The sequence below is a fragment of the Pseudomonas sp. SDI genome (assembly GCF_003105155.1).
In the GTDB taxonomy this organism is placed as follows: Bacteria; Pseudomonadota; Gammaproteobacteria; order Pseudomonadales; family Pseudomonadaceae; genus Aquipseudomonas.
This window is the reverse complement of the sequence record NZ_QETK01000018.1, coordinates 1-55090: the sequence shown is the minus strand read 5'-3', so window position 1 is coordinate 55090 and position 55090 is coordinate 1. Positions and strand designations below refer to the sequence as shown.

Annotated in this window: 57 protein-coding genes and 5 pseudogenes (1 of these 62 cut by a window edge); 22 read left to right on the top strand and 40 right to left on the bottom strand. The window is 61.2% G+C overall.

Annotated features, from left to right (window positions below; all coding sequences use genetic code 11):
* From DCO48_RS13725 to DCO48_RS13710, 4 genes are all read right to left on the bottom strand, one after another.
* A protein-coding gene (locus DCO48_RS13725) for a sensor histidine kinase (RefSeq protein ID WP_116551150.1) crosses the window boundary here: on the bottom strand, nt 1-55 show its 5' portion. It extends 1439 nt beyond the left edge of the window; 55 of the gene's 1494 nt are visible here — the first part of the coding sequence; the start codon lies at nt 53-55; the stop codon falls past the left edge of the window.
* A gap of 108 nt (nt 56-163) precedes the next feature.
* Entirely contained in the window at nt 164-1147 is a 984-nt protein-coding gene (locus DCO48_RS13720) for an SCO family protein (protein ID WP_116551149.1), read from the bottom strand.
* A gap of 12 nt (nt 1148-1159) precedes the next feature.
* Entirely contained in the window at nt 1160-3895 is a 2736-nt protein-coding gene (locus tag DCO48_RS13715; RefSeq protein WP_256584072.1) for a multicopper oxidase domain-containing protein, read from the bottom strand.
* A gap of 204 nt (nt 3896-4099) precedes the next feature.
* A complete protein-coding gene (locus DCO48_RS13710) occupies nt 4100-5557 on the bottom strand; it encodes a PAS domain-containing sensor histidine kinase (protein ID WP_116551147.1) in 1458 nt (485 codons plus the stop codon).
* Nucleotides 5558-5816: 259 nt separating this feature from the next.
* Between DCO48_RS13710 and DCO48_RS13705 the strand changes: the two genes are divergently transcribed.
* The 4 genes from DCO48_RS13705 to DCO48_RS13690 are packed head-to-tail and all read left to right on the top strand — an operon-like array spanning nt 5817 to nt 11380.
* Nucleotides 5817-7160: a hypothetical protein gene (locus DCO48_RS13705; protein ID WP_116551146.1), complete on the top strand. Its 1344-nt coding sequence runs from the start codon at nt 5817-5819 to the stop codon at nt 7158-7160.
* A 35-nt stretch (nt 7161-7195) separates the two neighbouring features.
* Entirely contained in the window at nt 7196-9427 is a 2232-nt protein-coding gene (locus tag DCO48_RS13700; protein ID WP_116551145.1) for an Ig-like domain-containing protein, read from the top strand.
* A 16-nt stretch (nt 9428-9443) separates the two neighbouring features.
* A complete protein-coding gene (locus DCO48_RS13695; RefSeq protein ID WP_116551144.1) occupies nt 9444-9917 on the top strand; it encodes a curlin in 474 nt (157 codons plus the stop codon).
* A 17-nt stretch (nt 9918-9934) separates the two neighbouring features.
* On the top strand, nt 9935-11380 hold the full coding sequence (locus DCO48_RS13690; protein WP_116551143.1) for a curlin: 1446 nt from the start codon (nt 9935-9937) through the stop codon (nt 11378-11380).
* A 99-nt stretch (nt 11381-11479) separates the two neighbouring features.
* On the opposite strand, the gene ureG is transcribed toward DCO48_RS13690, so the two are convergent.
* The 8 genes from ureG to DCO48_RS13650 are packed head-to-tail and all read right to left on the bottom strand — an operon-like array spanning nt 11480 to nt 17073.
* Nucleotides 11480-12112: an urease accessory protein UreG gene (ureG, locus tag DCO48_RS13685; RefSeq protein WP_116551142.1), complete on the bottom strand. Its 633-nt coding sequence runs from the start codon at nt 12110-12112 to the stop codon at nt 11480-11482.
* Between the two features lie 10 nt (nt 12113-12122).
* Nucleotides 12123-12797, bottom strand: a complete 675-nt coding sequence (locus DCO48_RS13680; RefSeq protein ID WP_116551141.1) for an urease accessory protein UreF — start codon at nt 12795-12797, stop codon at nt 12123-12125.
* Entirely contained in the window at nt 12797-13342 is a 546-nt protein-coding gene (locus tag DCO48_RS13675; protein WP_116551140.1) for a HupE/UreJ family protein, read from the bottom strand. The genes DCO48_RS13680 and DCO48_RS13675 overlap by 1 nt, the downstream gene beginning before the upstream one ends.
* Before the next feature lie 22 nt (nt 13343-13364).
* Entirely contained in the window at nt 13365-13880 is a 516-nt protein-coding gene (gene ureE / locus DCO48_RS13670) for an urease accessory protein UreE (protein WP_116551139.1), read from the bottom strand.
* Nucleotides 13881-13890: 10 nt separating this feature from the next.
* The gene (gene ureC, locus DCO48_RS13665) at nt 13891-15594 is read right to left on the bottom strand and encodes an urease subunit alpha (RefSeq protein ID WP_116551138.1); all 1704 of its coding nucleotides are present in this window, start codon (nt 15592-15594) and stop codon (nt 13891-13893) included.
* Nucleotides 15591-15908 (bottom strand): urease subunit beta, encoded by a 318-nt coding sequence (locus DCO48_RS13660; RefSeq protein ID WP_116551137.1) that lies wholly within the window; start codon nt 15906-15908, stop codon nt 15591-15593. The genes ureC and DCO48_RS13660 overlap by 4 nt, the downstream gene beginning before the upstream one ends.
* 18 nt (nt 15909-15926) lie before the next feature.
* Nucleotides 15927-16229: an urease subunit gamma gene (locus DCO48_RS13655; protein ID WP_116551136.1), complete on the bottom strand. Its 303-nt coding sequence runs from the start codon at nt 16227-16229 to the stop codon at nt 15927-15929.
* Between the two features lie 10 nt (nt 16230-16239).
* Nucleotides 16240-17073 (bottom strand): urease accessory protein UreD, encoded by an 834-nt coding sequence (locus DCO48_RS13650; protein ID WP_116551135.1) that lies wholly within the window; start codon nt 17071-17073, stop codon nt 16240-16242.
* Nucleotides 17074-17379: 306 nt separating this feature from the next.
* Here DCO48_RS13650 and DCO48_RS13645 point away from each other — a divergent pair, with 306 nt between their 5' ends.
* Nucleotides 17380-18264 (top strand): DMT family transporter, encoded by an 885-nt coding sequence (locus DCO48_RS13645; RefSeq protein WP_116551134.1) that lies wholly within the window; start codon nt 17380-17382, stop codon nt 18262-18264.
* A 20-nt stretch (nt 18265-18284) separates the two neighbouring features.
* Here DCO48_RS13645 and DCO48_RS13640 read toward each other — a convergent pair whose 3' ends face one another.
* On the bottom strand, nt 18285-18635 hold the full coding sequence (locus DCO48_RS13640) for a hypothetical protein (RefSeq protein ID WP_116551133.1): 351 nt from the start codon (nt 18633-18635) through the stop codon (nt 18285-18287).
* A 272-nt stretch (nt 18636-18907) separates the two neighbouring features.
* Between DCO48_RS13640 and fdnG the strand changes: the two genes are divergently transcribed.
* Genes fdnG through fdhE form a run of 4 tightly spaced genes read left to right on the top strand, consistent with a single transcriptional unit; the run spans nt 18908 to nt 24414 of the window.
* Nucleotides 18908-21958, top strand: a complete 3051-nt coding sequence (gene fdnG / locus DCO48_RS13635) for a formate dehydrogenase-N subunit alpha (RefSeq protein WP_116551132.1) — start codon at nt 18908-18910, stop codon at nt 21956-21958.
* 10 nt (nt 21959-21968) lie between these two features.
* Nucleotides 21969-22862 (top strand): formate dehydrogenase subunit beta, encoded by an 894-nt coding sequence (fdxH, locus tag DCO48_RS13630; protein WP_116551131.1) that lies wholly within the window; start codon nt 21969-21971, stop codon nt 22860-22862.
* On the top strand, nt 22859-23506 hold the full coding sequence (locus tag DCO48_RS13625; RefSeq protein WP_116551130.1) for a formate dehydrogenase subunit gamma: 648 nt from the start codon (nt 22859-22861) through the stop codon (nt 23504-23506). Before fdxH ends, DCO48_RS13625 begins: the two co-directional genes overlap by 4 nt.
* On the top strand, nt 23503-24414 hold the full coding sequence (gene fdhE, locus DCO48_RS13620) for a formate dehydrogenase accessory protein FdhE (protein WP_116551129.1): 912 nt from the start codon (nt 23503-23505) through the stop codon (nt 24412-24414). Before DCO48_RS13625 ends, fdhE begins: the two co-directional genes overlap by 4 nt.
* On the opposite strand, the gene DCO48_RS13615 is transcribed toward fdhE, so the two are convergent.
* The gene (locus tag DCO48_RS13615; RefSeq protein WP_116551128.1) at nt 24389-24862 is read right to left on the bottom strand and encodes a GNAT family N-acetyltransferase; all 474 of its coding nucleotides are present in this window, start codon (nt 24860-24862) and stop codon (nt 24389-24391) included. The two genes, fdhE and DCO48_RS13615, sit on opposite strands and share 26 nt — an antisense overlap.
* A gap of 140 nt (nt 24863-25002) precedes the next feature.
* Here DCO48_RS13615 and DCO48_RS13610 point away from each other — a divergent pair, with 140 nt between their 5' ends.
* Nucleotides 25003-26526 carry an FAD-dependent monooxygenase gene (locus DCO48_RS13610; protein ID WP_116551127.1) on the top strand — a complete coding sequence of 508 codons (1524 nt, stop codon included), beginning with the start codon at nt 25003-25005 and terminating at the stop codon, nt 26524-26526.
* A gap of 22 nt (nt 26527-26548) precedes the next feature.
* Here the strand turns inward: DCO48_RS13610 and DCO48_RS13605 are convergent, their stop codons facing one another.
* Complete coding sequence (locus tag DCO48_RS13605; RefSeq protein WP_116551126.1) at nt 26549-27748, bottom strand: sugar transporter; 1200 nt, start codon at nt 27746-27748, stop codon at nt 26549-26551.
* Nucleotides 27749-28183: 435 nt separating this feature from the next.
* Between DCO48_RS13605 and DCO48_RS13600 the strand changes: the two genes are divergently transcribed.
* Both DCO48_RS13600 and DCO48_RS13595 read left to right on the top strand, forming a co-directional pair.
* On the top strand, nt 28184-28873 hold the full coding sequence (locus DCO48_RS13600; protein WP_116551125.1) for an N-acetyltransferase: 690 nt from the start codon (nt 28184-28186) through the stop codon (nt 28871-28873).
* Nucleotides 28874-28956: 83 nt separating this feature from the next.
* The gene (locus DCO48_RS13595) at nt 28957-29268 is read left to right on the top strand and encodes a hypothetical protein (protein WP_116551124.1); all 312 of its coding nucleotides are present in this window, start codon (nt 28957-28959) and stop codon (nt 29266-29268) included.
* Nucleotides 29269-29311: 43 nt separating this feature from the next.
* Here DCO48_RS13595 and DCO48_RS13590 read toward each other — a convergent pair.
* From DCO48_RS13590 to DCO48_RS13550, 9 genes and pseudogenes are all read right to left on the bottom strand, one after another.
* Nucleotides 29312-29482 (bottom strand): annotated as a pseudogene (locus DCO48_RS13590) (LysR family transcriptional regulator); the annotation flags it as partial.
* 40 nt (nt 29483-29522) lie between these two features.
* Nucleotides 29523-29828: an NIPSNAP family protein gene (locus DCO48_RS13585; protein ID WP_116551123.1), complete on the bottom strand. Its 306-nt coding sequence runs from the start codon at nt 29826-29828 to the stop codon at nt 29523-29525.
* A 240-nt stretch (nt 29829-30068) separates the two neighbouring features.
* Nucleotides 30069-30365 (bottom strand): hypothetical protein, encoded by a 297-nt coding sequence (locus DCO48_RS13580; RefSeq protein WP_116551122.1) that lies wholly within the window; start codon nt 30363-30365, stop codon nt 30069-30071.
* Nucleotides 30366-30475: 110 nt separating this feature from the next.
* On the bottom strand, nt 30476-30778 hold the full coding sequence (locus DCO48_RS13575; RefSeq protein ID WP_116551121.1) for a hypothetical protein: 303 nt from the start codon (nt 30776-30778) through the stop codon (nt 30476-30478).
* Between the two features lie 36 nt (nt 30779-30814).
* Nucleotides 30815-31180 carry a hypothetical protein gene (locus DCO48_RS13570; RefSeq protein ID WP_116551120.1) on the bottom strand — a complete coding sequence of 122 codons (366 nt, stop codon included), beginning with the start codon at nt 31178-31180 and terminating at the stop codon, nt 30815-30817.
* A 45-nt stretch (nt 31181-31225) separates the two neighbouring features.
* Nucleotides 31226-31417: a hypothetical protein gene (locus DCO48_RS13565; RefSeq protein WP_116551119.1), complete on the bottom strand. Its 192-nt coding sequence runs from the start codon at nt 31415-31417 to the stop codon at nt 31226-31228.
* A 105-nt stretch (nt 31418-31522) separates the two neighbouring features.
* Nucleotides 31523-32134, bottom strand: coding sequence for a hypothetical protein (locus tag DCO48_RS13560; RefSeq protein WP_116551118.1), 612 nt, complete (start codon nt 32132-32134; stop codon nt 31523-31525).
* Nucleotides 32135-32254: 120 nt separating this feature from the next.
* Nucleotides 32255-32488, bottom strand: a complete 234-nt coding sequence (locus DCO48_RS13555) for a hypothetical protein (RefSeq protein WP_116551117.1) — start codon at nt 32486-32488, stop codon at nt 32255-32257.
* Between the two features lie 98 nt (nt 32489-32586).
* Nucleotides 32587-32838, bottom strand: coding sequence for a hypothetical protein (locus tag DCO48_RS13550; protein WP_116551116.1), 252 nt, complete (start codon nt 32836-32838; stop codon nt 32587-32589).
* 310 nt (nt 32839-33148) lie between these two features.
* Here DCO48_RS13550 and DCO48_RS13545 point away from each other — a divergent pair, with 310 nt between their 5' ends.
* Nucleotides 33149-33370, top strand: coding sequence for a hypothetical protein (locus DCO48_RS13545; protein ID WP_116551115.1), 222 nt, complete (start codon nt 33149-33151; stop codon nt 33368-33370).
* Nucleotides 33371-33400: 30 nt separating this feature from the next.
* Here DCO48_RS13545 and DCO48_RS13540 read toward each other — a convergent pair whose 3' ends face one another.
* On the bottom strand, nt 33401-34354 hold the full coding sequence (locus tag DCO48_RS13540; RefSeq protein ID WP_116551114.1) for a sensor domain-containing diguanylate cyclase: 954 nt from the start codon (nt 34352-34354) through the stop codon (nt 33401-33403).
* Between the two features lie 390 nt (nt 34355-34744).
* Nucleotides 34745-35236 (bottom strand): anti-virulence regulator CigR family protein, encoded by a 492-nt coding sequence (locus DCO48_RS13535; RefSeq protein WP_116551113.1) that lies wholly within the window; start codon nt 35234-35236, stop codon nt 34745-34747.
* Between the two features lie 221 nt (nt 35237-35457).
* Here DCO48_RS13535 and DCO48_RS13530 point away from each other — a divergent pair, with 221 nt between their 5' ends.
* The 4 genes from DCO48_RS13530 (at nt 35458) to DCO48_RS13515 (ending at nt 40094) form a co-directional block, all read left to right on the top strand.
* Nucleotides 35458-35985, top strand: coding sequence for a sigma-70 family RNA polymerase sigma factor (locus DCO48_RS13530; protein WP_116551112.1), 528 nt, complete (start codon nt 35458-35460; stop codon nt 35983-35985).
* On the top strand, nt 35982-36923 hold the full coding sequence (locus tag DCO48_RS13525) for a FecR domain-containing protein (protein WP_116551111.1): 942 nt from the start codon (nt 35982-35984) through the stop codon (nt 36921-36923). The genes DCO48_RS13530 and DCO48_RS13525 overlap by 4 nt, the downstream gene beginning before the upstream one ends.
* 99 nt (nt 36924-37022) lie before the next feature.
* The gene (locus DCO48_RS13520; RefSeq protein ID WP_116551110.1) at nt 37023-39548 is read left to right on the top strand and encodes a TonB-dependent receptor; all 2526 of its coding nucleotides are present in this window, start codon (nt 37023-37025) and stop codon (nt 39546-39548) included.
* A gap of 105 nt (nt 39549-39653) precedes the next feature.
* Nucleotides 39654-40094 (top strand): hypothetical protein, encoded by a 441-nt coding sequence (locus tag DCO48_RS13515; RefSeq protein ID WP_116551109.1) that lies wholly within the window; start codon nt 39654-39656, stop codon nt 40092-40094.
* 264 nt (nt 40095-40358) lie between these two features.
* Here DCO48_RS13515 and DCO48_RS13510 read toward each other — a convergent pair whose 3' ends face one another.
* The 10 genes and pseudogenes from DCO48_RS13510 to DCO48_RS22990 form a co-directional block, all read right to left on the bottom strand.
* Nucleotides 40359-42191, bottom strand: coding sequence for a long-chain-acyl-CoA synthetase (locus DCO48_RS13510; protein ID WP_116551108.1), 1833 nt, complete (start codon nt 42189-42191; stop codon nt 40359-40361).
* 136 nt (nt 42192-42327) lie between these two features.
* The gene (locus DCO48_RS13505) at nt 42328-42990 is read right to left on the bottom strand and encodes an iron-containing redox enzyme family protein (protein WP_010220480.1); all 663 of its coding nucleotides are present in this window, start codon (nt 42988-42990) and stop codon (nt 42328-42330) included.
* A gap of 69 nt (nt 42991-43059) precedes the next feature.
* On the bottom strand, nt 43060-43458 hold the full coding sequence (locus tag DCO48_RS13500; RefSeq protein ID WP_116551107.1) for an ester cyclase: 399 nt from the start codon (nt 43456-43458) through the stop codon (nt 43060-43062).
* A gap of 38 nt (nt 43459-43496) precedes the next feature.
* Complete coding sequence (locus tag DCO48_RS13495; RefSeq protein WP_256584070.1) at nt 43497-44273, bottom strand: hypothetical protein; 777 nt, start codon at nt 44271-44273, stop codon at nt 43497-43499.
* A 189-nt stretch (nt 44274-44462) separates the two neighbouring features.
* A complete protein-coding gene (locus DCO48_RS13490) occupies nt 44463-44909 on the bottom strand; it encodes an HIT family protein (RefSeq protein WP_116551105.1) in 447 nt (148 codons plus the stop codon).
* Nucleotides 44910-45200: 291 nt separating this feature from the next.
* Nucleotides 45201-45290: pseudogene (locus DCO48_RS13485) on the bottom strand (DoxX family membrane protein); the annotation flags it as partial.
* A gap of 17 nt (nt 45291-45307) precedes the next feature.
* A complete protein-coding gene (locus DCO48_RS13480; protein ID WP_116551104.1) occupies nt 45308-45766 on the bottom strand; it encodes a DUF3429 domain-containing protein in 459 nt (152 codons plus the stop codon).
* A 352-nt stretch (nt 45767-46118) separates the two neighbouring features.
* Nucleotides 46119-46679, bottom strand: coding sequence for a GTP cyclohydrolase I FolE (gene folE, locus DCO48_RS13475; protein WP_116551103.1), 561 nt, complete (start codon nt 46677-46679; stop codon nt 46119-46121).
* Nucleotides 46664-47077, bottom strand: coding sequence for a thiol-disulfide oxidoreductase DCC family protein (locus DCO48_RS13470; protein WP_116551196.1), 414 nt, complete (start codon nt 47075-47077; stop codon nt 46664-46666). The genes folE and DCO48_RS13470 overlap by 16 nt, the downstream gene beginning before the upstream one ends.
* A gap of 93 nt (nt 47078-47170) precedes the next feature.
* Nucleotides 47171-47515: pseudogene (locus DCO48_RS22990) on the bottom strand (transposase); the annotation flags it as partial.
* Nucleotides 47516-47598: 83 nt separating this feature from the next.
* Here DCO48_RS22990 and DCO48_RS13460 point away from each other — a divergent pair.
* The 5 genes and pseudogenes from DCO48_RS13460 (at nt 47599) to DCO48_RS13440 (ending at nt 51464) form a co-directional block, all read left to right on the top strand.
* Entirely contained in the window at nt 47599-48027 is a 429-nt protein-coding gene (locus DCO48_RS13460; RefSeq protein ID WP_116551102.1) for a hypothetical protein, read from the top strand.
* Nucleotides 48028-48207: 180 nt separating this feature from the next.
* Nucleotides 48208-48750, top strand: a complete 543-nt coding sequence (locus DCO48_RS13455; RefSeq protein ID WP_116551101.1) for a hypothetical protein — start codon at nt 48208-48210, stop codon at nt 48748-48750.
* A 203-nt stretch (nt 48751-48953) separates the two neighbouring features.
* A pseudogene (locus DCO48_RS13450) lies at nt 48954-49175 on the top strand (CorA family divalent cation transporter); the annotation flags it as partial.
* A 262-nt stretch (nt 49176-49437) separates the two neighbouring features.
* Nucleotides 49438-49716 (top strand): annotated as a pseudogene (locus tag DCO48_RS22840) (hypothetical protein); the annotation flags it as partial.
* Nucleotides 49717-50906: 1190 nt separating this feature from the next.
* The gene (locus DCO48_RS13440; protein ID WP_371919507.1) at nt 50907-51464 is read left to right on the top strand and encodes a tyrosine-type recombinase/integrase; all 558 of its coding nucleotides are present in this window, start codon (nt 50907-50909) and stop codon (nt 51462-51464) included.
* A 487-nt stretch (nt 51465-51951) separates the two neighbouring features.
* On the opposite strand, the gene DCO48_RS13435 is transcribed toward DCO48_RS13440, so the two are convergent.
* From DCO48_RS13435 to DCO48_RS13425, 4 genes are all read right to left on the bottom strand, one after another.
* Nucleotides 51952-52812 (bottom strand): hypothetical protein, encoded by an 861-nt coding sequence (locus DCO48_RS13435; protein ID WP_256584069.1) that lies wholly within the window; start codon nt 52810-52812, stop codon nt 51952-51954.
* Nucleotides 52813-52939: 127 nt separating this feature from the next.
* Nucleotides 52940-53698, bottom strand: a complete 759-nt coding sequence (locus tag DCO48_RS13430; protein WP_116551099.1) for a hypothetical protein — start codon at nt 53696-53698, stop codon at nt 52940-52942.
* A 4-nt stretch (nt 53699-53702) separates the two neighbouring features.
* Nucleotides 53703-53888 carry a hypothetical protein gene (locus DCO48_RS22610; RefSeq protein WP_133247610.1) on the bottom strand — a complete coding sequence of 62 codons (186 nt, stop codon included), beginning with the start codon at nt 53886-53888 and terminating at the stop codon, nt 53703-53705.
* 231 nt (nt 53889-54119) lie between these two features.
* Nucleotides 54120-54899 carry a hypothetical protein gene (locus DCO48_RS13425; RefSeq protein WP_256584068.1) on the bottom strand — a complete coding sequence of 260 codons (780 nt, stop codon included), beginning with the start codon at nt 54897-54899 and terminating at the stop codon, nt 54120-54122.
* Nucleotides 54900-55090: the final 191 nt, after the last annotated feature.

Below are 55090 nucleotides of genomic sequence, written 5' to 3'. Positions count from 1 at the left end.
GGCTAGGAGTGCTCGGCGCCGCAAGGGTCGCTTTGTCGTTATTGAGCATCTGCATCGGGACACTTCCTGGTGGGATGCTGTCTCTAAAAGCTTATAGCGCAGCCCGCTGTGGAGGGTGGACATCATTCGCTATGACGCGACGCACGGTGATAGCACTTTACCTTCACGGCGGCGCGGCATTGCCCGTCTGTTGTGCCGCCAGCCGCAGCTGACGCTGCTGTTCACTGTGCAAGAAATCGACCAGCGCTTGCGTGTCGCCCTCGTTCAGGCCCAGGTTGGGCATGCGCACCTGGTTGTAGCGGGCGAACAGCTCGACGGCAATCGGGTCCTGCTCGGCCAGCATCCGATCCGGTTCGCGGATCCAGCGGCTGAGCCAGACCGGCTCGCGACGCTCGGTGACCCCCAACAGGTCGGGGCCTACCGCCCGCATGCCGGTGGTTTCCCCATCCATGGGGCCCAAACTGTGGCACGCCGCGCAGCGCGTGCGGAACAGCGTCTCGCCATGGCTCGGTGGGCGAATCAGCGGGGCGTCGGCATAACTTTGCTCGACGCTGGGCTGCTTCCAGTTCTGCAGGCTATTGGCCAGCTGGTCGGCCAGAATCCACGGGTTCTCGAACGGCGATGCTTTCATCCAGCGACCCGTGGCCTGGTTGCCGACGATCAGGCTGAGGTTATGGTCGCGGTTGCGGCCGTTGTCGATGCCGTCGATGAACAGCCCGAGGGCCTGGCGCAGCGCATCGATCTGATCCTTCTCACCGGTGAGAAAACGCCAGCCAGGGCCGATCTTGAACTTGGCCATATAGGCCTTGAGTACCTCGGGGGTATCCGACAGCGGATCGATGCTGATCGAGTAGAAGAACACGTCGCGCCCGACCCGCTCGCCGAGCAGTTGCTGCACCTGGCGCAACCGCGCGGTTTCCAGCGGGCAGGAGTCGCCGCAGCCGGTGAAGATGAAATTGACCACCACCACCTTGTCCTCGATCAGGTCGTCGAAGAAGCGCACAGGGCGCCCGTCCTGGTCGACCAGCTCGGTATTGGGGAAATAGCCACGCCCCCAAGGCGTGGCCTGCTCGTCGGCCTGGCTCAACTGCACCACCAGCACCAGGGCCAGCAGCAGCCAGGCCCAACCACCGTCGAATCGCGCCATGCTCGCCACCCCCTAGTTGGTGACCTTGATCTGCGGCCCGAACCCGTCGCCCAGGCGCCAGGTCGGCAATGCGGCGGAATTGATGTACTGCACACCATCCCAGCTCGGCAGCGGCGTCGGCATCATCTGCAACTGGCCGGGGTGCTCGATGTCCCAGCGCAACAGCATCGAGTTGTCCTCATGCTGGGTGTTGTGGCAGTGCTCCATGTAGGTCCCGGCGAACTCGCGGAAGTTGATTGCCATCTCCACCGTGTCGGTACCGTCCTTCTCGCTGCCGATCCGGTAGACATCCTTGCGCGCCCATTTTTCCCACTCCGGCGGTGCCTTGCCGCCGCGGCTGAGGATGATCCCCTCCTCGAAGTGCACATGCACCGGATGACTCCAGCCGTTGCCGCCGTTCTGGATTTTCCACACTTCAAGGGTGCCGAAGCCACTGGCCCCGGCATCGGTCGGCCCACTGGCCAGCTGGACCGCCGACGACAAACGGCGCGGGTCCATGTGGTAGCCGAAGCCGCCGTCGGTCTTCACCGTCCAGGGTGCCTTGTCGCTACCGTCGGAGCGGCCAAAGATGAACGTGCGGTGCCGGGCCAGGGCCAGCCGCGCCTGGTCGGCCGGGTCGTCGCGGTGCAGTTTCAGCGGGATCATCACCTTGCCCATCGGCTTGCCCGGTTTGGCCGGTTCGTAGGCCGCCGGGTCCATGGCCAGGTCCTGGCCGCTGTAGGCCTTGACGTTGAGCTGCAACACCTTGCCCACCGCCGGGTCGCCCTTGTCCCACAGTGGGCCATTGCTGCCCTGCTTGATCACCGCCAGGTATTTCTCCGACAGCACCTCGCCGAGGTCGATGTCTTCCTTCGGCCCCTTGCCGGTGTCGTGGGCCTTGAGGTTGACCAGAAACAGCTTGTCGCCGGCCTTGATCCCGTTTTTCGCGAAGTTGACGATGATGTCGAAGCGTTCGGCGATGCCCTGGGTCGGCAGGATGGCGTTGTGGTTCTGTTTGTCGCCGTCGGCGTCGAGGTCCATGCTGCCGTCGAACGGCACGCTGTGCTCCATGAGGTTGCCGTCGTTGCCGATCAGGTGGAACGGCACCCGTGCGTAGGACACCCCGGAGCCCTTCGGCCCCTGGAACTCACCGCTGCTGCCCTTGATCTCGCGCACCAGGGCCAGCTTTAAGTAGCGCGACACCGAGCCGTTGAGGATGCGGAAGCGGTAGCTGCGCGCACGCACGTCGAGGGTCGGCTTGAACTGCCAGTTCACCAGCACCTGATCGCCAAGGAAACCGTCGGTATTGAACGGGTTGAACCACAACTGGCCGCTGGCATCCCAGGCCTTGTCGGCGAGCACCAGGTTGACGTCATAGTCGCGGTTGCCCCAGGGCAGCGCCGAGCCGCTGGGCAGGCGCAGGTTAACGCCGTCGTCGATGCTTTCGTTGCCGCGGTCCAGGGCACTGTAGTAATTCATCATCGCCGCGTTGCCCTTGTAAACGTTTTGCGCGGTGAAATCGAGCATGTGGTCGTGGAACCAGTGGCTGCTCATGGTTTCCCGGTAGTCGCCGCGGATGCGGATGCTGCCGTGGTCGCAGGTTTTCAGCCCGGGGTTGGCGTCGTTGACCCAGAGGGTTTCGCCCGGCGCGCAGGGGAACGCGGCGCGCGGGTCTTCGGCACGGGTGTTGATGCTGTCGTAGCCAGCCAGCTGGATCGGCCAGCGGTAGTCGTAATACTGGCCGGGGAAGAAGAACGCATTGGCGTAGCCGTCGCTTTCGGCCGGGGCATGGCCGTTGTGTTCATGGGTGCTGATGGTATGCAGGCCAAAGCCGTGGTTGGCCGCTGGGTCGATCGGCAAGGCATTGTAATGGCGCATCAGCAGCGGCTGGCCGTAGCGCACCATCAGCAGTTTGGGCGGCAGCGTGCCGTCGAAGGTCCACACCGATTTGTGGTCCTGCAGCGGCATGTTCGGGTGGAAGCGCACATCGACGCCCTTGGTGGTGCCGAGGGTGTTGGCCTGCCCGGCGGTGTTGTAATAGAGCCCGCCGGGGCCGAATTCGCCGACCGCGTAATGGTGCATCTGCATCGCGTCGCGCAGGCCGCCGTTGATCCGCGCGCCGGCCTGCGCGGTTTTGTAGGCGGCCTGCGGGTAAAACTCGTTCCAGCGCTGGTGCGACCAGCCCTTTCCTGGCGGACGGCCCTCGGCCGGCGCACCGATATGACGGTTGAGGAACAACTCGATCTGCGTCTGCCAGGGATTGCGGTCGACCACATTGGCAAACTGGCTGGGGAACGGCGTCAACCCCGGCTGCTTGAGGAAGGCATCGAGCAGCGGCCCGGCCGGCGCACTGCGGGCGACGCGGGCGGGGTCCTGCTGCGGCGCCGGACCGATGCTCGGCGCCGGAAAAGCCAGCGGCCCGTTCGGGGTGGTCGGGTCCAGCCGGGTGGGGCCGAACTCTTCGAACAACAGCAATTGCTGGCTGAACGGCTGCGCGCCGAACAGCGGGCTGGGCTTGCCGTTGGTGGGGTAGTTGAACGAGGTCTGCTGGGCTGGCGGCAGGCTATTCTCGGCCCGCGGGGTATCGCGGTCGCCTTCGACGCCATCGGGCAGGTCGAACGAGCCGATATTGGCTTCAGGCAGTGTGGTGAGGTTGAGCAGCGCCGCCGCCGGATCGGCGGGCGGGTCGTTGAAGTGCGACGGATCGCCCGGCTCCGGGGGCTCGACATCGTCAATCGGGCTGGCCGCCAGCTCAAAAGCCAGCAACATCGCTGCAACAGCGCTGACGGGGAGCAGGTAAGGGTTGCGCCTGGACATGGCATTCACCTCGATTGGGCTGACGGTAATGTTAAAGAGCAATTACCCGGCCAAATCTGTGTCCAAATATTTCGTGCAACTTATACCTTGTAGATTAATACCTTAGCGTTGAACGCGGGGCTTCGGGCTGGCACCAGCAGTGGGGAAAAGTCCCCGTTAGCGGGGGGGCATGCGGAAGTTCAGCACGGCACAGGTGCCCTCGCCTTCGCGGCTGTGCAGGCGCACCGAGCCACCGCTGCGCTCCATGATCCGCTTCACCAGCACCAGGCCGACACCCAGCCCACCCTGTTTGGTAGTGAAGAACGGCTTGAAGGCCATGCCTTGCAGCTTGCCGCTCATGCCTTTGCCATTGTCGCAGAGGCGCAGGCTGAGGCTCTTGGCGGTTTGCCGGAGCACCTCTACGCGCAACTCGCCGCCGTCGGGCATGGCCTCCAGGGCGTTGGCAATCAGGCTGTTGAACACCTGCACCAGCGTCCCGGCCTGGCCCATGACACGGACCCCGCCCAGCTCGGCCAGCTTCACGCTGACCCGTGCTTCGCTGATCGCCCCGTCGTAGGCACGCAGACTGTCGCGCAGGGCCCGTTCGAGATCGACCGGCTCGACCTCGTCGGTCAGCGGGCGCAACGATTGCAGCAGTTCGCGGACCCACTGCGACATGCGGTCGACCTGGCTGATGATGGCGTCGATCTGCTGGTGGGCGGCGCCGTCGTCGAACTCCTGGGCCAGCTCGGCGCTGGAGCGGATGCTCGCCAGCGGGTTGCGCAGGCTGTGCGCGACGGCCGAGGACATTTCCCCCAGCGCTACGACGGTTTCATTGCCGATCAGTTGCTTTTGCTGGGTGGCAAGCACCTTGGCGGCGCGGTAGATGATCAGGTACAGGCTGACGTACACCGCACCGGCGCCGAGCGCGGTGCCCAGCCAGAGCAACAGCAGGCCCTGTTCGATGCGCTCGATCAGGTCACGCGGTTCCTTGTAGATTTCGACCATGGCGGTGACCTGTTCACCGCTGTTGTCGAACAGCGGGATGTAGTTCTCGATGAACAGGTTTTGCGGCGGCACGATGAATTTCTGCTCGCTGCGGGCATCGTCGAGAGTGTGGTAGCTGGCCGAGACCCGGACCTTGTAGTCGAAGGCGTGGTCGAGGTCTTCGTCGGAGTCGATCAGCTTGCCGATCAGTGCCGAATTGGTCGACCAGATCACCGTGCGATCGGGCGCGTAGATGTTCGCCAGGAGTACGTCGGGCAGGTGCGCGATGTGGTCGAGAAATTCCCAGCGGGCGGTGCGACGAGCCGCGGGAGCAACCTCGGGGAAGGCTTCATCGAGCCGCGGATCGAGCAGTTCGCCCATGGTGCGGATGTTTGGAATGGACACATGGCGCACTTCGGCGGAGGCAATCGACTGGATGAACTGGGCGGTGAGCAGCGCGTCGCGCTCGACGCTTTCGTTGATCACGAAGCGGCTGGAGATCAGCCCCAGGCCGACGGCGACGCTGACGATCACGGCCAGGCTGACCACGGCGTACCAACGCAGCAGGTTGAACGGCGGCCGCTCGCTTGCCCCCGCGGTGTCGGCGGCATGCAGTGACGTGGTGTCCAGGGTCTGTTCGATGGTCATGGCAGGTTCCCGCGCCCGATCCCTGTTATGTATAGCCTAGGACGTGCGATATCGCTGGCGTACATGTCCCTTGTAGGCGCCCCACTGTCCCCAATACTGGGGCATGCGCCCCGCCCGGCCGATCCACTAGCAACCCAGAAAATCCAGCAAACCCCCGCCCCACCTGCCCCACAGCCCAGCACCAAAACATTGGTACGGAAGTTGCCGAAGCCCCTGCAGACGACCCGCCCCTGGGCCCGATTGCAAGAGGGAACCACTCATGCACCGTCCTACCCCCTATCCACTGGCCTTGCTGGCCGCCGCCCTGTTCCAGGTTCCGGCTCAGGCCGCCCTGTTCGCGGTCGACTCCGGCCCCTACATCCAAGACAACGGCGGCTTCGCAGCCTGGTACCAGGACACCCACGGCCGCACCCTCGACCTGTGCCTGTCGAAGGCCGTCAGTTCGCGCGTCCCCGGCGCCGCCGGAGCACCCTCGTACATGTGCAGCCTGCTACCGGCCCCTGGCGTGTTCGACGATACCCAACCGCTCAACTTCCCCAGCAACTTCCCCGACGAAGCCTTCTGGTTCACCGCCGACGCCGCCCTGGTCGACGCCGCCCGCGGCATCGACCTGAGCTACGGCACCGCCATCGAAGCGGCCTTCGCTGCCGGAGACCCGGTCGAAGGCGACCAGATCAGCTTCGCCCGGGTGCGCATCCGCGTCGATGTCCCCAGCGCCGGCACCTATGTCATCACTCACCCCTACGGCGTCGACGTCTTCGACGTAGCCGCTGGCGGCCGCCGGGCCATCAACATGACCCGCGACATCGGCATCGGCGCACCAAAGACCTACACCGGCGCCCTGGGCGGCGATGTCGGGCCGTTCCTGCGCAGCGTCAACGGCCCCTACACCGAGACCAACCCGCAAACCGGCGCGAGCGAGCGCTACATCGGCGACCCAAACCTCACCGAAGCGGTCACCGGCAGCCCGTTCAACACCAACTACGTGCGCATCGAAGGGCCGAACGGCCTCGACCTGCGCACCGAACTGTTCGCGATCTCCGGCAAGCTGTCCACGGTGGTCCGCCCGACGCCGCTAATCCCCCAGCGCAGCACCTATTCGCGGCGCACCGAAAGCGGCAACCCACGCGCGCAGCAGGATGTCTTCGTGCTCGCCCCGCCACCGCCCGCCAGCGTCAGCCTGAGCAGCCAGACCCCGGCGCTGGCCTTCAGCGAAGCCAGCAACACCGGCGCCTGGTACGCCCAATCGGCGCTCAACCCGAGCCTGCCGGTCAACCTGCTGGTCAGCGCCGACAACAGCGCCGCCATCGCCAGCAGCACCCCGACCAGCGCCAGTCTGGCGCTCACCGACCTGGTGGTGATCCAGCGTGCCGAGTTCAGCCTGGCCTCCGGGCAACTGACTCTGGTCGCCTCGACCAGCGACGAAATCACCCCGCCGGTGCTCAGCGCCAGCACCGGCACCGGCGCCGTCATCGGTGCCCTGAGTGGCGAAGGCGCGGTGAAAAGCCTGACCACCGGGTTGTCGCCAATTCCGCCGGCTGAGGTCACGGTGACCAGCAGCAACGGCGGCAGCGACAGCGAAGAAGTGGTCATCGTGCCATGAAGCCGATCACGCCCCATTCCGTAGCAGGAGGCAGCATGAACAAATTGCCACGCCTGGCGCTGTGTGCAGCCGGGCTCACCGTCACGCTCACCGGCAGCGCCTGGGCCGGACTCGCCGCCGTCGACCCCGGCCCCTACACCCTGGCCACCGGGCGCTACCCGATGTGGTACGAAGACAACACCGGCCTGCGCATGGAGCTGTGCCAGTCGCGCGCCGCCAGTACGCGGGTGCCGGTCAGCACCCCGCCGGCCTACATGTGCACCCTGCTGCCGGAGCCGGGCGTCTACGACGACGCGCTGCCGCTGGTATTCCCGGACAACTGGCCACCGGAGATGTTCTGGTTCCTGGCCGAAACCCAGATCCCGCAAGTGGGCAACAGCGGTTATGAGCTGGAGGTCTACGTGGCCGGTATCGAAGCGGCCTTCGCCGCCGAGAACCCGGTGGACGGCGACCAGCAGAGCTTCGCCCGCATCCGCATCCGCGCCTCGGTGCCAAGCACCGGCACCTACGTCATCACCCACCCGTACGGCGTCGAAACGGTCAATGTGACCACCGCCGGACGCCGCGCGATCAACATCACCCGCGACATCGGCATCGGCGCACCGGGTAACTTCAGCGGAGCCCTGGACGGTGCCATCGGGCCGTTCCTGCGCAGCGTCAATGGCCCCTACACCGAAGTGAACCCGGACACCGGCGCCAGCGAAACCTACGTCGGCGACCCGAACCTCAGCGAGGCAGTGACCGGCAGCCCGAACAACACCAACTTCGTGCGTATCCAAGGCCCGGCCGGGTCGATCCAGACCAACGTCTTCAGCCTGTCCGGGAAAATCCTCGACCCGCGCACGCAGACCGCTGTCGAAATGGAGCGCGCCAGCTACCGGCGCACCAGTGCCGGTACCCGCGTGGAAGTGTTTGCCCACTCCGCCGCCGGTAACAGCCTGTGCCTGCGCGAAACCCTTGCGCTGGTGCCTGGCACCCCGGCGTCCCCCTGCGCCTATAACCTGCTGACCGACAACAACGGCCTGTACTTCGCCCAGCACCTGATCCCCGGCGCCCCGCCGCCAGTGGTGGTGCTCACCGCCAGCCATCCGGCTGGCGCCACGCAGCCAACGGCGATTTCCAGCAAGCTCAAGGACATCGTCAAGATCCAGACCGCGCACTACGAATGGAACAACAAGCGCCTGCTGATCCAGGCCAGTTCCAGCGATGAAGTACAGGTACCGGACCTGGTTGCCCAAGGTTTCGGTCGCCTGTCCAAGTCCGGTACCACGCAGAGCCTGACGGTTAACGACCTGGCGCAGCCACCGGCCAGCATCACGGTCAAATCCGCCCATGGCGGCAGCGACAACGAACCGGTGGTAATCATCGGCAGCGCCCCGTTGCAGGCCGACAACCAGCCGCCACTGGCCGTGGCCGACAGCGGCAGCACCAGCTTCGGCGTACCGCTGACCCTGAACTTGCTGGCCAACGACAGCGACCCCGACGGCAACACGCCGCTGAGCATCACCGACCTCACCCAACCGGCCACCGGCCAGGGCAGCGTGGCGCTGAGCGGCAGCACTGCGGTGATCTACACCCCTCCGGCGGTGGTCAATGCACCGCTGGTGGCCACCTTCACCTACAAGGCGCAGGACATCAAGGGCCTGAAATCCACCGCCGCCACCGTGACCGTCAATGTCGCCCCGAACCAGTCGCCAACAGCCGTCAATGACAGTGTCGCGACCCTCGGCGTTCCGCTGGTGATCAACGTACTGGCCAACGACACCGACCCTGAAGGCAACCTGCCGCTGGCGGTCAACAGTGTGACCCAACCGGCCCCGGGCCGCGGTACGGTGAGCACCGATGGCACCCAGGTCACCTACACCCCACCGGCCAACGTCACCACGGCGTTCAGCACCAGCTTCACCTACGTGGCGCGGGACTCGCTGGGGGCCTTGTCGGGCAGTGGCACGGTCAGCGTGCAGGTGTCGCCACGGCCAGCGGCGGAAACCTTCACGGTGACCACCGCCACCGTCCAGGCGCGGTCTAACAACCGCTTCAACTGGGACTTCGCCGGCACTTCGTCGGTGACCACCGGCAACACCATCACCATCCAGGTCACGACCCCAACCGGGCTGGTCACGCTGGGTAGCACCACAGTGCCGCTGACCGGGCGCTGGCGGCTGACGGTGAGTAACAGCACCACGGTGATCCCGAGCGCCAGCCCGACGGCCACCATCCGCAGCAGCCAGGGCACGGTGCGTACCGTCCCGGTCACTGTGCAATAACCCGGAGGAGTGCCTGATGCGCCGCCTGGCCCCCTTGCTGTTCTGCCTGGCCCTGAGCGGCCAGGCGGTGCAGGCCAACGACCTGATGGACAACGCCGACCTCGCCGCCGGTTCCGACCTCGGCGAGGCGCCCAGCTGGCTGCCGGCCACGGCCCCGCCCGGCCAGCAGGCGGCAATCGAGCAGAACGGCCAGGCCAACCGCGCCGTGATCGGCCAGGACGGCCAGTCGCTGCTGGGGCGCATCGTGCAGTCGGGCAGTGCCCAGGAGGCGTACATCCTGCAACAGGGCAGCGACCTGATGGCCAGTATCAACCAGCAAGGCTACGGCAACAGCGCCGCGATTACCCAGAGCGGCAGCAACAACCGGGCAGAGATTTCCCAGAACGGCAACAGCAACAGCGCGACCATCCAGCAAGCGGGTTCCGGGCTATCGAGCACGGTTATCCAGGCCGGTAATGGTCAACACGTGCAGGTCAACCAATACCGTTAAACCCTGGAGGCACCACCATGTTCAAGCTCGCTCCTTTAAGCGCCGCCATTGTTCTGGCCCTGGCCGGCCAGGTGATGGCCGACAACAGCGTCTCGACCCAGAGCCAGCAAGGCACCGAGAACATCGCCGACGTCAAGCAATCGGCCTCGCCCTATGCCAGCGCCAGCCAGTTGCAGATTGGCCTGGGCAACGACTCGGCGGCCAAGCAGGACAACGCTACCGCGCAGATTCAGCAGCAGTCGATTGGCGAGTACAACGCCAACTATGCCGAGCAGTTGTTCGAAAACGGCAGCCAGATCCACCAGCAACAGCTCGGTGGCTTCAACAGCACCCATGCCAGCCAGTCGATCGGTACCGAGAACAGTGCCCAGCAGCAGCAGGAAGGCACCGGCAACTTCTCGTTCATCTACCAGGACACCCAGACGGGCAGCCAGGCTACCACCTTGCAATTTGGCGACGGCAACGAAGCCAATATCGAACAGCTGTACAGTGGCACCGCCAACCATGCCCTGAGTATCCAGACCGGGACCGGCAACTACAGTGCGCTGGAACACCTTGCCCATGAACATGGCCAGATCGCCATCTTCCAGACCGGCGAAGGCAACTGGGCCTACGGTGAACAGGGCAGCGGCCAGCGCGGTACGCTGGGCATCAGCCAGAACGGCGCCTACAACTCCACCGAGGTCTGGCAGGACAGCCAGACCGATAGCCAGGCCAGCGTGACCCAGATCGGCCAGACCAACGAGGCGGTTATCGACCAGAGCTTTGGCGAGAACAACCTGGCGACCATCACCCAGGTCGGCGACATGAACGCCCTGTATGTCGATCAGTTCGAGTCGCAGCAGTCGCTGACCAACCTGTTCCAGACCGGCAGCGGCAACCTGCACCTGACCTACCAGAGCGGCGACAACCATGTGCTCAACGCCAGTTCCAGCGGCACCGGCAACAAGGTGCTGGCAAGCAACTGGAAGGGCGATCAGCTGGGCGGGCAGTTCGGCAGCCGGCAGAAGGCCGATATCAACCAGATGGGCGGCGGCAACGTCGCCAACCTGACCCAGGAAGGCGAAGCCAATACCTTGCGCCTGACCCAAAGTGGCTACGACAACAAGGCCAGTACCGTGCAGGCCGACAGCAACAACGAGTTGTACTTCGAACAGAACGGCAGCGACAACCTGCTGATTGCCGATCAGCGCGGCACCGACAACTACGCAGTGGGCAGCAGCAGCGGTACGGGCAACAAGGTGGACCTGGCGCAGTCGGGCAGTGGCAACCAGAGCTACACCTGGCAGCTGTATGGCGACCGTAACGAAGCGAAGATCAAGCAGACCGATGGGGTCAACGTGGCGTACGTGACCCAGGGTGGTTCGTTGAACCAGGCGTCGGTGGATCAGAGCGGCGCGAGCATGACGGCGACGGTGCAGCAGTTCGGCGTGGGTAACCAGGCGGCGGTGCTGCAACAGTAATTTCCCGCGTTGGCCGCGGCTGGCGATGGGCTGGTCGCGGTCTTTTTCATGTATCTGTAGGCGCTCCACTGAACCGTTATCGCTCCTGGAGCCAACCCGTCAAACCGCCACCCGCCCGGCCTCCAGCATGCCCTTCTCGACAATAAAGTCGATCACCGCCTGCAAGCCCTGCCCGGTCTTCAGGTTAGTGAACGTCCACGGCCGCTCTGGCCGCATGCGCTGGGTGTCGCGCTCCATCACCTCCAGCGATGCCCCGACATACGGCGCCAGGTCGATCTTGTTGATCACCAGGAAATCCGACTTGGTAATCCCCGGCCCACCCTTGCGCGGGATCTTCTCGCCCTCGGCCACATCGATCACATACACGGTCAGGTCGGCCAGCTCCGGGCTGAAGGTGGCACTCAGGTTGTCGCCGCCGCTCTCGACAAAGATCACCTCCAGGTTGCCGAACTTGCGCGCCAGTTCCTCCACCGCCGCCAGGTTCATCGAGGCATCTTCGCGGATCGCCGTGTGCGGGCAACCGCCGGTTTCCACCCCGACAATCCGCTCCGGTTCCAGCGCCCCCGCCTCGGTGAGGATGCGCTGATCCTCCTTGGTGTAGATGTCGTTGGTCACCACGGCAATCTGGTAGTGATCGCGCATGGCCTTGCACAGCACTTCCAGCAGCGCGGTCTTGCCGGAACCGACCGGACCACCGACACCGACGCGCAGGGGTTGTTTGTAATGTTGCATAAGGGATTCCTCAGGATCGGAACAATCGGGTGTATTGGGTTTCATGGCACGAGGACGCAATCGCCAACAGCGGCAAGCCCCCGCCCAGTTCGTCGTCCGCCAGGCTCAGGGCGCGTTCCAGCAAATCCGGCAGCTCGGCGCTGAGGTCGCGCAACAGCCCCTGGGCCGCCTGCTGGCCGAACGGCACCAGCTTGACCCCGGCCATTACCGCGCCCTCCAGCCAGGCAAAGCCATGGCCCAGGGCCAGGTCGCGCAGCGGGATCTGCCAGTGCGCGGCCAACCAGGCCATCCCGCCCAGTTGGCTCAGTTCCAGGCTGTCACGCCACTGCGGCGCCTGGCCCAGTTGCCAACCATCGAGCAGGCGCATCAGGGCTTTGCCGCGCTGGCACTCTTCCAGGCGTAACTCGGATGTTTCGCGGTTGGCCAGGAGAAACCGGCTCCAATGCGCGAACGCCTCGGCATCGTCGTCCGCACAGGCGGTGTACAGCCGCGCCAGCAGCGGCCAGTCGAGGTACACGAGGGTGTCCTGCACCTGTTCGCGCTGCCAGTCGGCAAAGCCCTCGGCGCCGCGCACCCAGCCGGCTTCCACCGCCCACTCCAGGCCCTGCGAGTAGGTGAAAGCACCCACCGGCAGGTTCGGGCTGGTCAGTTGCAACAGGCGCAACAGCCTCAGCGCGGCGCTCATCAGCCGGCCAGCACCATGGCTGCCCCGGCCAGCAGGCTACCGCCGGCGATCTTCTGCAAACGACTGTGCCGGCGCAGCAGACAACCTACGCCAAAACCCGCCGCCAGCAGCAGGCCACTGACCGCGACAAAGCCGGCGCTGAACAGCCAGAACGCCCCCGGACTGGCTTCCACACCATGCGCCCAGCCGTGGAACAGGGCGAACAGCGGCATCGCCAGCGCCAGCAGCAACTGCCGTTGCGGCAGCAGCAAGGCCGCAGCAGCCACCAGCAGCGAGCCGAGGATCATGCTTTCCATGCCCAGCACATCGCCGAACAGATGGCCCAGCAGCGCCCCGCCAAACATCGCCGCCAGGGTCGCCAGCGGCAGCGCCAGGCTACGGCCGGTCAGCGCCGCGAGCATACCGGTACCCAGCAACATCAGCAGATGGTCGAGCCCGGTCAGCGGGTGCAGCAGGCCGTCCTGCAGCGGGTTGCTGTCGTGGCCCGGATGGGCGAACGCGGGTAGCGCAATCAGCAGCAGGGCAAAGGCGAAGGTCTTTTTCATGGCAGTCATTCCTTGGGCACTATCAATGAGCGTGGTGGCCGGCGACGCGCACGAAGCGGTGCGCCTGGCTGTGGTCGTGGTTGTCGGCGTGACTGTGGCTATGGCCGTGCGGGGCACTCTGGTAAGCGCCCGCCTCCGGCTCGAACGGTGCCTGTTCGATGGCCACGTCCAGGCCGAGCCCGCGCAGCATGTCGTCGAGCACATGGTCGTGCTGGTAACGCACAAAACCCTCGCCGATCTGCAACGGCACATGGCGGTTGCCCAAGTGGTAGCAGGCCCGCGCCAGCAGCAGCGCATCGGCGCAGCGCACGCTGGACACCTGTTCGTCGGCGGCCAGCACCCGAATCACTTCGCGACCCGCGGCGTCGCTGAGCAGTTCGCCACCGCGAATCAACTGGCCGCGTTCGAGCATCAGGCCGGCCTCGCGGCCGTCGTCGAGGGTGATCCGCACGCGGCTCTTGATCCGCGTATCGAGGTTGAGGGTGACGCTGCCGCTCACCTGCGCGGCAGCGCTCGCCCGGAGGGTCAAGAGAATCATGGCTACTCCTTCAGAACAGAAAATAACGCTGCGCCATCGGCAGCACGCTGGCCGGTTCACACACCAGCAGCTCGCCGTCGGCGCGCACTTCATAGGTTTGCGAATCGACCTCGATGTGCGGCAGCAGAGCGTTGTGCACCATGTCGGCCTTGCGCACGCGGCGACAGCCGCCCACCGTGCCGATCAGGCTGCGCAGGCCGAGCTCGGCAGCCACGCCACGGTCGTAGGCCGCCCTCGACAGGAAGGTCATCCGCGTGGCATTGCGGGCCGTGCCAAGGGCACCGAACATCGGCCGGTAATGCACCGGTTGCGGGGTCGGGATCGAGCCGTTGATATCGCCCATCGGCGCCATGGCGATCATCCCGCCCTTGAGCACCAGCGCCGGCTTCACCGCGAAGAACGCCGGCGCCCAGAGCACCAGGTCGGCCAGCTTGCCGGCCTCTACCGAGCCCACTTCATGGGCGATGCCATGGGTCAGCGCCGGGTTGATGGTGTACTTGGCGATGTAGCGCTTGACCCGGAAGTTGTCGCTGTAGGCCGTGTCCGGGGCCAGCGGGCCGCGGCGCAGTTTCATCTGGTGGGCGACCTGCCAGGTGCGCAGCACCACCTCACCCACCCGGCCCATGGCCTGCGAGTCGGACGAGGTCATGGAGAAGGCACCGAGGTCGTGCAGGATGTCCTCGGCAGCAATGGTTTCGCGGCGAATGCGCGACTCGGCAAAGGCCACGTCCTCGGGAATGCTCGGGTCGAGGTGATGGCAGACCATCAGCATGTCGAGGTGCTCGTCGACAGTATTGCGGGTATACGGCAGGGTCGGGTTGGTCGACGACGGCAGGACGTTGGCAAAGGCTGCCGCGCGGATGATGTCCGGGGCATGCCCGCCGCCGGCGCCTTCGGTGTGGAAGGTATGGATAGTGCGGTCGCCGATGGCGGCCAGGGTGTCCTCGATACAGCCGGATTCGTTCAGCGTGTCGCTGTGCAGCGCCACCTGCACGTCGTGTTCTTCGGCCACGCCTAGGCAGCAGTCGATAGCCGCCGGGGTCGAGCCCCAGTCCTCGTGCAGCTTCAGGCCCACAGCACCGGCCGCGATTTGCTCGCGTAGGCCTGCGGGGCGCGAAGCATTGCCCTTGCCGAGCAGGCCGATGTTGATTGGCAATTCGTCGGCCGCCTGCAGCATGCGCGCGATGTACCACGGGCCGGAGGTGCAGGTGGTGGCGTTGGTACCGGTGGCCGGGCCGGTGCCGCCGCCGATGAAGGTGGTGATGCCCGAGGTGAGCGCCTCCTCGACCTGCTGCGGGCAGATGAAGTGGATGTGCGAGTCGATGCCGCCGGCGGTGACGATCTTGCCTTCGGCGGCGATCACTTCGGTGGCCGGCCCCACCGGCAGGGTCACGCCAGGCTGCACGTCGGGGTTGCCGGCCTTGCCGATGCCGAAGATGCGCCCGTTCTTCACACCGATATCGGCCTTGACGATGCCCCAGTGGTCGATGATCAGGGCGTTGGTCAGCACCAGGTCCATGGCGTCGGCAGCGCGCATCTGGCCCTGGCCCATACCGTCGCGGATAACCTTGCCGCCACCGAACTTGACCTCTTCGCCGTACAGGGTGAAGTCCTGCTCGACGGCCACCCACAGCTCGGTATCGGCCAGGCGCACACGGTCGCCGACGGTCGGGCCGAACATGTCGGCGTAGGCCTGACGGGAGATCCGGCTCATGCCTGTACCTCCAGCGCACCCATCACCTTGCCCTGAAAACCATACACCTGGCGCTTGCCGGCATACGCCACCAGTTGCACGGTGCGCGCCTGACCGGGCTCGAAGCGCACGGCGGTGCCGGCCGGGATGTCCAGGCGAAAGCCGCGAGTAGCTTCGCGCTCGAACACCAGCGTGCGGTTGACCTCGTAAAAGTGGTAATGCGAGCCGACCTGTACCGGTCGGTCGCCGTGATTGGCGACGCTGACACTGAGCGTGGCGCGGCCGACGTTGAGTTCGATGTCGCCGCTGGCGACCTGTACTTCTCCGGGAATCATGCGGCTCTCCTGCGGCGCTCAGACAATGGGGTCGTGCACGGTGACCAGCTTGGTGCCGTCGGGAAACGTTGCCTCGACCTGGACGTCGGGAATCATCTCGGCGACGCCGGCCATGACCTGGTCGCGGCGGAGCACTTCGCGTCCCAGGCTCATCAGCTCGGCGACGGTACGACCGTCGCGGGCGCCTTCGAGCACGGCGGCGCTGATCAGCGCCACGGCTTCCGGGTAGTTGAGCTTCAGGCCGCGGTCACGGCGGCGCTCGGCGAGCAAGGCGGCGGTGAACAGCAGCAGTTTGTCTTTCTCTCTCGGGGTCAGCTCCATCGGTGCTCTCTCAGGTGGCCCAGATGCGTGGCGGGCATGGCGCCAGGCCGATCACGGCCGGGCGCAGGCAGTGCCAGATGCGTTGCAGGGTGGTTTGCAGGCGTTGGTTGTCGTGGTCCAGCAGGCGTACCACCAGCAGCGGCCCGAGCAGGGTTGCGCCAGCCGGGGCCGGCAATTCGGCGAGCAGTTCGCGCACCTGGTCGAGCAGCTCGGGGCTGGCCGGGGCGGCGCAGAAGGTCGCCTGCAAGGGGTAGCCGGCGAGCTTTTCCAGGTGCCCGCCGGCGATACGCAGGCGTTCGTGCAGGCCGAGGTCGCCGCTCAGGTCGATCTGCAAGCGGCTGTCGAGGGCGCCATGGCTAAAGCGTTCGCCCATCACCGGACGGCCCAGGCACAGGGTTTCCCAGGCCAGCAAACGGGCACCGGGGGCCAGGCTGAAGCGGCTGTGCAAGGCGACGCGGGCGCCAGGGAAGCAGATGCTGCCAGGCGGCAGCCACTCCAGGGTACTGCCCTCGGCGAGGTGAAAATGCTGGTTGAGCACCGAGGTTAGGCCGGCGCTGCGGTAGAACTTGGTGGCCCCGGGCATGGTCAGCAAGGCGTGGCTACCGGGGTCGAGGTGGATGTCCAAGGCCAAGCGATCACCACCGACTACGCCACCCGGGGGGTGCAGCAGATAGACGTGGCAAGCCGCGCCTTCCGGGTAGAACGGACGCTGCACCAAAAGAGGTCCGAAATGCCGGCGCGCACCAATTCGGGTCTTGCTTTCGCCCGCGATGAAACGCAGGTGCAACTCGGCGTTCCAGCCAGCATCGGCAAGGTTTGGGTCGCGTGGTTCGGGCAGCGTCATACTTCCAGTCCCGGTGAGGTTTTGGCGTACGGGGTGGAGTGCACATTGCGGGCCAAGCTGGGAAATGCCCAATGAAAGTGCAGGTGGGGAAGATGCAGTTTTTGGCCTCGGCGGGCATATTTCTGCGTGTTTATCCATTTTTTGGGTGGGGCTGCGGGCCCCTTCCGCCCTGACGGTGGCTTACTTTTTTTCAGTCGAAAAAAAAAGTAAGCATGGGCCTGTCCCCTGGCAGCGGACGCCAACCGCATGTTGATCTGCCCCCACCAACCCGTTAGTTTCCAGTACCCCTCTCGCCGGACCCTGCCGATGAAGCCACGAGATATCGCCGCCTACGCCTTCCTGGCCATCGCCTGGGGCTTTTCATTTCTGGTGTTGCTCAAGGTAGTACACGCCTTCGGCTGGGTCGGCGCCGTCAGCCTGCGCGCACTGATCGCCGGCTCGACCCTGGTCCTCCTGGCAACCCTGCTCGGCAAACGTCTGCTCCTGGCCCCGATCTGGAAACCCTTGCTGGTGGTCGGCGCCACCACCGTGGCCGGGCAACTGATCGGCCTGTCCTACGCCACCCCACGCATCGGCACCGCACTGGCTGCGATCTTCGTCGCCACCATTCCTCTGTTCTCGATGATTATCGGCCGCCTATGGGGCCTGGAAAAAATCACCCCCAGCGGCCTCGGCGGACTGCTGCTGGGCTTCGTCGGCATCGTCATGCTGGTCGGCTACCCCGCCCAGGACGTCACCCCGGACTTCATCGGCGGCTGCATCGCCTCGGTGCTCGGCGCCATCTGCGCCGCCTTCGGCAGCAACTATGCCAGCCTGCGACTGCGCTCGGCGCAGCCCTGGGATGTCACCAGTGGCGCGTTCCTGGTCGGCGGCCTGCTGACCTTGCCACTGCTCTTCTGGGTGCCTGTGCCGGCGCTGCCGGAGGCAATCGACGTGCTCTACCTGGTGATCTCCGGCAGCATCATGAGCGCCATGACCTACGTCCTGTATTTCGGCCTGGTCGCGCGCATCGGCGCAACCAAAACCATCAGTGTGGAATTCGTGGTGACCCTGGTAGCAGTGCTGGTCGGCGCACTGTTCCTCGACGAGCAACTGAACCTGCTGCAGATCAGCGGTGGCCTGGTGATCATGCTCGGCTGCACGCTGGTGCTGGGGCTGCTACCCGGCAAGCGTTCGCGCCTGCCCAGCTGACGATCAGCCTTGAATGGCGATTACATGCAGGTCGCCAACGCCGCCAGGCGGCGTTGCGCCACCTCGTCGTGCTTCTGCGCGTAGTACTTGACCAGGGTGTGGGAAAACTCCGAGCGCACATCGGCAAAAGCCTCGGCACCACGGGTGTAGACGGTGAACCCGCCCTTCTCGGCCGGCTCCACATAACCGCTGGCGTCGACGCCGAACACTGCTTCGTCCTGCCAGCCAAACTGGATGCAACGCACCACCTGAGCGGCGTCCTTGCTCGATTTCAGCGCCTTGGTCGGCTCCTGGCTGCGCGCCGAATTCATCGTCGACGAGACACACCCCGACAACAAGGCTGCTGCAACAACTGCCACGACTACCCGCATGGTTCCACCCCCTGTGAGAAAAAACCGCGAATGTATCACGGCCCATGGAAACACTCGCCATAGAGACGCTCGATTGCGACATCGACAGCCTCGATTAGCCGCAGGCTTTGTATGGGCATAGACTGAGTACCGATTAGTCTAGGCAAGCCCACGTCAGAGGGGCTGCCAGCGCAACACCGCGTCACCCGCCTGCATGCACTTATCGTTCACGACGCCCTCGCGGCGGGCTTTACCCTGCCCGCAACAGCGTCGCCTATAACAAGGAGACTCGCATGGGACTGGGCAGACGACAGTTCTTCAAACTGTGCACGGTCGGTGCCGCCACCGCCACCTGCGCCAGCCTGGGCTTCGCCCCCGGCATGGCCCAGGCCACCCAATCGCGCCAATACAAACTGCTGCGTGCTCGCGAAACCCGCAACAACTGCACCTATTGCTCAGTGGGTTGCGGGATCCTCATGTACAGCTTGGGCGACGGCGCGAAAAACGCCAAGTCGCGCATCTTCCACATCGAAGGCGACCCCGATCACCCGGTCAGCCGCGGCTCGCTGTGCCCGAAAGGTGCCGGCCTGGTCGACTACATCCACAGCGAACAGCGCCTGCTGTTCCCCGAATACCGTGCACCGGGCTCAGACAAATGGCAGCGGATCAGTTGGGAGCACGCCATCGAGCGTATCGCCCGACTGATGAAGGACGACCGCGACGCCAACTTCATCGAGAAGAACGCCCAGGGCACCACGGTAAACCGCTGGCTCAGTACCGGCATGCTCTGTTCCTCGGCGGCCAGCAGCGAAACCGGCTCGCTCGACCAACGCTTCACCCGCGCCCTGGGTATCCTCGGTACCGACAGCCAGGCGCGGGTCTGCCACGCGCCGACGGTATCGGCGCTGGCACCGACCTTCGGCCGTGGCGCCATGACCAACAACTGGGTCGACATCAAGAACGCCAACGTCGTGCTGATCATGGGCGGCAACCCGGCCGAGGCGCACCCGGTGGGCTTCAAGTGGGTGATCGAGGCGAAGATCCGCAACGGCGCCAAGGTGATCGTGGTCGACCCACGCTTCAACCGCAGCGCCGCCGTGGCCGACATCTACTCGCCGATCCGCGCCGGTTCCGACGTGACCTTCCTGATGGGCGTGGTCAACTACCTGATCAGCCACGACAAGATCCAGCACGAATACGTCAAGGCCTACACCAACGCCAGCCTGATCGTGCGCCCCGACTACGCCTTCGACGACGGCCTGTTCAGCGGCTACGACGCCGGCAAGCGCAGTTACGATCGCAGCTCGTGGAACTACGAGCTGGATGCCGACGGCTTCGCCAAGCGCGACCCGAGCCTGAACCACCCGCGCTGCGTGTGGAACCTGCTCAAGCAGCACGTCAGCCGCTACACCCCGGAAATGGTCAGCTCGGTGTGCGGCACGCCGCAGGACGACTTCCTCAGGATCTGCGCGATCCTCGGCGAAACCAGCGCCCCGGACAAGACCGCGACCTTCCTCTACGCCCTCGGCTGGACCCACCATACCAACGGCGCCCAGATGATCCGCGGCTCGGGCATGATCCAGCTGCTGTTGGGCAACATCGGCATGGCCGGCGGCGGCGTCAACGCCCTGCGCGGGCACTCCAACATCCAGGGCTATACCGACCTCGGCCTGCTCTCGCTGCGCCTGCCGGGCTACATGAACCTGCCGTCCGACGCGCAGACCAACCTCGCCACCTACCTCAAGCAGACCACCCCGAGCGCGGTGCTGCCGGACCAGGTCAACTACTACAAGCACACGCCGAAATTCTTCATCAGCCTGATGAAAAGCCTGTGGGGCGACAAGGCCACCAAGGACAACGACTGGGGGTACGACTGGCTGCCGAAATGGGACGACAGCTACGACGTGCTCAACTACAGCAACCGCATGTACGAGGGCAAGGTCAACGGCTACATCGCCCAGGGCTTCAACCCGGTGGCGGCGTTCCCGGACAAGAACAAGGCCCAGGCGGCACTGGCCAAGCTCAAGTTCCTGGTGATCATCGACCCGCTGGCCACCGAAACCTCAAGCTTCTGGCAGAACCACGGCGAGCAGCACGACGTCGACAGCGCGGCGATCCAGACCGAGGTGTTCCGCCTGCCCTCTTCCTGCTTTGCCGAGGAAGACGGCTCGATCGTCAACTCCGGGCGCTGGCTGCAATGGCACTGGGCCGGCGCGGCACCGCCCGGCGAGGCCTGGCACGACGGCAAGATCCTCGGCCACCTGTTCATGAAGCTGCGCGAGCTGTACGCCAAGGAAGGTGGCGCCAACCCGGCGCCGGTACTGAACATGGCCTGGGACTACGCCGACCCGTACGACCCGAAACCCGAAGAAGTGGCCCGCGAATCCAACGGCCGTGCCCTCGCCGACCTGCGTGACGAACAAGGCAACCTGATCCTGCGCAAGGGCCAGTTGCTCAACGACTTCTCGCAACTGCGCGACGATGGCAGCACGGTGTGCTTCAACTGGATCTTCGCCGGCTCCTGGACCGAACAAGGCAACCAGATGGCCCGCCGCGACAACGCCGACAGCGGTCTGGGTTGCACGCCGGGCTGGGCCTGGGCCTGGCCGCAAAACCGCCGGATTCTCTACAACCGCGCCTCGCTCGACCCGCAAGGCCGGCCGTGGGACCCGAAACGTCGGCTGATCGGCTGGGACGGCGCGCGCTGGAGCGGTGCCGACGTACCCGACTTCGCCGCCACGCTGCCACCCGGTCACGCCGCCAATCCGTTCATCATGCTGCCCGAGGGCCTCGGCCGGCTGTTCTCGGTGGGGGCGCTGAACGACGGCCCATTCCCCGAGCACTACGAACCCACCGAGAGCCCGCTGGCGAGCAACCCGCTGCACCCCAACGTCACCTACAGCCCGACGGCGCGCATCTACGAGCAAGACCGTGTGCGCATGGGCAAGCGTGAGGACTTCCCCTACGTCGCCACCACCTACTCAATCACCGAACTGTTCCGCCACTGGACCAAGCACGCCCGGCTCAACGCCATCGTCCAGCCCGAGCAGTTCGTCGAGATCGGCGAGCTGCTGGCGGCCGACAAGGGCATTCAGCAGGGCGATATGGTCAAGGTCAGCACCCAGCGTGGCTATATCAAGGCCAAGGCCGTGGTGACCAAGCGCATTCGCCGCCTGGCGGTGGACGGGCAGCACGTCGACACCATCGGCATTCCCTGCCACTGGGGCTTCGAGGGCAGCACACGCAAAGGCTTCCTGGCCAATACGCTGACCCCCGGGGTTGGCGATTCCAATACACATACGCCGGAATACAAGGCGTTTCTCGTGAACATCGAAAAGGTCTAGGGGGCGAACCATGTCACTGCAATCCCAGGACATCATCAAGCGCTCGGCCACCAGCGCGCTGACCCCGCCGCCGCAGGCACGCAGCCACCAAGCCGAGGTCGCCAAGCTGATCGACGTGAGCATCTGCATCGGCTGCAAGGCCTGCCAGGTGGCCTGCAACGAATGGAACGACCTGCGCGACGAGGTGGGCCACAACGTCGGCGTGTACGACAACCCAGCCGACCTCAGCGCGGAAACCTGGACGCTGATGCGCTTCGACGAGGTCGAGGACGAAAGCGGCAAGCTCGAATGGCTGATCCGCAAGGATGGCTGCATGCACTGCGCCGACCCCGGCTGCCTGAAAGCCTGCCCGCAACCGGGGGCGATCATCCAGTACGCCAACGGCATCGTCGACTTCCAGTCCGAGCACTGCATCGGCTGCGGTTACTGCATTGCCGGCTGCCCGTTCGACGTGCCGCGAATCAGCGCCAAGGATAACAAGGCCTACAAGTGCACGCTGTGCGTCGACCGGGTTGCGGTCGGCCAGGAGCCGGCCTGCGTGAAGACCTGCCCGACCGGCGCGATCAACTTCGGCAGCAAGCAGGACATGCTGCACCAGGCCGGCGAACGGGTGGTCGAGCTACAGGGGCGCGGTTTTGCCGGGGCCGGCATCTACGACCCGGCCGGCGTTGGCGGCACCCATGTGGTGTATGTGCTGCAGCACGCCGACAAGCCGCAGCTGTACCACAAACTGCCCACCGACCCACGCATCAGCCGGGCCATCGAAGGCTGGAAAGGCTGGATGAAACCGGTGGCTGCGGTGGCGTTCTTCGCTACCCTGGCCGGGACCCTGTTCCACTATGTGGGTGTAGGCCCGAACGAAGTGGACGAAGACGCCAAGCATGAGGAGGACACCTCGGCATGAACACCGACAAACTGATCCTGCGCACCCGCTTCGTCGAACGTGCCTGCCACTGGTTCATGGTGATCTGCTTCTTCGCCGTGGCGCTGTCCGGGCTGTCGTGGTTTTTCCCGTCGCTGAACGGCTTGAACGCGGTGTTCGGCACGCCACAGCTGGCACGTATCCTCCACCCGTTCTTCGGTGTACTGGTGTTCCTGCTGCTGGCGTTCATGTTCACCCGCTTCGTCAAGTACAACCTGCTGGAGCCGCAGGACCGCCTGTGGTTCCGCAATATCCGCCAGGTGCTGGCCGGCAAGCATGAGCCGGCGTTGCAGGTGGGCAAGTACAACGCCGGGCAGAAACTGCTGTTCTGGGGGATCATGGCACTGATCAGCGTGCTGCTGGTCAGTGGCGTGCTGATCTGGCGGCCGTGGTTTGCGCATCTGTTCCCGATCCCAGTGATTCGCATCGGCCTGCTGGTGCACGCGTTGGCCGGCATCAGCCTGATCCTGCTGATCATCGGCCATGCCTACCTGGCGTTCTGGGTCAAGGGCTCGATTCGCGGCATGCTCACCGGCTACGTCAGCCGGCGCTGGGCGCGCACCCACCATGACCGCTGGTTCCGCCAGATCGATAGCAAGGCCGACGCCGGCAAGGGGGGCGAATGAACAGTATCCAGATGAACCCGGCCGACGCACGCTCGCCGGGAGTCGGCGAGATTCCTGCGGTATTGCTGCCCACGGCGGACCAGCGTTATGCGCGCCGGGCAGCGCGCCTGCGGCAACTGGCCGACGGTCACCCGATGGCCGACTACCTGCGCTTTGTCGCGCGGATTGCCGAGGTGCAGCAGCAACTTCTTGAGCAACTGCCGCTGCCAAGCGAGGCGATCGCCGGCTTGCCGGCGCGGCTTGGCCAGGGCCAGGCGCCGCTGGCCTGGGCGCAGCTCGCGCGCGACGCGTACTGGCAGCGACTGCTGCAGCACCTGATCACGGCATTGCACAGCGATGTGAACGCCGGCATCGCAGCCACCCTGGAGCGCCTGGCCGAGCTCGACCCGCAAGCGCTGGAGGTCAAGGCCGGGGCCTTGCTGGCCGGACAGTACGATCAGGTCGACAGCGGCCAGGCACTGTTCCTCTGGGCGGCCTTGACCCTGTACTTCAGCCAGTTGGCGACGCACCTGCCGGGCAGCGGCCAGGCCCTGGTCGGCGAGCATCGCCAGCACTGCCCGGTGTGCAACAGCGCGCCAGTGGCCAGCGTGATCCAGACCGGCGCGCTGGCCGGCCTGCGCTACCTGCATTGCGGCTTGTGCGAGAGCCGCTGGCACATGGTGCGGCTCAAGTGCAGCAACTGCGAGGCGACCGGGCAGCTCGACTACTGGTCGCCGGAACATCAGCAGAGCCCGTTGAAGGCGGAAAGCTGCAACGATTGCGAGGGTTACCTGAAGGTGTTCTACCCCGAGCATGACCGCGAGCTGGAAGTGCTGGCGGACGACCTGGCGAGCCTGGCGCTGGATGCCGAGGTGGAACGCCTGGGCTTTGCCCGTACAGGGGTCAGCCCGTTTCTGTTCCCGGGGTGAGCTCGCGCAGCATCAAGCTGTGGCGCTTGCCCCAGGCATCGAACTGCTGCAACGGCTGCCAGCCGCGCCTGGCGTAGTAGGCGGCCTTCTCTGCGGTGTGCAGGTACAGGCGTTGATGACCACGGGCCCGGGCTTCGTCGCAGACCGCTGCGACCAGGGTTTCGGCAAGGCCCTGGCCGCGCGCAACGGGGTCGACGAACACGCAGGCCAGCCAGGGGCCAAGATCCGGCCGCGACGGCAGGTCGTCGGCAGCCAGGGAAGCGCTGCCCAGCAGGCGTTCGCCGTCGACGGCGATCAAGCTGCTGAGGCTGCCATCGCGCTGGCCCTGGGCGAATTCGGCTTGCCACTCGGCCAGGGACTGCTCGGCGTATTCGTAGCTGAACTGGCGGTAGAGCCATTCGGCGAGGGTGTCACTGTGCTGCGGGTGATTGCTGAGCCAGTCGATCATGGGCGCGTCCGCTGCCTGGGCTGGTAAGGGCTTGCAGTGTAGCGCTTCGCTGACGGAACTGGCTCGTCCCGCGATGAGGCCCTAACCGCCGACAACCCTCTACACTTGAAACACCGCCATGATGCCCTGGGAGCATCGCCATGAACCCCACCGAGGTTCTGATCGTCGGCGCCGGCCCCACCGGGCTGGTGCTCGCCCTGTGGTTGAACAGGCTCGGCGTTGCCGTGCGCATCGTCGACACGAGCGCCGCCCCTGGCACCACCTCGCGCGCGCTCGCCGTGCAGGCCCGGACCCTGGAACTCTACCGCCAGCTCGACCTCAGCGACGCCGTGCTCGCTGCCGGCCACCAGGTACCGGCCGCCAACCTCTGGGTCAAAGGCGCCCAGGCTGCGCACATTCCCCTCGACGCCAGCGGCGGCGCCCTCACCCCCTACGCGTTTCTCGAAATCTACCCGCAAGACCAGCACGAACAATTGCTGGTAGAACGCCTGCACGCCGTCGGCATCGAGGTTGAGCGGCACACCGAACTGCTCGACTTCAGCCAAGACGCACACGGCATCCAGGCGCGCCTGCGCCGGCCCGACGGCAGCGAGAGCCACTGCACGGCGCGCTACCTCGCCGGCTGCGACGGCGCCCGCTCCCGCGTGCGTAAAGGCCTGGGCATCAGCTTCCCCGGCGGTACCTACCAGCAGGTGTTCTACGTGGCCGATGTCGAGGCCACAGGCCCGGCGCTCAACGGCGAACTGCACGTGGACATCGACGAAGCGGACTTTCTCGCGGTGTTCCCGCTGGCCGGCAACGGCCGTGCACGGCTGATCGGCACGGTCCGCGGCGAACGCGCCGAACACCCGGAAAACCTGCGTTTCGAAGATGTCAGCCAACTGGCCATGACACAGCTGCAGGTCGAGGTGAAACAGGTCAACTGGTTCTCCACCTACCGCGTGCACCACCGCGTTGCCCAGCAGTTCCGCCGCCACCGCGCGTTCCTCCTCGGCGACGCCGCCCACGTGCACAGCCCGGCCGGCGGCCAGGGCATGAACACCGGCATCGGCGACGCCATCAACCTGGCCTGGAAACTCGCTAGCGTGCTCAACGGCAAGGCCAGCGTCGACTTGCTCGACAGCTACGAGATCGAGCGCATGGCCTTCGCCGAGCGGCTGGTGGCGAGCACCGACCAGGTGTTCAACTTCATCACCGCCGATGGACGCCTGGCGCGACTGCTGCGCACCCGCCTGGCGCCAGTGTTGTTGCCACGGGTCGCGGCGCTGGCCAAGGCACGCGAGTTTCTGTTTCGCACGGTGTCGCAGATTGGCTTGAACTACCGGCTGATGCCGCTGAGCTTCGGCGATGCCGGCGCGGTCCACGGTGGCGACCGACTGCCCTGGGTGGTCAGCGCCGGCCAGGACAATTTCACCGCGCTGAAACGGCTCGGCTGGCAGGTGCATGTGTATGGCGTGGCGAGCCCGGCGCTGGTCGACTGGTGCGCCGCGCAGGCCCTGGCGCTGGAAGTGTTCCCCTGGTCGCCGGCCTGCGAAGCGGCCGGGCTCAGCCGCAATGCCCTGTACCTGCTGCGCCCGGATACTTACGTGGCTCTGGCACACAGCAGCGCCGATGTTGGCGCCCTGCAGCGCTACTTCGGCAGCCGAGCGCTACAGCCCTGGTGACGGCGCGAGCAGCAGTGCTCCGCTAGGCACTGACCGGCACTGCCCGCGAGAACCGGTAGGTGGTGAAGGCGCACAGCAACAGCCCGACCACCGCCACTGCACCGCCGACAGTGCCGATGCTCTGCAAGCCGACATGGGTGCTGACCAGGCTGCCGAGCAGCGCCCCAGCGCCGATACCGACGTTGTACAGCCCGGAAAACATCGCCATGGCAACGTCGGTGGCATCCTTGGCCAGCACCAGCACCTTGGACTGCAACGCCAGGCTGAAGCACATGATCGCCATGCCCCAGAACACGCTCAACGCGCACAACCACCGTGGATCGACCGTCATCGGCAAGAGCAGCAACAGGCAACCTGCCAATAGGCCGATGGAGAACAGCGGGAAGCCACGCGGGAAGCGCTCGCTGTAACGGCTGAAAAGGATCGAGCCGAACACCCCGGCGCCGCCGAACAGCAGTAACAGCAAGGTGATGGTATCGCCGCCAAGGTTGGCGACATGCTGGCTGAACGGTTCGATATAGCTGTAGGCGGTGAACTGCGCGGTAATGCCGAGCACGATCAGCGCATACACGGCCATCAGTGCCGGGCGCTTGAGCAGCACCGGCAGGCTACGCAGTGAACCGGAGTTCTGACTTGGCAGGCGCGGCAGTGAGCGGATCAGCCAGAGCAGGGTCAGCACCGACACCCCGGCAATCCCAAGGAAGGTGGTGCGCCAGCCCAGCGCCTCGCCAACCACCCGGCCCAGCGGAATACCGAGCACCATCGCCAGCGTGGTGCCGGTGGCCAGCAAGCCGAGTGCCTTGGCCTGCTGGCCCGCCGGCGCGACACGCACCGCCAGCGAGGCTGTAATCGCCCAGAACACCGCGTGCGCCAGGGCAATGCCGATACGGCTGAACAGCAGCATGCCGAAGCTGTTGGCCAGGCCCGAGATCACGTGGCTGACGATGAACAGCGCGAACAGGTAGGTGAGCAACTGGCGCCGTTCGATGTTGCGGGTCAGCAACATCATCGGCAGCGACATCAACGACACCACCCAGGCATACAGGGTGAGCATCAGCCCGACCTGCGCGGTGGGCATTTCGAAGCTGTGGCCGATGTCGCTGAGCAGTGCCACCGGAACGAACTCGGTGGTATTGAAAATGAACGCGGCCAGGGCCAGGGCAAACACGCTGAGCCAGCTGCCGGGACGTTCTTCGAGGGGGCGTGCGATAGTGGCAGACATAGGCGTCGATCAACTCTCCTGGGGGCTTAGGCAAAATGCGCACAGCCGGAATCACCTCTTGGCCCGGGAGCCCGAGTTCCACATGAGCTGTGGGAGTCGGTAGTTTGGCAGGTGCGGGGGCAAGTCTACGTCAGCGCTTGGCTACCGGCAAACCGCCGCGCGCGGGTCGCCTGCCGCCTTCAGCCCCGCCAGAGGCCCCAGCGAAGCGGGTGCCTGATTAAAGACGTCAAAATTTCGGCAAACGCCGCTCATCTGCCAAGCGGACCCGACTCTCGGCCAAGAGGCCCGTACCAGAGCGACCCGCTACTTTTACACATATTTTGAAACAACCACAGCGATGGCTTTTTGACACACCACCAAAACGCTGCGCTATACCATGAAAAAAGTTTCATCCACCCACGACGCCCCACACGCCTGACCGGGCAGGAGGCAATAATGCGTGCTCTGCGGAAACTCAGCCAGCGGATAAAACAAAAGGGTCTGCGCCGCACTTTCAAAACCTTCTGGGAACGCTATGTGTTCTACCACTGGGAGTTGCTGTGGATGGAACGCGACCTGGTCAGCCCGGTGCCGCCCTACACCCTCAAGGCACATGCCCCGGTGAGCCTGGTGGACATCACCACGGCGAACGCCGAGGCCTTTACCCATCACTTCGGCGACCGGGTTGAAACCATGCGCCAGCTGGCCGCCGAGGGCCATACCGGGCACATGTACCTGGACGCCGCCGGCAACGCCGTGGCGTTCATCTGGGCCAGTACCCGCGATTACCACGATCGCCATTACTACGGCTGTACCTTCCCGGTGAAACCAGGCGAGTTCTTCGAGTTTGGCGGCGAGATGATTCCAGCGTTCTTTGGCAGCAGCCTGTCGGTAGAGGCCCAGGTCAAGCTCTGGGACGCCATGCGCGCGCAGGGCTGCGACAAGGTAGTGGACGTGGTTGAGACGCACAATGTGCCAGCGCTGAAACTGCATGTGCGCATGGGCTATCACGAGCAGGGCCGGGTCGCGCATGTGTATTGCCTGTTCGGGCGCTGGAAGTTCTTCCGCGAAAGTCACTACGAGGGCTCACGGCTGGCGCCGCTGTACAAGGCTCGCAGTGTGGTGGCCGCGGCGGCGCCGGCCTGAAAGTCGGCGATGAACGCAACAGGCCCCGCTCGCCTGGCACGCCTATACTGAGCTGTTGCCAGAGCGAAACGGGGATTCCCGCCATGCGCCACCTGATGCTCGCCACCCTGCTCCTGTCGGGCTGCCTGCTGATCACCAGTGCCCTCGCAGCGCAGCCCTCCATCGGCCTCGACGGCTACAGCGCGGCCCCGCCGCGCCCTTACATCGTTCGCGCACCACAACCCTTCGAAGTCGTCACCAGCCGCCATGTGTTCCACGACTCGCGCCTGCCACGCGTGGCCGACACCCAGCCCAGCGTGATCATCCGCCGCTACGACGCCGACCTCGGGGTGTACACCGACGCCGTGGTCCGCGACCGTGAGCCACGGCCACCGACCCGTTCGGCGGCACGCTGAGCGCACTGCTGGTGTCGGCGCTGGGCGGGGCGAACCAGAACGGCGCACTGAGGCGCAGGGCCGCCTCGTAGTACGCCTGGCCGAGCGGCGTAACGTCGAGGCGGCGGGTGGCGCGATTCAACAGGCGCACTTCGAGTTGCATCAGCCGGCGGCTGACGAACTGCTTGGACAGGCCACGCTTGTCGGCGGCAGCGGTGAAGCTGCCAGACTCCATGACCTAGGCGAATACGCGCATGTCTTCGAACGGGTTCATTTCAGCCCAGTACCGGGCGGAAGAAACTGCGCTCGTAGCTGAGGATGCAACGGGTTTCTTCGGCGTATTTGAAGGCGGCGATGCAGTCCGGGTCTTTCATCGACAGTTCGCGGTAGCGTTCGTACTCGGCAAAGCTGGGGAAACTGAACATGGCCAGGGCAATATTGTTAGCGCCTTCGGAGGGCAGGAAATAGCCGTGGTGCTGCCCGCCGAATTTTTCCACGAGGGGAATCCACAGGCGGCCATAGGCCTCGAATTCGGCGAGTTTGTAGGGATCGAGGGTGTAGCGCAGGTAGCAGGTGATCATGGTGCGGCTCTTGTTATTGATTGGGAGGGAATTGATAGCACACTTGCTGCGCAAATAATCCCTGAAGGTGTACACCCGTCCCTCGCGCTAGCGCTAGCAAAGCGCATAGCTCCAGCCCGACTCGGGCATCCGCGTCGGTTACCGATCAGAGACGCCGGCTGCCGGTCATTGGCTAGCGGCATGTCCCTGGCATCCGGGTAATGCTCAGGCCCGTGGGGCCTTGTGCACAGTACCGGCAACTCAATCCTCTTCGCTCAGTTCGCAGACACCATTGGCGCCGCCCTTGCCGGTGTAGGACACACTCGGCGTGCCATCCGGGTTGATCGAAAGCGAAACGGTCACGCCACTGCCTTTGGCTTCGAAGTAGTTGTCGTTGAATTTCTTCAGCGTCGCTTCTTTGCCATTGATGTAGATCGGTCCGCCCTCGTCGGCATGCACGTCGATGTTATTCGGGCAGGTGGCGTTAACCAGTGGAATGCCCGCCTGGGCAACCCCGGCCAGCAACATGAGCGCAACAGCGCAAAGCATCTTTTTCATCGGCGACCTCCAAGGTGAACACTGTGCAGCGCCCGCAAAGTACTTGAACGAGCGAAACAGGGGATTGGCATGCTTGGCAAATTCCATGAACGCTCGGGGTTATTGGGCGCTTACTTGCTATCGAGATAATCGTGCCCGGCCCAGGTAGGTGAGAAGTAATCGCTGGCGAACAGATCGTCCTCGTCATCCTCTTCATTTTCGATTTCGGCTTCAGTGATGTTCAAGAAGCCTGCGTCGATCAGCAGATACAGATGATAGTCGACGGTTGCCGCCGTATCGCCGAGGTCTGCCACGTTATACAGCGCGCGCTCAACCAGCGGGTACAGGTCGGCACGATAAACCCCGGAGCCATCGTGGTCATGGGTAACGATCAGCTCGAGGATTTTTTTGGCGATGGCCAGATTTCTTTGCATGGTTATGCCTGTTTGTTGTGAGAGAAGGACTGGCGGCTAATCGACGAGCTCTACGTAGTGGGACTCGCCACCGCCCGTTGCGCCGGACAACCATCCCCAGACAAAGCTCAATGTGGTACGGCCCACGTCATCGACAGCCACGGTGCCGCGCGACCAGCCGCTGAGCAGATCGCCTTCGCGGGTGACGCAGTGGAACAGCAGCTCGATGCTGTCGGGGCCGGTGATGCGGCCTACCTGCTGGCCAAGGCTGATGCGGCCACCCTGATAGGTGCTGGAGATAGCATGTTGCTCAACGCGGTAATGGAAAATAGTCTCGGCGTTGGATAAGCCCTGGGTATTGCTGGCCACTGCAAATCGGCGGTTATGAAGGCGCTTGCTAAGTAGCGAGTTCTGAATAGTCATGTATTTTTTGCCCCGGTCGTCAAGGTGTCTGCTTCCAGTAGCAACTCAACATTGCCGGCGACGGTTCCAGAGCCCCATGGCCAGCAGCACAGTGCCTGGTATCAGCAGGCCGGCTGCAACATAACTGAACGCCGTCTGCCCGGATGCACCCACGGCAGCGAAAGCGCAGCCCATGGCGAGCAGTGGCACACCTGTCATGGCAAAAGGTTGTTTGGGGGCCTTGGCGCGCTTGAGCATTTCGATCCTCCGGTTGATCGGGCGCTTGTGTATTGCGCTGTGCTACCTGCGGTGAGTTCAGAAAAAGCCCGGTTTCTGGGCCGGGCTTCTCATGTGGATGGCGACTTACTTGACCAGCCCGTTATAAATCTCGGTGGACGCGCCATCTTTCTTGACGATGAGTTTGTTGCCATCAGCCAGCGAATCCACTGTTTCGGAACAGCCGTCAACCGAGGTCTTGCCGTCGATGGATTCGGACTGGGTATCGAAGCTCACGGCGTAGGTGGTGGCCGGACAGGCGTTACCGCCCTCGCCTGTCGAGATGACGAGCACGTATTTGTTCGGGCCAAACGCGTAGGCCTTTTCAACGCCCACGTAGGTGGCGTACTCCGGCTCGTCGATCACCTGCTCCATGATATTCATGACGCCAGCACGGGACTGGTAGTTGATTTCAGTGCCGTTGATGGTGAAAGGACCCACCTCGTCACCCGAGATCAGCACGGCCTGATAGGCGATGGTAGGTGCTGCCGGGGCCAGACTCACGGCAGGGGCTGGCTTGGCGGCGAGACTTGCCTGGGCGTTCGGGCTGATGCACTGGCCGCTTTCACAAATGCGGTCGCCTTTGCAGTCGGTGTCTTTTGCGCACTGGGCAGGGGCCACTTGGCTGGTGTTTTCGGCGGGTTTATCACAGGCGGAGAGCGCCAGGGCGAGAAGCGAAACGGCAAAAATACGCTTCATGAGCGAATTCCTTTTCGTGGGTGATGGCGCGGTAGTATCGCGGATTGCGCCAGTGATGTCTTCCAACGCGTCTATCAGACTGCGCCGAAGTGCTGATACCCACCTGGCAGACCGATGCACTTAGCGCTGAGGATCATTCACAATGACCCTCACGCCCGTAGACACAACCTCGTACTCGGTCTCAGAAATCCTTTTTACCTCGCCACCGAATTGCATTTCGTAATGCTTCAAACCTTCATGTCGAACCATGCCGTGCGATGAGCGCTCAACCGTCTCGTCCTGATAAATGTTAATCACGTAAAGCACGTTATCCGTGCCGACACCATTGATCTTTCCAACATATTTATCTGCCATGTCCGTACTCCTTGCATGAAGGCGCAACGTCGCGGGCGGCGACCGCTCAATCCACTGCCTTGAGCTGATCAAGTCACCGAACAATTGATCTACCTGCTTTACTCAGCGCTTTTTCGGATATTGGCGAAGCGCAATTGCAGCTTGCTCATTCTCTCCGCCACTTTTGCGTCCGCCCTCGCGACTCTTTTTGCCGACGCTTCCTGCATTCTTTTCAACTCCGCTGCGTAATTCATCGGCTGCGTTTTACAGCTGGCGCAGGGCACGCTGATAACCCCATCGGCTGACGGGGCTTCCGCGAACGCGTTACCACACGTCGGACAGTTTTCTTTTGCCTTCGTTGTTGTGTCCATGGCAGGTCCTTGCTTGAGTTAGGAAGTCCCTAGGCGCTGTACGAAAAGCCTTGATACTCTCGGTGACGCCGCGTTGAAAACCGCCTCGGCATGCTTATTTACAACCCATAAACTCCGTGTTCTTGGCTGTTTTCGCCTCGCCTGAGCTTCGTCTCAAAACTTTTCATACGGAACCTAGCTTAGCGGGGAATACCACCTTCGACACTGTGCCACCTTCCGGCGCAGCGCCACTACAACATTGATGCCCAAGCCCGCCGCGGCGGGCTTTTTCATGCCTGCTATCCTGACGTGACGTTTGGAGGATCGAGCGATGGTCACTGACAAACTAACACTCGACTTGCTCTCGCGATTGGCTAACGCACAGCTGGCGCTGGCCACCTCCATGAAGGGCGTCGTCGCTTCAAATCGGGACTATCCCCAGACGTCACTTCAAGGCATCGCAGACGCATTGGATGTGATTGAGAGCTTACTCTTGGATATCGGAACGCTCAGTGACGAAAGCGGCTTAGCACTTGACCCTAAGCTGCACTAACGCTACCGAATGCGCCCGAGAAGGCCGGGGTCAGGCTGACCGCGAATCGGGCCTCGCAAGATCCGCCATTTTTTTCTGGCGTTTCTGCTCGTACATCTCGTTGTCGGCAATGGTCAATGCGGCTGCAATGCGCGTGGTCCTGGTTGTGACGGCAAGGCCATACGATGCCTTGATACCTTCGGCATCCAGCGCCGCCTCTAGTCGGCTGCAAAGCGCCTGGCCAGCGGCCAAGTCACAACCAACGCCGATAATTCCAAACTCATCGCCGCCCAACCTGGCAACCACATCCTCCGTTCTGGACGCCCGTTGTAATGCCGACGCAGCGCGCTTAATCAAATCGTCACCCGCTGCGTGACCATGAAGATCATTGACCGCTTTCAAGCCATCAAGATCAACGACTATCACAACAGATGATTGCCGATAACGCTGATAACGCGCCTCTTCGTTAGCAAGCAGTTGCACCCAGCCGCCCCGATTGTATAGCCCGGTCAGGGCGTCAGTAAGGGCTTGCGCCTGAAACCGCTCTGCCCGTCTCTCCTCCTCGTCGACCCTAAGCTCCATCTGCAAAATGGTGCTGAGCAGCTCGCCCAGCAATTCAATCAGCCCCTGGTACTCGGATATGTCATCCGGCTTGGCTGAGGGATCGATCCCGCATAAGGTCCCGAACAAACGCCCATCCGACACTCTAAGGGGTACGCCGATGTAGGCGCCGATCGAAATTTTTTGACCGATCTTGGCAGCAGCATAAGCCGGTACCTGATTTGCGTCCGCGGCTATGTTCGGCCCTAGCCCTTTGACCATTTCGCTGCAGAAGGAGTCGTCCCAATTGAAAACATCGCCGGCAACAACGCCATAACCTCGGTCGTCGCTATGCAAAACAGTCCAGTCATTACCATCTGTACGAGTGACCATACATAACTGGAAGCCGAGCTTTTGACGTAGAAAGGTGAGCGCGCTGATAGACGCGACTTTAAAATTATCCATGACAGACCTCAGGGGACGCACGAAGCAGTATGTAGCGAGATTAGGAGTCTCCTCACGAGGGCGGATTATAGGGCCAATCCCTCGTTCCAGAGGGGCTTTTTTGCCCTCGGGAAAGTTCACCAGCGAACGGGGCGACGATGGGTATACCGATCAGGCCCCCGATTAAAATGTTGCCCCAGCAACACCCTCTCACGCTGGCTCGGAGAACGTGCACATCGTCAGCGAAACCATCGCGATGAAAGGTCACGGTATAGGTCTCTTGCTTGAAGTGCGCTCTAGCAAAAACTCCGCCCTCCCCGCTATTCACTGCCACGCCATGGCGGCCAGGAAAGTGTCGCGCTCGAAAAAATCAAGCGGGTAATCGCGAAGCTCAGCCAGGCGCACACGGGGTCAGTCGAAGGCCCCGTTCAACACCTCATAAATGATGCCGGTTGCAACAGCCACGAGGATTAGATCTGCGCCGGCCTGCATCCACTCATAACCGTCGTAATGCGGTAGCTGGCCAAGCAGGCGACCGTCCAATTGCCTGGCGATACCTGGGGGAAGCGGCTTGCCACGGGCCAGGTTCTTCTGGATGCCAGGTGGCAGCGCTGGGCCTGGGCTCCAGTAGTTGCGATGTCCGCCCAAGATTCCGAGCACATCGCCACGGTCAATGGAGGGGGCGCCGTGCCTGCCAGCAGGGCCGGAGCCGTTCTTGCCTCCGCCCGAATTGCCAGGCCCTTGTGAGTGAGGAGGCTGGCCTTTGCCGTGCCCCTGTCCTTTGCCATTGCCATTGCCATTGCCATTGCCATTGCCATTGCCAGGATCAGCAAATGAAATGCAGGGTGTCAGTACCAGCGTGATCGAAGCAAACACTGCAATCAGAACTCGGGGCTTGGCCATGGCTGCTTCCTTTTGCGAAAGGGCTCTCTGCAATGTAGACGATACAAAAGACATAAGTTCGCCAGCGCTATCTCACCGTTGTTTCTGGCTTACCCAACGAGAAACATCGCCAAGGGATAGTCGTTCTTAGCCGCGTTTAATCGAACCGCATTGCAAACCTGCCTCGCCCGCCTATAATTGCGATCAATTCTTATCCGCGTCTTGCAAGCAGGAAAATCCAGGTGTCCTACCCTCTGCCGCCCGCATCATCCCCCCAAGATGAGATGCACGCGCTGTATCGCGACCACAGCCAGTGGCTGAGGGGCTGGATTCGCCGACGCCTGGGTGATGCAGACCGGGCAGCCGATATCACCCAGGACACCTTCCTTCGCCTGATTAGCAGCGCCCTGCGCCAGCCATTGACCGAGCCCCGAAGCTTCCTGGCTACAGTGGCGCGGCGGGTGATGATCGACCAGTTGCGGCGACGTAACCTGGAGCAAGCGTACCTGGCGTTCCTGGCCAGCCAGCCGCTCCTCGAGGAGTGCTCACCGGAGCAACGCCTGCTGATGCTGGAGACCCTGATGCAACTGAACACCATGCTCGACGGGTTGGGCCAGAACGTTCGCGACACATTCATCTACGTTCAACTCGATGGCTTGACCTACCCGGAAATTGCGCAGCGCCTCGGTGTGTCGGTCAGCTCGGTGACGAAGTACATGGCCAAGGCTACAGAGCGTTGCCTGCTGTTCGCCTTCGACGCGCAGCTGTGAACCCTTCGGAGCAACGCCAGGCCCTGCGCGCGGCGGCGCAGTGGCATGCACGGTTACACGCGGCCCCCAACTGCGCAGAACGACGCGCCCAATGGCAAACCTGGCGAGAGCAGTCCCCACTGCACGACTGGGCCTGGGGGCGCCTGGAGCAACTGCAGGCCGGCCTCGTCGGCGTACCCGGCCCGCTGGCACGGCACACACTCGCCGCAGGACAGATCGAACCGGGACGGCGTACGGTGCTCAAGGGGCTGGTACTCGGCCTCGGGGCTACAGGCGTCGCCTGGACCGGATACCGCAACGCCCCCACCTGGCTGGCAGATCAGCGCACCGCGACGGGCGAGCGCCGCAGCCTGACCCTGAGTGACGGCACGCGATTGACGCTCAATACGGCTTCTGCCGTGGGTATCCGCTACAGCGCAGGCCTGCGCCTGATCGTGCTGATCGAGGGTGAGATCGCCGTGCATACCGCCAGCGACCCACGCCCCCTCCATGTGCGCACCCTGCATGGCGATATGCGCGCCCTGGGTACCCGGTTCAACGTGCGACTGCATGCCGATTGCACCGAACTGATCGTCATGGAACATGCCGTCGAGGTCCACCATGCCGCAAGCGACCGCACGGTGCGGGTAAACGCCGGTATGGGCCTCGCCTTCGACAACGGCAGCCTGCCTGAACCACGCCTGGCCAACCTCGCCCGCACCGAGTGGCGCCAAGGGCAGTTGGTACTCGACGGCTGGCCGCTGCGCCGAGCCCTGGCTGAACTCCAGCGTTACCGCAGCGGCGGGCTAAGCTGCAGCGACGAGGTGGCCGGGTTGCATCTGGCCGGCGTGTATCCATTGGACGATACCGACCGCGCCCTGGTCGCGATCGCCGAGGCGCTAAAGCTGAAGATCAACACCTACACACGCTTCTGGATCAGGCTCACCCCGATGAGCTGAAGGCCCAGGTGAAAAAAGTTCGCAATCGCATTGTCGGATTGACCGCTCTCGTACGAGCTCTCCTGCAAACCGCCCAAACAGGCATTTGAAGGAGCTGTCATGCCTAGAACGACAATCTGCCCATTCCCGCGACGCAAGCACCTCACGCCCCTGCTGCTTGGCGGCGCCATCGCGCTGCATACCGCGCTACTGGCCCCACTGTTGTCGCCGGACGCCAAGGCCCATGCCGAGCAGGCCAGCCGTGTCTACGACATCCCTCCAGGGCCCCTGGTAAGCACCTTGAACCGCTTCGCCCAGGAGGCCGGCGTGCTCCTGTCGTACGATGCGGCGCTGACCCAGGGGCGGCAGAGCCGCGGCTTGCAGGGTCGCTTCAGCATCGAGCAGGGTTTCTCCATGCTGCTGGCGGATAGCGGGCTGCAGGTTTTGCAGGTAGGCAACAACTGGGTGCTTGCGCCCCAACTCGAGGCCGGTACGGCGCTGCAACTGGGCGCAACCAGCATTAGCGGGGAAAGCCTGGGGCTGACGACAGAGGGCAGCGGCTCATACACCACCGGCGCTACTGCCGCCGCCACGCGCCTGGACCTAAGCCTGCGCAAGACCCCGCAGTCGATCAGCGTGGTCACCCGCCAGCAGATGGACGACCAGAACCTGCAAAGTGTTGCCGAAGTCCTGAAGCAAACACCTGGGATCACCGTCAACCAGGAAAGCTCCGAGGCCTTCACGTTCTATTCGCGTGGTTTCAAACTGGAAAACTATCAGTTCGATGGCGTCCCCAGCCTGTCCTCCGACGGCGGTTCACTACGCGACAACTACAGCATCGGCAACAGCCTGATCTACGACCGGGTCGAAGTGCTCAAGGGCGCGACCGGGCTGGTCAATGGCTCCGGCAATCCTTCGGGGGTCATCAACCTGGTGCGCAAACGACCGACCAGCGAGCTGCAAGGCCACATCGGTGCCGGCGCAGGCTCCTGGGACAAGTACCAAGCCGACCTCGACCTTGCCGGCCCGTTGACCGACAGCGGCAACATCCGCGGCCGAATGGTCGCTGGCAGCCAATCCCAGCACAGTTACATCGACTACCTTACCGCTGAGCAAAACACGGTCTACGGTGTGCTGGAGGCCGACCTGAGCGAAAACACGCTGTTCACGGTTGGCTACGACGTGCAGAAAAACCATGACAACGGCAGTACCACTGGCGCCTTGCCCGCGTTCTTCCTCGACGGCCGTACCGTCAAGTTCGACCGTGACAGCAACGCTGCAGATCGCTGGACCTGGCGCAACCAGGAAACCCAGCGGGCCTTCGTGGAGCTGGCACACAACTTCGACAACGACTGGGTCATCAAGGGTGTGCTCAGCAGCCGTGACTACCGCTCGCGCGAGTTGATCTCGGGGATCAGTAGCGAGGCGATCCAGGCCGATGGCAGCATTTCCCATGGTTTCATCGGCGGTAACATCAACCCAGCCAGCGGCAGCCTGAACACCAACGGCACCGCGAGCAAGTTCAACACCACCAGCAAGGAAAAAGGCCTGGACCTGTATGCCCGCGGCCCGTTTGCCCTGGGTGGGCGCCTCCACGAGGCGGTGTTCGGCTACAGCATCGCCCACACCGAATCCACCTCCAGTCGCGAGGATGGCGTGACCAATGGCGTCATCGGCGATGTGTTCCACTGGGACGGCTATGGCGATAGACCGAGCAACTTCGAATGGTGGTCGACCTTCGATATCGAGGCACGGCAGAAGGTCGGCTTCGCAGCCACCATTCTCAAGCCGACCGATGCCCTGGCCGTGATCCTTGGAGCACGGGTCGTCGACTACAAATGGGACATCGACACCATCAACGCCATCGGTCGCCGCCTTCCGGCCAGCGCCACCAACTCCAGCGAAATAGTGCCCTATGCCGGCATCACCTACGACCTGGACGTCAACCACACGGTCTATGCCAGCTACACCGATATCTTCAAGCCGCAGGCCTATAGCCTCGGCGCGGACGGCAAGCCTATCGACCCGCTCACCGGTCAAAGCGTTGAACTCGGCATCAAGGGTGCCTACTTCGACAATCGTCTGAATACCAGCATGGCTCTGTTCGAACTCAAGCAGGACAACTTCGCCGTGCTCACCGGCGGTAGCACACCGAGTGGAGGCAGCGCGTATCGGGCAGCACAGGGCGTCACAACCCGCGGCGTCGAGCTGGAAGTGAACGGCGAACTGCTGAAAAACCTGCAAGTAATGGCAGGCTACACCTTTGCCGAGTCCCATGACGCCGAAGGCCAACGCGTGGCGACCAACCAGCCGCAACACCTGCTCAAGCTGGCAACCAACTACCGCATGCAGGGCGATTGGCACAAACTCACCGTGGGCGGTAATGCCTACTGGCAGAGCTCGACGTTCTTCAAGCCCAGTGATGAAGACTGGTACGAGATCAACGACCCAAGTGCCAAATTCGAGCAGAAGTCCTACGCGCTGGTGGGGCTGGTCGGCGGCTATGACTTCACCCGCGAGCTGAAAGCCAGCCTCAGCATCAACAACCTGTTCGACAAGCATTACTACAGCGGTATCGGCAACTACGGCACGGTGTTCTGGGGGGCGCCGCGCAACCTCACGTTCAATGTGAAGTACAGTTTCTAACGACCCGGCAGCACAGCGAAGCCCCTGCGCGCACAAGGGCAATAGAAAAGCCGTTAAGATTATCAACGTTATTCCGACAGTGCTGACATCTAACAGGAGAGTTCCATGAGCAGGAAGGCCGCTGTCTTCACGTTACTAAGTTGCATTGCTTCGGCTTCGGCATTTGGCGAGCCCAGCTGTCCGTTCCCGGAGGGGATGCAGGCATCTATCAGCGCATCCAAGCAAGTTGTTGAGGCTCGGCAGGCGGGTATCACTAAGGACGATCTGCTCACCCAGATTTCCCCAGGGCTCAATGGGCAGATGTCACAACTGCTGAAGAGTATCGTCGACGAGGTCTATGACCATCCGCTGTTACGGCCCGAGGTGTATGCCGCCTACCGATTCGAGCATTGTTTCGTTTCTCAACAGCATGCCGAGCAAGTCGCGGCCTTGAAGTTTGCCGATGCCTATCCGCTGCTGAAGCAATGCGAACTGATCGATCCCGAAGGGGCTCGACCTCCTTGTGCCATGCGTGTGGTGCACACGGTGACCGGCATTCCCGAGTAAGCAGTCCGGACCGTACTGAAAGCAGAAGAAAAATCCAGAGACCTTGTCGTTATGGGGACAATCTTCGACCGGTACGAGAGGAACATTATTCGGAATCGTCATGCTCTGCGCCGCAAGTGCCAGAGCACCTAGCGCTGCAATCAAGCGGTCGTGGGGATGTATCCCTAATGGCGGGGATACCAGGAAGCGTAAGGCTGCTCCGCTTGAATGAGCAGCCTTACGCATTTGTTCGGCGTTGTGGTTTGACGCCCGCGCAGTTGCCCTTCAGTAGCGGAACTTGCCGCCATGAATATCCTGCAGCACCTGCTCAGTCACGCGCACGTAGGTTTCGGTGCCCGGTAGCCAAGCGTAGACCGGATCTTCGCCGGTTTGGCTGGGGTCGAAGGCTTCGGCTCTGAGCTTGGTTTTCTGGTATTTGAACGTGCCGGTGGTTTCCATGCAGGTCCTGATGCGCAGGAACATCGGCACCGCGTAGTGGGGCATCTGGCTTTTGACGAAGCGCAGCAGGTCGCAGAAATCCAGTTGCTCCAACGGAGCCGATGGGGTGATGGCCGCCATCCCGGCGCGACCGTTGGTGTTCTTGATTTCCACACCGTAGGCCACGGCCTCGGCGATGTGGGGGTGTTGCACCATGATGTTTTCGACTTCGGTGGTGGAGACGTTTTCGCCTTTCCAGCGGAAGGTGTCCCCTAGGCGGTCGACGAATTGGGCGTGGCCAAAGCCGATATCGCGAATCAGGTCGCCGCTGTTGAAGTAACGGTCGCCCTTTTCGAACACGTCGTACAGCACCACCTTTTTGCTCTTCTCCGGGTCGGTGTAACCGTCGAATGGGGCATCGTCGTCGATCTTGGCCAGCAACAAGCCTTGACCACCCTTGCCGACTTTCTGCATGAAACCGTTCGCGCTGCGCCGCGGCTCGCCGGTGTCGTGTTCGTACTCCACCAGCGACCAGGCGTTGATCGCAAAGCCAATGGTGTTTTCGAAGTTGAGGATGTTGGTAAAGCCGATGTTGCCGTCACTGGCGGCATAAAACTCGCAGACCCGTTCGATGTTGAAACGTCTCTTGAAGTCGATCCACACGCCCGGGCGCAGACCGTTGCCAATCATTTTCAGCACCGGGTTGTCGCCATCGTTGCCAGCGGGAGGCTGGTCGATCAGGTAGCGACACAACTCACCAACGTAGCAAATGGTGGTGGCCTTGAATTTGCGTGTGTCATTCCAGAACTGACTGGCGCTGAATTTGCGGCGGATGGCGAAACCCGAGGCGCCGGCCAATGCCGAGCCCCAGCTCACGCACAGCCCGGTGCCGTGATAGAGCGGCAAGGTGCAATAGACGATGTCATCGGGGCGCATATCCAGGGCGATCATGCCAAAGCTACCGTAGACTTTCATCCAGCGCCCGTGCTTGAACACCCCCGCCTTGGGTAACCCGGTAGTGCCGGAGGTGTAAATGTAGAAGCAGGCGTCGTCCAGGTAGACCTGCTGGGTGGTCAGCGGATTGACAGCGGCGTGCGCTTCGCTGGCACGGGTCAGGTTGATGTAACCCTCGGGCGCGACGCCCGCATCGCGAGTAGTGTCGGTGTCAGCCAGGAAGAACGTGCTCAGCTCATCGATGGCAACCTCATTACGCACCGCGTCAAAGGATGGCACCAACTCTTCGCCGACAATAATCGCTGCGGGATTGACCAGGCTCAAGCTATGGATCAGGACGTTGTTGGTCTGCGAGGTGTTGAGCATGGCGCAGATACCGCCGAGCTTGCTGACCGCCAGCACACTGACCAGCAATTCCGGGCGATTTTCAATAAATATGCCGACTACATCGCCTTTTTTCAGGCCGCGGGCAAGCAGGTAGTGGGCGAAACGGTTGGCCCACTGGTTGACCTGTTCATAACTGAAACGATTGTCCTTGTAGAGCAACGCCGGTCCTTGAGGGTTGCGCGCAACCGCCTGCTCGAAGGCCCACCCCAGGCCGCAGGGCTGATCGGCCTTGAGCTTGGAAGCTTTGATTCCCCTGACCAGCCGAGGAATGGCCCGGGCGATCAAGGGGATTTTGCGCAACATCATGCCCCAGGTAATCATGTCGCTATTGCTACTCATGTCACCTCCTAGTGAATTGACCGTGGCAGCCAGGCGGTTGGACAAGTGCCATGACCAGCCGAGCGTTTTTATGGTTGTGCACGCCATGTAAAAAGTCCTCGCGCAGCAGGGTGCGCGAGGACGCCTGTTGCAAGCCTCAGAACTCGTCGGCGACCGACTCGAGGATCTTGCCCATCAAGTAAACCGTGGTGCGTGCGACTTGCTTGACCGACTCTTTTTCTTCGTCGGTCACGACCCAGCGGTCGATGGCTGCGTTGACTTGCTCGGAGTGTTTCTCGTCGATGATCGCGTGGGCGACAAAGAAGGTAAGTTGTTGGTCGGTCAGCTTGAGATGGTTCTTGCAGACATCCATCAAAGGCTCGAGGTGCTCGTAGCAGTCCTCAGCCCAGAAGCTGTAGCCCAGCCGCGGAATGATGCCGCGGCACACAGAGACGAAATCCAGGTAGCCGTAGAACGCCTCTGTGGCCGGCAACATCGGCTTATCGAACTCGGACTTGTCGACGCCAATGGCGATCAGGTCGTTGTACGCCATGTTTTCATGACCCAACTCTTCCAGCGCATGCTTCATCGCAAAACGCAGCAGGCCGACCTTTTTATGGTCTTGGTTCCAGCACGCCACCGCCTGGTTGATCGCGTTGTTCTTGGTGTAGTGATACACCTGGACAATCGACTTGATGTAGAGGTCACGCTGCAACTCGGGGCGTTTCATCATCTGGAAAAAGCGGCCGGCCTTGATCTTTTCCCATTCGGCATCACAGATGGCTTTCAGCTCTTTGCGAAACGCGGTCACTTCAGTCATTTCACTCTCTTCCTTGACGGGTTGACAAATCATTCATGATACTGCTTACAACATCACGCATACACCGAATTACAAGCGCAGCAAGGACTTTATGATGTAGATGAACTTGGAGAAGAAGCCCAGGCCTTCGATAGTGTCCCAGTGTTCCATTAGCACACCGTTTTCCACACGATAGATATCGATCACCTTGTAATTTACCGTAAAGAACCTGTGTTTGGCCCAGTGCTTGGCATACAGGAAGACATAATCGCCTTCGGCGCACACCCGCTCAATGCTGGCACCCGACTCGGGGAATGTTTTGAAGAACTGCGTAAAGTAGGTCTTGAAGCCTTCGCGGCGCGGTGGAATAAATACGTTGTTGTGTTGTACATAATCGATGGCAATCAATGTATCGGCGACCGCCAGTTCCCGCTGGCCAAACATGCGCTCGTAAAACTCGATGACCACTTCTTTGTTCCTGGCTTCCATCTTGGATCAACCTCAATGTTGTCGTTGTTTTTGGATGCTCATCCCGCCAGTGACTGCCGCGTGGTACGGGCGGCCAAGGTGTAGCGAATCAAGTCGTCAATGTTCTGCAGGTCTGCCGGGCAGCTTTGCAGGCCAAAGAAGGGCGTGACCGACGGCATCAGATCGCCTTTGTACAGGGCGTAATAGTGGTCACCGCGGGCTTTGATCTGGAAGAAGATACCGTCCTGGTCAAAGACGAAGCTGTCGAACTTCGGCGCGAGCCGTGGTTTTACGTAGGTAATAAAAGTTTTGTAGCCGCCCTCCAGGGCGACCAGCGAGGCGCCGGTCATCGCCAACCCGTTGACAACGTTCTTGACCGGGGAATGCTTGTCGACAATAAGTCGCGAGAGTTCGACGCACTCATGCTCGTAATTGGGCCCGGAGAACCGCACCAGTTGTTCATGGCTGATGAACTCGCCCGACTCGTGAGGGAAAGGCGTAATACGCTGGGTACCGATGATTTCACCATCATAATAAAAGGCAAAGACGTAGGAGCGCGGGTCGTATTCATCCAGGCATACGGTGTCGTCGACCGCATTACCAAACAACGTCTTGTAGTAAATCTTTCGCTGCCCGTACAACCGACTGCGGGCACGAGACAGTTCGAGAAACTGCGCTGGCGTAACCACCTGCCTGACTTTTACCTTATCAGATTGGCACAAGCCTTGAAGTACTGAATCATAGAAACTGTAGATTGCCGAACCGGCTGAATCTTCCTTTACCAACTGCATATCTGCCGAAGGCAAGGCAGCCTTATTACTTGCGAGTGACGGCATGAGAATTCCCTTCTTATTGTGATCCGTAGTATTCAACTCAGCCCCGCGCACGACCTAAGTTCCCACAGTACAATACATAGCTTCGCCTCCTTGCGTAGATGCCTACACGTTGATGATTTGCTTATTGCGCACAGCAAGGCACGCATCCCTTTTATCGCGGGCGTGCCTTTAAATTAAAGCGACTTGCAGTTAAACCGGGGGCAGCGAGGTCAAGGCTCGACGGATCTGCTCTGCGCGCTCGCCCAGCACGTGGGCCGTAGCGAGTGGAAGGTCCGCATGCCCCAGGTTGAAACCATCACCAACAAAGCGGGCCAGTACATGCAGGTGGGCGTGGCCCACGGTCTGCCCGGCCACAGCGCCATCGCACAGCAGCAGGTTGATACCTTCGCAGGGGTGTTGATTGAGGCTTAAACCGCTTTCACGCAGGGCGGCCGCCACCCGTTGACCCACACGCATCATGTGGCCACAGGTTTGAGGAGGGATATCACCCAGGCCGCTTGCGTGGGCCTTGGGGATGACCAGAACATGGCCAGGAGTAATCGGCTGGATGGAGAGAAAGGCCAGGCACTGCTCGTCTTCGTAGACAACGGCAGCCGGTGATTCTTTCTTGGCAATTGCACAGAAAATGCAGTTCACGATTAGCTCCCTCTATTGTAGTAGGTGCAACCCCGGTGAAGGCATGAAGATCCGGGTTGCTACAGGCTGCATTCCATTGCAGTTGACCGCACAGCTTGAGGGTGAAATTACCCTTGGCATTTCAAACCTGTACACGGGAGTTTTGAAATTTTTTGTATCCTAATTCCAGAAAACACCTAATAGATTGATTTAAATGAGTTTTCCTCAGGTTACTTTTTGTATCTATCCTTTATCATCAGGCCGTGTCGGAACTGCCAGGGGCTCGACCTCGAAGCCTGGCTCATACGTGTCATCGATGACGGTTGTCATACCCAACAGTGCCAAATCCGACAGCCTAGTCAGCAGCCCAAGCACCAGCAATAGCGGGAACAAGTGCTCGGCGCCCCTTATAGGCACGTTTAAAAATCAATCAATACTGCAAATGCGCTGAGCAGCAAGCAGAGACTCGCCACAACCGTCAAGTGCCCTCGCATCGGCAGGTACCACCCAGGCAACTCTTGCACTAATTTTTGGTCCTGCCAAAGATGGACAGCAAAACCGCAAGTCAACATCAAACAACCCAATGGCACTGCCAGAAGTGTGCTGACCCAACCGATAAGCGCAGGTATAACGCTCCACATGAGTCGTTCTCGACGATGCTCGGCGAGCATGCCCTGTAACGCCATGGCGAACCCCCAGTGCAACGCGCCGATGAAACTCAATATTACAGCGCCGTAGTTAACCAACATAGTCGACCACAACGCTCGGAATTCAGCATAAAAAAGGATAAGCAGCGTCAAACCAATAAACGGTAGCAACCCGCCGTAACCAAGGACAGCAAAGCGGCTTGGCGAAAACTTGGTAGACACTGAGTTCATTTGAACACCCCTCTTCAAGCGGAACACAACATGTTTGGCATACCCCCCTCACCCGCGTGCGAGCACTACAAGGTGACCCCTGGATGTAAAACCCAAACACAAAGCTACTCGTCAACGCGGTAGGCAACTGCCCGAACAACAGTTACCGGGTGACTGAAATTTAAAATGACAGCAGTCACTTTTCTTGTGGCACATTCTCTGGCCAACCCTTCACGACAGTCATGTCCCGATAGGCTGCACAAAGCAAGCCCGCGCACGCCAGCCGTGCCTGTCACCAGGCACAGTACCTATCGCCAAAACGTAGGCGGCCCCATGGGGCCAGTGATCTAGACTGCTCTTTTCATACCGGGTGTCAGTTGTTTCGACCGATGAGTTGAAGAAATTCCTGTCGGGTCGTCGGTGAGTCGCGAAACTCGCCTAACATCACAGATGAAACCATCACGGAGTTCTGCTTCTCTACACCGCGCATCATCATGCACATATGCTTCGCTTCAATAACCACCGCAACCCCGGCGGCATCAGTAATATCCTGTATGGCACACGCAATTTGCCGGGTTAAGTTTTCCTGTATCTGCAAACGACGAGCGAACATGTCAACCACGCGTGCAACCTTCGATAAGCCGAGCACCCGTCCTGTCGGCAGGTATGCGACATGAGCTTTACCAATAAATGGCAACATATGATGTTCGCACAATGAATAAAGTTCAATATCACGGACGACAATCATTTCATCATTCTTAGACTCGAACAAGGCACCGTTTATTATCTCGTCAAGGTTCAAGGTATAACCGTTGCATAGGTGCTGCATCGCTTTTGCCGCACGCTGAGGCGTGTCTAAAAGCCCTTCGCGCTCCGGATTTTCACCAATGCCGATAAGAATTTCACGATAGTACTCAGCTAGCGATTGGTACATTTGGACTCCTCACCGCTGCAACGAAGACCGCCATCGGGATGTGGTAGCCACGCCAAGTGTGGCCTTATGCGGCAGAAAAGCCTGTAACAAATTGAAAACAGTGGGCGCAGAGGGCGCCAAGCCAGTGGCGCAACATACATTCCCACCCCAGCTGCACGCCAACTCCATAGGGTTGCATCCAAGCCTCTGACCCATTGTCCATTGGCGAACCGCCCATGCAAAGAAGACCTGAGTTGCTCAACCGTGACGCCCAATAATCCAGGGTCGAAATCAGCGTCACTGATGTCTACCAAAAGGAGCTTGGCCTCCATCGATCGCCTCCGCAGAAAAGCGATCTCTCTGGCGCACAATGGACAGGCACCATCAAAGTACAACGTCAAAGGCCATTCGCAATACATGTACAGCGCCTCGTTTTTGTACAGGTTTTTGTACAATTTAGCCGAGATCAGGAAATGCGCAATGCTCAGGTGGGCTTGAAGCACAAATTTCCGTCAGCGCGACTTGCTGGGCTGGGCGCAGCAGCGGTGAAATAATTTACCGAAGGATTTCATTAACTTGGCTTGATGATTGGCCTGTGGATTATCGTTGACGGCCTCGAAGGCCTCCAACGGCACATAGCGCCGTTGCAGGCACCATTCGTCGTTCTGCTCCAGCAGCATCGCTCCTACCAGCCGGGTGATTGCAGGATCGTCTGGAAAGGTCCCCACGACATCGGTGCGGCGTTTGATCTCGGCGTTGAGCCGCTCCAGTGGATTGGTGCTGCGCAACTGCTGTCGGTGCGTTTTGGGCAACGCCATGTGTGCCAATGCCTCATCCTCGCAGCCGTCCATGCACGCGCAAGGCAAATGCCGCCATATGCGATAGAATCGCCAGGCTTCCCAGGTGCGGGAAAACCGAGAAAATCAACAAGGGGTCAAGGATGTTCGCGCTTCGTAATCTGCTAGCTGCTGCCGTTATCGCAATGACAACTGGCTGCGCTACTGGACTTAACTCATCGCAAGAATCAGAGCTAGCAAAACATCGGGCCAATAACATGGCTATTCAGGAGAAGAGCCCAGGTGTCGCAGCTGGGTTGGGCATTCTGCCCGGCGGTGGCTCGTTCTACGGTCGCTCTTACGGCTACGGCGTGGTGAACCTGCTGCTCTGGCCTATTTCGATTCTGTGGGATCCAGTCAGCGGCTACAACGCTGCAGAGTCCATCAATTACCAGGCTACTCGGGCTCATGTAGCCAGTTTGAAGCGCCGGGATATGGACGCGCTCGATACCAGAATGGCAACCAAAGAGATCGACCTGGAGCGTTATACGCTCGAGAAGCGCAAGGTGGATGATAAGTACTCCAGTCTTTGAAGATCGAAACGGAAGCCCGCCTCGGCGGGCTTTTTCATACCCGTCAGAAAGACGCCACAATTTCAGGCTCTGGCTGCTCCAGCCCCCTCCCGCCCAGCACGAAGGCTACTTGATCACCCTGCAACGACATGAAAGCATCACTTTCCACTGATAGCCCCCGCCAAGGAACAGGTCCAGGTAATGAAGATATCCCTCGTCACAAGCGCCGCCATCGCCATCATCTTGAGTGCCTGGCTGCAACCCGCACAGGCTGCCTCGGATCTAATCGGCAAGCGCGTCCAGAACACCTATGACGTAACCCTGTATCTCGATCCCGAGAAAGGCTTGTCCTATGCGCTGAAAAATCCCAAGTTCCAGCGCTATCACATCAAACCTCGCAAGATGAAAATCAGCTATGCAATGAGCAGCGTCGAAGCGAGCCCCAAATCAACGTCCGCCGAGCCGGTAGTCATTGAAATGGGTGGCATGAGTGACCGCAGGCTGGCTGAAATGAAGCTGAGTGAGGAAGACCAATGCTACGAGGCGTTCACTGCAGTGCTGAGCCGCCTGGTTTTTTCAGCCGCCTCCGCCAAGAACCTGCAGGACGATCAGTATTTTCATCTCGCCGATGTAATTACCCTGGATGACAAAAAGGTACCCGGAGCGCCTGGTGTTATCACCTGTAAAATTCCAGATCACGGCTCGATCTACATGTACGCCAGGGCGCAGATCAGCACCAAGTAGCCTCCAGCCCGCCTAGCGCGGGCTTTTTTGTGAACATAAGAAAGGCGCCGCCTCTTCCACTTCCTCCCAATCGTTCGAAATCACCAGGTTATTACAACCCTCGACGCCCTGCTTCTCCCACCGTTCTCGCCTGCACCACCTTTATGCTCGCCAACTCGCTGGCCGGCACCATTTGAGGGTGGTCAAACAAATCGCACGAGCGATTCAGAGCACTTGCAAACAACAGCATGAATCGAGCCCTGCGCAAACTCACGCTGATCAATGTCGTGTTCCTCCCGCAGAACCTTATTGCCGGCATCGCTGGGATGTCGGAATTAAGCATGATGACGTCCAGCGTTTCTTGGTGGGTGTCACTCCCTGTTCTGCTGACATGCATGGGACTTCTTGGAGCGGTAATGGGCGTCGCATTGCGGCGTATGGCCTGACGAACTTGCAATTACCCAAAGGGCGTGGCCCTCAGGAGTAGGCGATGCAGTCCTCAGATATTGGTATGTTGACGCTGATTGTGATGCCGTGAGCGTTTGGCCGTTCGAACTGCCCACTACCACCTATACTGCCGAAGCCGTGTCGTCGAGGTGGATACAAGCCGCTTCGCCTAGCTTCGGCTTTGAGTGCGCTGTCGCATGCTCATAAAGCTTGTGCAGTAAGCCCAAGCATTCTCAAACGGAGAGAGAACGTCGCATGACTATGAACAAGTTTTTGTTGGGCGCCACCACTTTGCTGTTTACCACTGTGGCCAGTGCTGATATTCCGCAGCTCAACTACGACTGCCCGACCAATATCGCCGTGCATGCGGATAAGGGTGGGCCAGTGTTCATCAATGGCAAGGAGGCCAAACTAAAGAAATTCAACGACAACGCCTATGAAGCCAGGGGCTCTGGCGTGGCGATTTCCCTCACGCGCAATCCAGATGAGTCATGGGACGTATCCTATACCGGTAAAGGTGGGGCTAACGGGGTTTGCCAGCCAGCGACATCGGGCGCTGCGAGTGCCAGTAGCATCGGTGGCACATCTGCCACCAGCAAGGCGGAGAAGGCCTGCCTGGCCGAGGTGGCGAAGCAAACCGGTGTGGCCGCCAGCAAGCTTTTGGTGACCGACGTCATGACCGCCGAAGCAGGCATTGGCGTGACGATCAAAGTACCGGGCGCGGATGCTCCTTGGTCGTGTTTGTCCAGTGGCAGTGGCAAGATCCAAGGTGCGAGTTATACAGGGTCTGAAGGCAATCTCTGATGCAGCCAAACGCCCCCCGACCAATACCCCAAGTATTAGCAGCAGCCATTGCTTGCCTGAAAGGCCTACGGGCTTGCCGTTGTAGTAGGGGAAGTCGTCGTCGAGGTACTCCAGGCAGTTAAAGCGCTCATCCGCCCTGGGTTCGGCATTGCCTGCTGCCTGCTTGCAGTTATCCATAGGTGGCCTCCCTCTGACGTGAAGTACCAAAGGCATGGGAACTCCTCCACGCCGCAGTTCACCGTAGCAATGCTGGGCCGAGTCGCAAGGCATTTTCGTGCGGTGAGCAACGACACTGCTTCGCCGCCAGCCATGGAGCGTTGGTGGTTACATCGGCCACCAACGGCATGTACGATTGGGATGACGTGGAGTATATGCTCGGCGAGGCACGTCATTAAGTGCTGCGTATATGGGCAGTCACTCGCAGCCAAGCAAAGTATCGGGCATATGAAGAGCTGGCCGAGTACTTCAACGACTGCGCTCTATCGCTTGTCGTGCGCCGGCATAAAGGCGCTCACGAAAAAGACGCACGCAGGACCTACAAGCCAGCTGACACTCGTTCCTGGACTGACAATTGGCACGACGATAGTGACAGCGAACAGGCCTACTCCTGCCCACAGCCGCCGACGTGGTGTCAGCCATCCTCTAAAAGCCTCCAATTTTTTGCGCATTTCCATTTTCCCTGCTTAGTAAGCAGCGAAGCATATCACCCACTTCACTGCGACGTTGAGTGAACAGCTCGTTCACGCGGCGGCGTAAAATCAACCGCTGAACCTCCGGAGATCGGCGCTTGCGGCAGTGCGCGCAGTAGCAAGATCGGGGACTTCAAATACCGAGCACTACAGATCAACAGGCTCTTCAGAGCGAAGTTGCTCAATTAACGCGAACGCTCGTGTTACGCGAAAGCGGTGGGAGAGCTGAAGGACGCCATGGACTTGGCGTATTTGACGGGCCAGCGTCCGACGGACGTGCTGGTGATGAGAAAGGATGACATCGAAGGCAATGCCCTCGGCGTGAAACAGAAGAAGACCCACAAAAAGCTGCGGATTCTGCTTGAGGTGGACGGGGTGGAAAGTGGGCTGGGCATCCTGATCAGGAAGATTCTGGAGCGAAACTCGCCCCATGGATCGCCATACCTACTATTGACCGATTCAGGCAAACGGGTCTCGGCCGCCATGCTACGTCATCGGTGGGATGACGCCAGGGAAGAAGCAGTGAAGGAGGCAGTCGCCGCCGGTGACCAAGTGCTGGCAGGCCGCATCAGCCAGCTCCAGTTCCGAGACATTCACCCGAAGGCAGCGTACGAGACCACCGATGTCGACCATGCAAGCCTGCTGCTCGGCCATACCAAGGGCGACATTACGGAGCGGGTTTATCGCCGAGTTGGAGCTCTGGCGAAACCCACCAAACAGCGAAAGTTTCGGAAGCGCTTCCAAAATAAACCATTCCCAAGGGGGTTCCCATGGGTAGTTTTCCTATGCCCCTGAAACGCAAAAAGCCCTGAATAATCAGGGCTTTGAATATGGCGGAAGCGTAGAGATTCGAACCCTTATCCTAGGTACCCCCTACATTCTAGGGAAAAGCTTACCTAGCCAGATCTCTCTATCAACCCACCCAGCCCAGCAATAACGGGCCCATCGCTTCCCTGTCCATCCAGCGGCTAAGAATGCACCCGACTGCATGCTAAAAATTTCGATAAAAAACATATACTTGCTGTTGTCTGACGCTGCCCGCTATCTAGCTTGTGCTAAATACCCCAGCTAACTCACCCTGAGTAATCCGAACGCAGCCACCCACCTAACAAGGTGAGATGAGGACACACCTACGAAAACTAAGCTTTAGCTTAGATTTTGCAGACAATAGGGTGGAGAGCCCGAAAAACGAAGGTATAGCTTAGTTTTTTGCCAGCGGTTCGTGTCGGGGTGGCCACAGCCAATGACAGAAGCCGCACGCGCCCTCTCGGTCTTTCTCGGCTTAAACGTCAACGCCCCACGCTCGAACCTGAGCTTTCAAACCCTCGCGGTGCACCTTGTTTTCAGCATGTCCCAAATAATTCGTACCGACCAATTGGTTGAATTCTGGACGTATGCCTGGCGTGATCGATGGCCGCCCCTGCTTGAGCCCGAGGTGGATTTCAATGGTGCGGTACGCCAAGTCAGCACTGTCTTGCCAGTCTTTGTCCTTAGGGAAAAGATCGGGCACATCTGCAAATGGCTCAAGAATGACCTTCTTCAGCGCGTGCACCGTCATACGCTGGTGCATTTTCCCCAAGTGGCGGTAGAAAAACGAGGTTACGCCGACACCGCAGATCTGCACACGCTCATTGGGCGATGGGTAGGTCGGAGTCAACCCCGCAGGAACGAAAACGCGTTCGTAAACCTGGCGCAACGCCTCGCCATAGGCCGGCAGCAGAGCATCCGCTCCTTCAGCATCAAAGGCTGGAGTGCGCAGCCGATTGATAATGGGGCGCAGGTTCGGGCATCTTGCTACTGCAGTAAACAAAAGCCTGGTGCCAAACAAGTCAGCCCACATTTCGATGGCTTTGCTGTCCAGGTCATCGGTGTCCAGGTGCTTTGTATGGGCATTTGCCCAATGCGCCAATTCATGGCCGGCAATGATCAAGCAGTAGAACAAGTCCGTGTGGCTGCTCACTACGCTATCTGCAAAGCGGTAGGAAAATCTCAGGGTCGGATGACCCGCAACCGGCAGGATCATAGCGAGCGGTGATGGATCGCCATCGAAGTCACATCGCACATCGGGCTGGTAGCTGGCGTGGTGCATCCACTTGAAGTCCGCGATGAATGCTTCGACGACATCCTTATAAGTGATCGACACCAGGCACCTCCACATTTTTGGAGGCCAATCATCGCTTGAACGCTCGTCTAGCGCCACCTAAGCGCTGACCATCTTCGCCTCGAATGAGCCTGGCCAAACCTCCAGGAAAGACTGCGTAACCTTGAGTTCATCGAATCGCAGGATCTCGATTATATTTTTGCCCATCGAAACTGAACACGTCATGAGGCCTGATACGGTCACCGGTGTCACAAAGCGTCGTGTAGAACGCGTCGACCGGATCCAGCAACCGGAGGTCTTCCTCGCCATTGATATCTTCTCGAATCACCTCAATGTCGTAGAAGCCATCCAAGCGCGGGATGCTGTGCAAGGTGCTATCCCAGCCCTTGTCGTCCAAACTCTGAAAAACAATCAGTTCGAGCACCTTTTGGAATCTGTCACCCATTAGGACGTGCAGTGACTTGCGACCGACTGACAGACCTTGGTTCGTGCTGCCATCCTGCTGAATCACACCAAACTTTGCTCTTGAGACAGGAATAATCGAAATTTCAGGCGGTTCACCCCATCCGCCCCCTTGGAATACGCCGATGTCTTCGTTGACGAGTGACCAGCCTGCGTTTTTCTTGTGGTACTCGAAAAAGCTGATATACGGGGCACAGGCATGGTATTCGTGGCCGACCGTTTTCGTACTGTAGGCTAGGACAATGCCGTCTTTGTCGGGGTAATGGAGATTGTACTCACCCGCGAAGTAATGCCCGTAAGGTTTATCTAAGTCGGGTACGAGCGATCCCCAGTCGGCCTCATTGAGGAGTCTTTCGGCCATCTGCTGGGCCGCCAGCACATTCCACTTTCCCGGGATATCCGCCACCTCCGTAGGCGCAGGAGCTAGGGCATGGTAGTGATTAGTCAATGTTACTTGGCTGTGCATCGCATTAACCAAGGTGCTGTTTTCGCCTGCGGTTTGATTTACTGCCGGGTTTGACGTGTTCGCTGAGGATGAGTTTTTTTCCCCTCCATGTACGTTTCACAAGAAATACGATAAAGCTGCCAACAGCTGTAGCGATTGTGGCGGCGGCTGCCAGGTTCTCCACATTAAAAATATCCATATCACTAGACATGACTGATCCGTAAAAAAGAGTTCACCAACGTTACCACTAAAGTTGCGGCGGCCTGATTGATTGAGGCGCGTAGGATGCTCTAGCCCGCCAGGTCAAATCAATCGCTCGTCGACGTCGCGGGATGAGCTGATGCCATATGCGGGTAGCCGGGATAGGCACAAGATCACCCCGAGGCGGCGCGCCAATCAAGCCCTAGATGCTAGGTTTAACAAACGGGTGCACCCACCACTTTCACGTCGAATCGAGGTGGTGTATTTTTTCCAGGTCTCCTTCACGATGGGGGCCCACGTACAGCAAGAAAACGTAGTAACCCGACGGCAGCGCCACCGCCTGGTAGTAGATTCGAGGGCAATTCTGCGGGTTGGTATGATCCCCTTTCTTCAGGTGTATACAGGACGTTTCCTTATGCACCGATCTCCCGTCCAGATAGACATCAAGCTTGATGTTGTCACCACCAGACTGTGCCAGATCCAGCTTCCATTTCCAGAAGAAATCTTCCAAGGTGCCCCCAATCTGCCCTTTAAGCCCAATAAGCTCCACCAGCGCGTCAATACCGTCCCTGACGAACCGATAGCGCTGCTTGCTGACCAAGTCACACGAGGCCACGGCATTGGAGACCACAACTAGCTGCGGGCAGCTAGCGACGGCGTCAGCGATATAGGCCGACGGGTTGTCCGGCTTTTCTTCACCACCAATGGCATCAAGAAGCAACTGGGTGACGACATTTGCGCTTGGTTGATCGAGCCTTTGGCGCCGCTTGAGAAAAGGCCAGCCATCCTTTTCCTGCTCAAAACAGACGACGTTCGCCCCCATCTCAGACATCTCAACGAGGTCTTCAGCGACATTTTCAGGCACCAGTGCATACGGAAGCACAAAAATTCGCGCATCCTTGAAACCTTCGCCGATCGTTTCGCAGTACTGCCATAAGGCATGAATCGCGCAACTGGGATGCGGCAGAAGGACGTACTCCCCTTGATTTCCCCAGCCACAGGGAATGATGTGAGCCTTCATCTTCCGCTTGAGCAACCTGCTCTCTACGCGACTTTGCTGGGCCTGTCCCCTGGCAGCTGACGCCAAGAAGCTTGTTATCCAGCCTTCTGCCGCAAGCCTTTGGCATATTCGTTCGGAGAACGGTAGCCCAGCGCAGAGTGCAGTCGGCTGTCGTTGTAAAACCCATGGATGTAACTGGCGATCGATAGCTG

What these genes read in the sequence shown, in the direction of transcription:
- DCO48_RS13460 (WP_116551102.1), top strand. Translation starts at nt 47,599, where the DNA reads ATGTTCGCGCTTCGTAATCTGCTAGCTGCTGCCGTTATCGCAATGACA.
- ureC (WP_116551138.1), bottom strand. Translation starts at nt 15,594, where the DNA reads ATGAGCCGGATCTCCCGTCAGGCCTACGCCGACATGTTCGGCCCGACC.
- DCO48_RS13515 (WP_116551109.1), top strand. Translation starts at nt 39,654, where the DNA reads ATGAGCAGGAAGGCCGCTGTCTTCACGTTACTAAGTTGCATTGCTTCG.
- DCO48_RS13555 (WP_116551117.1), bottom strand. Translation starts at nt 32,488, where the DNA reads ATGGCAGATAAATATGTTGGAAAGATCAATGGTGTCGGCACGGATAAC.
- DCO48_RS13690 (WP_116551143.1), top strand. Translation starts at nt 9,935, where the DNA reads ATGTTCAAGCTCGCTCCTTTAAGCGCCGCCATTGTTCTGGCCCTGGCC.
- fdnG (WP_116551132.1), top strand. Translation starts at nt 18,908, where the DNA reads ATGGGACTGGGCAGACGACAGTTCTTCAAACTGTGCACGGTCGGTGCC.
- DCO48_RS13565 (WP_116551119.1), bottom strand. Translation starts at nt 31,417, where the DNA reads ATGCTCAAGCGCGCCAAGGCCCCCAAACAACCTTTTGCCATGACAGGT.
- DCO48_RS13705 (WP_116551146.1), top strand. Translation starts at nt 5,817, where the DNA reads ATGCACCGTCCTACCCCCTATCCACTGGCCTTGCTGGCCGCCGCCCTG.
- DCO48_RS13615 (WP_116551128.1), bottom strand. Translation starts at nt 24,862, where the DNA reads ATGATCGACTGGCTCAGCAATCACCCGCAGCACAGTGACACCCTCGCC.
- ureE (WP_116551139.1), bottom strand. Translation starts at nt 13,880, where the DNA reads ATGATTCTCTTGACCCTCCGGGCGAGCGCTGCCGCGCAGGTGAGCGGC.
- DCO48_RS22610 (WP_133247610.1), bottom strand. Translation starts at nt 53,888, where the DNA reads ATGTCTAGTGATATGGATATTTTTAATGTGGAGAACCTGGCAGCCGCC.
- DCO48_RS13545 (WP_116551115.1), top strand. Translation starts at nt 33,149, where the DNA reads ATGGTCACTGACAAACTAACACTCGACTTGCTCTCGCGATTGGCTAAC.
- DCO48_RS13645 (WP_116551134.1), top strand. Translation starts at nt 17,380, where the DNA reads ATGAAGCCACGAGATATCGCCGCCTACGCCTTCCTGGCCATCGCCTGG.
- DCO48_RS13660 (WP_116551137.1), bottom strand. Translation starts at nt 15,908, where the DNA reads ATGATTCCCGGAGAAGTACAGGTCGCCAGCGGCGACATCGAACTCAAC.
- DCO48_RS13580 (WP_116551122.1), bottom strand. Translation starts at nt 30,365, where the DNA reads ATGAAAAAGATGCTTTGCGCTGTTGCGCTCATGTTGCTGGCCGGGGTT.
- DCO48_RS13540 (WP_116551114.1), bottom strand. Translation starts at nt 34,354, where the DNA reads ATGGATAATTTTAAAGTCGCGTCTATCAGCGCGCTCACCTTTCTACGT.
- DCO48_RS13640 (WP_116551133.1), bottom strand. Translation starts at nt 18,635, where the DNA reads ATGCGGGTAGTCGTGGCAGTTGTTGCAGCAGCCTTGTTGTCGGGGTGT.
- DCO48_RS13550 (WP_116551116.1), bottom strand. Translation starts at nt 32,838, where the DNA reads ATGGACACAACAACGAAGGCAAAAGAAAACTGTCCGACGTGTGGTAAC.
- DCO48_RS13430 (WP_116551099.1), bottom strand. Translation starts at nt 53,698, where the DNA reads ATGCACAGCCAAGTAACATTGACTAATCACTACCATGCCCTAGCTCCT.
- folE (WP_116551103.1), bottom strand. Translation starts at nt 46,679, where the DNA reads ATGTACCAATCGCTAGCTGAGTACTATCGTGAAATTCTTATCGGCATT.
- DCO48_RS13675 (WP_116551140.1), bottom strand. Translation starts at nt 13,342, where the DNA reads ATGAAAAAGACCTTCGCCTTTGCCCTGCTGCTGATTGCGCTACCCGCG.
- fdxH (WP_116551131.1), top strand. Translation starts at nt 21,969, where the DNA reads ATGTCACTGCAATCCCAGGACATCATCAAGCGCTCGGCCACCAGCGCG.
- DCO48_RS13695 (WP_116551144.1), top strand. Translation starts at nt 9,444, where the DNA reads ATGCGCCGCCTGGCCCCCTTGCTGTTCTGCCTGGCCCTGAGCGGCCAG.
- ureG (WP_116551142.1), bottom strand. Translation starts at nt 12,112, where the DNA reads ATGCAACATTACAAACAACCCCTGCGCGTCGGTGTCGGTGGTCCGGTC.
- DCO48_RS13500 (WP_116551107.1), bottom strand. Translation starts at nt 43,458, where the DNA reads ATGGAAGCCAGGAACAAAGAAGTGGTCATCGAGTTTTACGAGCGCATG.
- DCO48_RS13510 (WP_116551108.1), bottom strand. Translation starts at nt 42,191, where the DNA reads ATGAGTAGCAATAGCGACATGATTACCTGGGGCATGATGTTGCGCAAA.
- DCO48_RS13440 (WP_371919507.1), top strand. Translation starts at nt 50,907, where the DNA reads ATGGACTTGGCGTATTTGACGGGCCAGCGTCCGACGGACGTGCTGGTG.
- DCO48_RS13600 (WP_116551125.1), top strand. Translation starts at nt 28,184, where the DNA reads ATGCGTGCTCTGCGGAAACTCAGCCAGCGGATAAAACAAAAGGGTCTG.
- DCO48_RS13455 (WP_116551101.1), top strand. Translation starts at nt 48,208, where the DNA reads ATGAAGATATCCCTCGTCACAAGCGCCGCCATCGCCATCATCTTGAGT.
- DCO48_RS13560 (WP_116551118.1), bottom strand. Translation starts at nt 32,134, where the DNA reads ATGAAGCGTATTTTTGCCGTTTCGCTTCTCGCCCTGGCGCTCTCCGCC.
- DCO48_RS13650 (WP_116551135.1), bottom strand. Translation starts at nt 17,073, where the DNA reads ATGACGCTGCCCGAACCACGCGACCCAAACCTTGCCGATGCTGGCTGG.
- DCO48_RS13610 (WP_116551127.1), top strand. Translation starts at nt 25,003, where the DNA reads ATGAACCCCACCGAGGTTCTGATCGTCGGCGCCGGCCCCACCGGGCTG.
- DCO48_RS13605 (WP_116551126.1), bottom strand. Translation starts at nt 27,748, where the DNA reads ATGTCTGCCACTATCGCACGCCCCCTCGAAGAACGTCCCGGCAGCTGG.
- DCO48_RS13720 (WP_116551149.1), bottom strand. Translation starts at nt 1,147, where the DNA reads ATGGCGCGATTCGACGGTGGTTGGGCCTGGCTGCTGCTGGCCCTGGTG.
- DCO48_RS13575 (WP_116551121.1), bottom strand. Translation starts at nt 30,778, where the DNA reads ATGCAAAGAAATCTGGCCATCGCCAAAAAAATCCTCGAGCTGATCGTT.
- DCO48_RS13520 (WP_116551110.1), top strand. Translation starts at nt 37,023, where the DNA reads ATGCCTAGAACGACAATCTGCCCATTCCCGCGACGCAAGCACCTCACG.
- DCO48_RS13710 (WP_116551147.1), bottom strand. Translation starts at nt 5,557, where the DNA reads ATGACCATCGAACAGACCCTGGACACCACGTCACTGCATGCCGCCGAC.
- DCO48_RS13700 (WP_116551145.1), top strand. Translation starts at nt 7,196, where the DNA reads ATGAACAAATTGCCACGCCTGGCGCTGTGTGCAGCCGGGCTCACCGTC.
- DCO48_RS13585 (WP_116551123.1), bottom strand. Translation starts at nt 29,828, where the DNA reads ATGATCACCTGCTACCTGCGCTACACCCTCGATCCCTACAAACTCGCC.
- DCO48_RS13680 (WP_116551141.1), bottom strand. Translation starts at nt 12,797, where the DNA reads ATGAGCGCCGCGCTGAGGCTGTTGCGCCTGTTGCAACTGACCAGCCCG.
- DCO48_RS13595 (WP_116551124.1), top strand. Translation starts at nt 28,957, where the DNA reads ATGCGCCACCTGATGCTCGCCACCCTGCTCCTGTCGGGCTGCCTGCTG.
- DCO48_RS13570 (WP_116551120.1), bottom strand. Translation starts at nt 31,180, where the DNA reads ATGACTATTCAGAACTCGCTACTTAGCAAGCGCCTTCATAACCGCCGA.
- fdhE (WP_116551129.1), top strand. Translation starts at nt 23,503, where the DNA reads ATGAACAGTATCCAGATGAACCCGGCCGACGCACGCTCGCCGGGAGTC.
- DCO48_RS13480 (WP_116551104.1), bottom strand. Translation starts at nt 45,766, where the DNA reads ATGAACTCAGTGTCTACCAAGTTTTCGCCAAGCCGCTTTGCTGTCCTT.
- DCO48_RS13535 (WP_116551113.1), bottom strand. Translation starts at nt 35,236, where the DNA reads ATGGCCAAGCCCCGAGTTCTGATTGCAGTGTTTGCTTCGATCACGCTG.
- DCO48_RS13655 (WP_116551136.1), bottom strand. Translation starts at nt 16,229, where the DNA reads ATGGAGCTGACCCCGAGAGAGAAAGACAAACTGCTGCTGTTCACCGCC.
- DCO48_RS13505 (WP_010220480.1), bottom strand. Translation starts at nt 42,990, where the DNA reads ATGACTGAAGTGACCGCGTTTCGCAAAGAGCTGAAAGCCATCTGTGAT.
- DCO48_RS13495 (WP_256584070.1), bottom strand. Translation starts at nt 44,273, where the DNA reads ATGCCGTCACTCGCAAGTAATAAGGCTGCCTTGCCTTCGGCAGATATG.
- DCO48_RS13715 (WP_256584072.1), bottom strand. Translation starts at nt 3,895, where the DNA reads ATGTTGCTGGCTTTTGAGCTGGCGGCCAGCCCGATTGACGATGTCGAG.
- DCO48_RS13625 (WP_116551130.1), top strand. Translation starts at nt 22,859, where the DNA reads ATGAACACCGACAAACTGATCCTGCGCACCCGCTTCGTCGAACGTGCC.
- DCO48_RS13425 (WP_256584068.1), bottom strand. Translation starts at nt 54,899, where the DNA reads ATGAAGGCTCACATCATTCCCTGTGGCTGGGGAAATCAAGGGGAGTAC.
- DCO48_RS13470 (WP_116551196.1), bottom strand. Translation starts at nt 47,077, where the DNA reads ATGTATTGCGAATGGCCTTTGACGTTGTACTTTGATGGTGCCTGTCCA.